Annotated in this window: 50 protein-coding genes and 1 riboswitch (1 of these 51 only partly in view); of the genes, 4 read left to right on the top strand and 46 right to left on the bottom strand. The window is 36.0% G+C overall.

The genetic code is table 11. From position 1 onward, the window contains the following. The 5 genes from ACH0AK_RS09010 to ACH0AK_RS08990 form a co-directional block, all read right to left on the bottom strand. A protein-coding gene (locus ACH0AK_RS09010) for an LCP family glycopolymer transferase (protein WP_137072099.1) crosses the window boundary here: on the bottom strand, positions 1-926 show its 5' portion. Its footprint begins 289 nt before the window's first position; only the first 926 of its 1,215 coding nucleotides appear in the window; the start codon lies at positions 924-926; its stop codon lies off the left edge, out of view. A gap of 416 nt (positions 927-1,342) precedes the next feature. Next, complete coding sequence (locus ACH0AK_RS09005) at positions 1,343-2,815, bottom strand: Mur ligase family protein (protein ID WP_499796857.1); 1,473 nt, start codon at positions 2,813-2,815, stop codon at positions 1,343-1,345. 17 nt (positions 2,816-2,832) lie between these two features. After that, positions 2,833-3,072 (bottom strand): hypothetical protein, encoded by a 240-nt coding sequence (locus tag ACH0AK_RS09000; protein ID WP_010735905.1) that lies wholly within the window; start codon positions 3,070-3,072, stop codon positions 2,833-2,835. Positions 3,073-3,077: 5 nt separating this feature from the next. Beyond that, positions 3,078-4,751 (bottom strand): hypothetical protein, encoded by a 1,674-nt coding sequence (locus tag ACH0AK_RS08995; protein WP_226076839.1) that lies wholly within the window; start codon positions 4,749-4,751, stop codon positions 3,078-3,080. A 79-nt stretch (positions 4,752-4,830) separates the two neighbouring features. Further along, entirely contained in the window at positions 4,831-7,116 is a 2,286-nt protein-coding gene (locus tag ACH0AK_RS08990; protein WP_499796856.1) for an adhesive domain-containing protein, read from the bottom strand. 508 nt (positions 7,117-7,624) lie between these two features. Here ACH0AK_RS08990 and ACH0AK_RS08985 point away from each other — a divergent pair. Further along, entirely contained in the window at positions 7,625-9,082 is a 1,458-nt protein-coding gene (locus ACH0AK_RS08985; protein WP_226076849.1) for an AcpB/EbpR/MafR family transcriptional regulator, read from the top strand. A 98-nt stretch (positions 9,083-9,180) separates the two neighbouring features. Here the strand turns inward: ACH0AK_RS08985 and ACH0AK_RS08980 are convergent, their stop codons facing one another. From ACH0AK_RS08980 to ACH0AK_RS08970, 3 genes are all read right to left on the bottom strand, one after another. Then, positions 9,181-9,381 (bottom strand): cold-shock protein, encoded by a 201-nt coding sequence (locus tag ACH0AK_RS08980; protein ID WP_010735910.1) that lies wholly within the window; start codon positions 9,379-9,381, stop codon positions 9,181-9,183. A 128-nt stretch (positions 9,382-9,509) separates the two neighbouring features. Beyond that, positions 9,510-10,112, bottom strand: coding sequence for a superoxide dismutase (locus ACH0AK_RS08975; protein WP_010735911.1), 603 nt, complete (start codon positions 10,110-10,112; stop codon positions 9,510-9,512). Positions 10,113-10,193: 81 nt separating this feature from the next. Continuing rightward, positions 10,194-10,667 carry a GtrA family protein gene (locus tag ACH0AK_RS08970; protein WP_010735912.1) on the bottom strand — a complete coding sequence of 158 codons (474 nt, stop codon included), beginning with the start codon at positions 10,665-10,667 and terminating at the stop codon, positions 10,194-10,196. 188 nt (positions 10,668-10,855) lie between these two features. On the opposite strand from ACH0AK_RS08970, the gene ACH0AK_RS08965 reads away from it, so the two are divergent. Beyond that, positions 10,856-11,662: a DUF1189 domain-containing protein gene (locus ACH0AK_RS08965; RefSeq protein WP_010735913.1), complete on the top strand. Its 807-nt coding sequence runs from the start codon at positions 10,856-10,858 to the stop codon at positions 11,660-11,662. Between the two features lie 55 nt (positions 11,663-11,717). Here the strand turns inward: ACH0AK_RS08965 and ACH0AK_RS08960 are convergent, their stop codons facing one another. From ACH0AK_RS08960 to mltG, 10 genes are all read right to left on the bottom strand, one after another. Beyond that, positions 11,718-12,665, bottom strand: a complete 948-nt coding sequence (locus ACH0AK_RS08960) for a phosphoglycerate dehydrogenase (protein ID WP_499796855.1) — start codon at positions 12,663-12,665, stop codon at positions 11,718-11,720. Between the two features lie 216 nt (positions 12,666-12,881). Further along, a complete protein-coding gene (locus tag ACH0AK_RS08955) occupies positions 12,882-13,184 on the bottom strand; it encodes a HesB/YadR/YfhF family protein (RefSeq protein ID WP_010735915.1) in 303 nt (100 codons plus the stop codon). A 15-nt stretch (positions 13,185-13,199) separates the two neighbouring features. After that, positions 13,200-13,865 carry a potassium channel family protein gene (locus ACH0AK_RS08950; RefSeq protein ID WP_010735916.1) on the bottom strand — a complete coding sequence of 222 codons (666 nt, stop codon included), beginning with the start codon at positions 13,863-13,865 and terminating at the stop codon, positions 13,200-13,202. A 186-nt stretch (positions 13,866-14,051) separates the two neighbouring features. Beyond that, positions 14,052-15,443, bottom strand: a complete 1,392-nt coding sequence (gene mgtE / locus ACH0AK_RS08945; RefSeq protein WP_023519387.1) for a magnesium transporter — start codon at positions 15,441-15,443, stop codon at positions 14,052-14,054. 145 nt (positions 15,444-15,588) lie between these two features. After that, a riboswitch (M-box (ykoK) riboswitch) is annotated at positions 15,589-15,764 on the bottom strand. Between the two features lie 84 nt (positions 15,765-15,848). Next, complete coding sequence (locus ACH0AK_RS08940) at positions 15,849-18,920, bottom strand: N-acetylmuramoyl-L-alanine amidase (RefSeq protein WP_153830340.1); 3,072 nt, start codon at positions 18,918-18,920, stop codon at positions 15,849-15,851. A 289-nt stretch (positions 18,921-19,209) separates the two neighbouring features. Then, complete coding sequence (locus tag ACH0AK_RS08935) at positions 19,210-19,842, bottom strand: response regulator transcription factor (RefSeq protein ID WP_010735919.1); 633 nt, start codon at positions 19,840-19,842, stop codon at positions 19,210-19,212. Beyond that, complete coding sequence (liaS, locus tag ACH0AK_RS08930) at positions 19,839-20,912, bottom strand: two-component system sensor histidine kinase LiaS (protein ID WP_019723158.1); 1,074 nt, start codon at positions 20,910-20,912, stop codon at positions 19,839-19,841. Before liaS ends, ACH0AK_RS08935 begins: the two co-directional genes overlap by 4 nt. Continuing rightward, positions 20,909-21,640, bottom strand: coding sequence for a cell wall-active antibiotics response protein LiaF (gene liaF / locus ACH0AK_RS08925; RefSeq protein ID WP_010735921.1), 732 nt, complete (start codon positions 21,638-21,640; stop codon positions 20,909-20,911). Before liaF ends, liaS begins: the two co-directional genes overlap by 4 nt. 180 nt (positions 21,641-21,820) lie before the next feature. Next, the gene (gene greA / locus ACH0AK_RS08920; protein ID WP_010735922.1) at positions 21,821-22,300 is read right to left on the bottom strand and encodes a transcription elongation factor GreA; all 480 of its coding nucleotides are present in this window, start codon (positions 22,298-22,300) and stop codon (positions 21,821-21,823) included. A gap of 139 nt (positions 22,301-22,439) precedes the next feature. After that, on the bottom strand, positions 22,440-23,615 hold the full coding sequence (mltG, locus tag ACH0AK_RS08915) for an endolytic transglycosylase MltG (RefSeq protein ID WP_010735923.1): 1,176 nt from the start codon (positions 23,613-23,615) through the stop codon (positions 22,440-22,442). 216 nt (positions 23,616-23,831) lie between these two features. Between mltG and ACH0AK_RS08910 the strand changes: the two genes are divergently transcribed. Beyond that, a complete protein-coding gene (locus tag ACH0AK_RS08910) occupies positions 23,832-24,986 on the top strand; it encodes a serine hydrolase domain-containing protein (protein WP_023519383.1) in 1,155 nt (384 codons plus the stop codon). Positions 24,987-25,097: 111 nt separating this feature from the next. On the opposite strand, the gene ACH0AK_RS08905 is transcribed toward ACH0AK_RS08910, so the two are convergent. The 27 genes from ACH0AK_RS08905 to map form a co-directional block, all read right to left on the bottom strand. Beyond that, on the bottom strand, positions 25,098-26,057 hold the full coding sequence (locus ACH0AK_RS08905; protein ID WP_010735925.1) for an NAD-dependent epimerase/dehydratase family protein: 960 nt from the start codon (positions 26,055-26,057) through the stop codon (positions 25,098-25,100). A 151-nt stretch (positions 26,058-26,208) separates the two neighbouring features. Next, positions 26,209-27,633 carry a lipopolysaccharide biosynthesis protein gene (locus ACH0AK_RS08900; protein WP_010735926.1) on the bottom strand — a complete coding sequence of 475 codons (1,425 nt, stop codon included), beginning with the start codon at positions 27,631-27,633 and terminating at the stop codon, positions 26,209-26,211. A gap of 120 nt (positions 27,634-27,753) precedes the next feature. Then, a complete protein-coding gene (locus tag ACH0AK_RS08895; RefSeq protein WP_010735927.1) occupies positions 27,754-28,815 on the bottom strand; it encodes an EpsG family protein in 1,062 nt (353 codons plus the stop codon). 11 nt (positions 28,816-28,826) lie between these two features. Further along, a complete protein-coding gene (locus ACH0AK_RS08890) occupies positions 28,827-29,777 on the bottom strand; it encodes a hypothetical protein (RefSeq protein WP_010735928.1) in 951 nt (316 codons plus the stop codon). 17 nt (positions 29,778-29,794) lie between these two features. Beyond that, on the bottom strand, positions 29,795-30,778 hold the full coding sequence (locus ACH0AK_RS08885; protein ID WP_010735929.1) for a glycosyltransferase: 984 nt from the start codon (positions 30,776-30,778) through the stop codon (positions 29,795-29,797). An 11-nt stretch (positions 30,779-30,789) separates the two neighbouring features. Then, positions 30,790-31,605 carry a LicD family protein gene (locus ACH0AK_RS08880; protein WP_010735930.1) on the bottom strand — a complete coding sequence of 272 codons (816 nt, stop codon included), beginning with the start codon at positions 31,603-31,605 and terminating at the stop codon, positions 30,790-30,792. Between the two features lie 12 nt (positions 31,606-31,617). Next, complete coding sequence (locus ACH0AK_RS08875; protein WP_034691703.1) at positions 31,618-32,700, bottom strand: glycosyltransferase family 1 protein; 1,083 nt, start codon at positions 32,698-32,700, stop codon at positions 31,618-31,620. A gap of 62 nt (positions 32,701-32,762) precedes the next feature. Continuing rightward, positions 32,763-33,824 carry an NAD-dependent epimerase/dehydratase family protein gene (locus tag ACH0AK_RS08870; RefSeq protein ID WP_010735932.1) on the bottom strand — a complete coding sequence of 354 codons (1,062 nt, stop codon included), beginning with the start codon at positions 33,822-33,824 and terminating at the stop codon, positions 32,763-32,765. A gap of 13 nt (positions 33,825-33,837) precedes the next feature. After that, complete coding sequence (locus tag ACH0AK_RS08865) at positions 33,838-34,554, bottom strand: IspD/TarI family cytidylyltransferase (protein ID WP_010735933.1); 717 nt, start codon at positions 34,552-34,554, stop codon at positions 33,838-33,840. Positions 34,555-34,598: 44 nt separating this feature from the next. Beyond that, positions 34,599-35,639: a glycosyltransferase family 2 protein gene (locus ACH0AK_RS08860; RefSeq protein ID WP_499796854.1), complete on the bottom strand. Its 1,041-nt coding sequence runs from the start codon at positions 35,637-35,639 to the stop codon at positions 34,599-34,601. A 17-nt stretch (positions 35,640-35,656) separates the two neighbouring features. Next, entirely contained in the window at positions 35,657-37,048 is a 1,392-nt protein-coding gene (locus ACH0AK_RS08855; RefSeq protein ID WP_010735935.1) for a sugar transferase, read from the bottom strand. Positions 37,049-37,260: 212 nt separating this feature from the next. Continuing rightward, a complete protein-coding gene (locus ACH0AK_RS08850; RefSeq protein ID WP_023519370.1) occupies positions 37,261-39,399 on the bottom strand; it encodes a glycosyltransferase family 2 protein in 2,139 nt (712 codons plus the stop codon). A gap of 31 nt (positions 39,400-39,430) precedes the next feature. Beyond that, complete coding sequence (locus ACH0AK_RS08845) at positions 39,431-41,017, bottom strand: class I SAM-dependent methyltransferase (RefSeq protein WP_226076859.1); 1,587 nt, start codon at positions 41,015-41,017, stop codon at positions 39,431-39,433. Beyond that, on the bottom strand, positions 41,007-42,227 hold the full coding sequence (locus ACH0AK_RS08840) for an ABC transporter ATP-binding protein (protein WP_010735938.1): 1,221 nt from the start codon (positions 42,225-42,227) through the stop codon (positions 41,007-41,009). The genes ACH0AK_RS08845 and ACH0AK_RS08840 overlap by 11 nt, the downstream gene beginning before the upstream one ends. A gap of 11 nt (positions 42,228-42,238) precedes the next feature. Then, on the bottom strand, positions 42,239-43,045 hold the full coding sequence (locus tag ACH0AK_RS08835; protein ID WP_019722596.1) for an ABC transporter permease: 807 nt from the start codon (positions 43,043-43,045) through the stop codon (positions 42,239-42,241). Positions 43,046-43,383: 338 nt separating this feature from the next. Beyond that, entirely contained in the window at positions 43,384-44,613 is a 1,230-nt protein-coding gene (locus tag ACH0AK_RS08830; RefSeq protein ID WP_499796853.1) for an EpaQ family protein, read from the bottom strand. A 118-nt stretch (positions 44,614-44,731) separates the two neighbouring features. Beyond that, positions 44,732-46,747, bottom strand: coding sequence for a DUF7657 domain-containing protein (locus ACH0AK_RS08825; protein WP_023519367.1), 2,016 nt, complete (start codon positions 46,745-46,747; stop codon positions 44,732-44,734). A gap of 46 nt (positions 46,748-46,793) precedes the next feature. Beyond that, positions 46,794-47,645 carry a dTDP-4-dehydrorhamnose reductase gene (gene rfbD / locus ACH0AK_RS08820; protein WP_023519366.1) on the bottom strand — a complete coding sequence of 284 codons (852 nt, stop codon included), beginning with the start codon at positions 47,643-47,645 and terminating at the stop codon, positions 46,794-46,796. Between the two features lie 451 nt (positions 47,646-48,096). Continuing rightward, positions 48,097-49,125, bottom strand: a complete 1,029-nt coding sequence (rfbB, locus tag ACH0AK_RS08815; RefSeq protein WP_010735943.1) for a dTDP-glucose 4,6-dehydratase — start codon at positions 49,123-49,125, stop codon at positions 48,097-48,099. A gap of 23 nt (positions 49,126-49,148) precedes the next feature. Next, positions 49,149-49,721 carry a dTDP-4-dehydrorhamnose 3,5-epimerase gene (gene rfbC / locus ACH0AK_RS08810; protein WP_010735944.1) on the bottom strand — a complete coding sequence of 191 codons (573 nt, stop codon included), beginning with the start codon at positions 49,719-49,721 and terminating at the stop codon, positions 49,149-49,151. A 13-nt stretch (positions 49,722-49,734) separates the two neighbouring features. After that, positions 49,735-50,601, bottom strand: a complete 867-nt coding sequence (rfbA, locus tag ACH0AK_RS08805) for a glucose-1-phosphate thymidylyltransferase RfbA (protein WP_010735945.1) — start codon at positions 50,599-50,601, stop codon at positions 49,735-49,737. Between the two features lie 98 nt (positions 50,602-50,699). Further along, positions 50,700-51,410: a glycosyltransferase family 2 protein gene (locus ACH0AK_RS08800; protein WP_023519364.1), complete on the bottom strand. Its 711-nt coding sequence runs from the start codon at positions 51,408-51,410 to the stop codon at positions 50,700-50,702. 4 nt (positions 51,411-51,414) lie between these two features. Continuing rightward, positions 51,415-52,242: a glycosyltransferase gene (locus ACH0AK_RS08795; protein WP_023519363.1), complete on the bottom strand. Its 828-nt coding sequence runs from the start codon at positions 52,240-52,242 to the stop codon at positions 51,415-51,417. Next, positions 52,242-53,042 carry a glycosyltransferase gene (locus ACH0AK_RS08790; protein ID WP_010735948.1) on the bottom strand — a complete coding sequence of 267 codons (801 nt, stop codon included), beginning with the start codon at positions 53,040-53,042 and terminating at the stop codon, positions 52,242-52,244. Before ACH0AK_RS08790 ends, ACH0AK_RS08795 begins: the two co-directional genes overlap by 1 nt. Further along, a complete protein-coding gene (locus tag ACH0AK_RS08785; RefSeq protein ID WP_010735949.1) occupies positions 53,042-54,172 on the bottom strand; it encodes an MraY family glycosyltransferase in 1,131 nt (376 codons plus the stop codon). Before ACH0AK_RS08785 ends, ACH0AK_RS08790 begins: the two co-directional genes overlap by 1 nt. Before the next feature lie 77 nt (positions 54,173-54,249). After that, positions 54,250-55,173: a YihY/virulence factor BrkB family protein gene (locus tag ACH0AK_RS08780; protein WP_010735950.1), complete on the bottom strand. Its 924-nt coding sequence runs from the start codon at positions 55,171-55,173 to the stop codon at positions 54,250-54,252. Positions 55,174-55,505: 332 nt separating this feature from the next. Then, the gene (gene map / locus ACH0AK_RS08775; protein WP_019722607.1) at positions 55,506-56,270 is read right to left on the bottom strand and encodes a type I methionyl aminopeptidase; all 765 of its coding nucleotides are present in this window, start codon (positions 56,268-56,270) and stop codon (positions 55,506-55,508) included. Positions 56,271-56,432: 162 nt separating this feature from the next. On the opposite strand from map, the gene ACH0AK_RS08770 reads away from it, so the two are divergent. Beyond that, positions 56,433-56,876, top strand: a complete 444-nt coding sequence (locus ACH0AK_RS08770; RefSeq protein WP_010735952.1) for a flavodoxin — start codon at positions 56,433-56,435, stop codon at positions 56,874-56,876. 113 nt (positions 56,877-56,989) lie between these two features. Here the strand turns inward: ACH0AK_RS08770 and ACH0AK_RS08765 are convergent, their stop codons facing one another. Further along, complete coding sequence (locus ACH0AK_RS08765; protein WP_010735953.1) at positions 56,990-57,559, bottom strand: TetR/AcrR family transcriptional regulator; 570 nt, start codon at positions 57,557-57,559, stop codon at positions 56,990-56,992. Between the last annotated feature and the right edge of the window lie 112 nt (positions 57,560-57,671).

Genomic DNA, 57,671 nt, shown 5'->3' with positions numbered 1-57,671 from the left:
TCACTTGGCTTGATCTCTAATTGTTTTTTCAATTGATTTTGGATCGATAATAAGTCATTTTGACCTAGTATTTGGTAGTACACATCATTGATCGTCGTATCTTTTCCTTTTAGCTGGTCTTGCTTGATTGTTTGGAAAGCGGAGGTATAATTCGTTGCGATATCTAGCATGTCATCCCAATCCAAATCAGTTGTCACATTGTTACCTGCCGCATCTAAAAGTTTTCGATAATTGCTAACGCCATCAAGACTGACTACTTTATTGACGATTTTCGTCACAACTTCTCGTTGACGTGCTTGTCGGCCGATATCACCTTCAGGATCTTCATGCCGCATTCTTGCATACGCCAACCCTTTTTCACCATCAACTGTTTGTTTTCCTTCTGGAACATGGACGCCATCTAGAGTAAAGTCGATTTTATTGTCGATCTCGATCCCACCTACTGCATCGATCAAGTCCTTCATACCATCCAAATTGATTGTGACATAGTGGTCAATAGGGATATCAAGTAATTGTTCGATCGAATCCATTGCCATCTCTACGCCACCAAATGCATAGGCATGGTTCAACTTATCGACCGTCCCATAACCGACGATATTCGTATAGATATCTCGATCCAAGCTAATAATCGTTGATTTCTTTTGTTGTGGATTGACGGTCACGACCATCATCGTATCGGATCTCCCTTGTTCTGTTCGTCCAAGGCCTCCTGTATCTAATCCTAATAATAATACTGAAAAGGGTTCTTGATCATCAATACTTACTCGATCGTCACGTTTTGCTGATACACGATCAGATTGTTTTGAAATCCGATTGACTGTTTGGCTCGCCTCTCCCATAAACTTGATTCCATAAGCTGAAACTCCGCCGATGAGAAGTACGATTATTCCCAATAAAGTCAATATCACTTTTTGCCACCGCTTCATACTACACCTCTATCATACATATTCTTGATTATTCTCTCATACACCCAATCATTCAGCAATCCAACTACTTAATCCTAATAAAACTTTAAAAAATAGTGTTTTTCTTCGTGATTCATATGTATTTTTTTGTAAAATTCTTAATTATCATACCATAGGGCGCATAAACAGAAAAGAAAGAAAGCGATTCTTTTTATACGTTTTATTGGATTTTTATGATTTTTTGTTCAATAAATTAAAAAAACTAGTTTTTTTTAACTTTGTTTATGCCTTCCTATTAAGCATTTCCAGCAAAAAAAAGCGGAGAAATCAGGAAATGAAACAACTTCTCCGTTCTCTCCGTCTTTTTTTATTTGTTATAAGTGATTGTTCAAGTAAATGTTGTTAAAACGTTCTAGTAGCTCCCCGTATGCGAGAGCTCACACCATTTCTTTCAAAGAAAACTGACGAATATATCTATCGATCTCATGAAAATCGCTACCTGTGACTGACCCCTTTGCCAAAATGATACTATCATTCGTTAAATGCTGTTCGATATTTTGTGTTAATTCGGGTAACGTTTCAAACCATTCGTATTTCTGGTCATTTTTACTTTGTTCATTGAATAATTCTCTGAAATGTCCCCCATAGCCATAAATATGATCTGCTGGCACGTCTGTTAATGCCTCCATCACCTGCTGATGGACATTTGCAGAAGCATTTCCTAAATCCGCGATTTGACCTAGAACCAATATCGATTTTCCATTATAAAATGGGCGTACTGCTTTAAAGTAGTCAATTGCATTTTTCATAGAGGGTAATGACGCATTGTGTGTATCATCAATAAAAGTGAAAGAAGGTTCATTTGGATAAACATGTTTTTCTAAAATTTTAGGTAACGGCTTGAATGTCTCGAAGGTGGTAAGATAAGCTGAAACATCTCCTTTGATTTTCCAAATGGCTATCAGCGTTGCCAAAGCATTGGAAATCATCCCAGAAGATGGAACACTGAGACGGATCTTGAACTCTTGTTCAAAAAAATAGATACCTACTTCACAAAACTCTTTTTTATGTTCAATGGACAAGACATGGACATCTCTACTTGTATCATATAGCGAATAAGTAAAAATTTCAGTTGTTTTCTTTTCGGCTGCTTGAATGAGTATAGCTAACTCTTCAGCACCCATATCGGTGTTGATGATTGCTGTACCATTCTGTTTTAAACCGTCAAAGATTTTTGATTTGTAGTAAGCGACATTCTTAGTTGTTTTTAAGGAACTAAGATGTGCTTCACCTATCGAAGTCACGATGGCTATATCGGGTTGTATTAGACTAGACATTGAACCCGTATCATACGTATTCAACGCATTGAGAGATACTTCAAGGTTCAATAAGTCAAAATCCCCTACTAACTGACTTAAATAAAGAGGAATCGCAAATCTCACATTATGATTTCCACGATTTTCTAGAACTTTTTCTTCTTTGAATGCATGGGTGATCATCATACGTGTAGATGTTTTTCCAGCAGAACCAGTAATCGCAATCACCGTTTTTTTGAACGATTGCCGCATTTGATTGGCAAATTCCAATAAGAAACGCCAGCTATCTTGGACAATGAATTGCGGTGTCGTCACACGCGGGTCTTCGATTGGATGTTCTGTGACAATCAAAGCAAATTGATTTTCCTTGCCTTTGATTTGTTCATTTCCATCCGCCCATTTGACTGGACGCATTTGATTGATATATTGACGCCGTTCATTTGTTATACAGACAAATAATGTTTTAGAATAATCTTTCGTACGTTTAAGATGTCCAGAAAAGTACTCAAGTTGATTGATCTCCTGATCCAAACTAGCATACTCTTTAAAATATGAACCTTCGATATCACTAAGTAATTGCTTGATCGTATTCATCTTTCCACCTACTTTGTTTACCATTTTCCACGCTTAGGTCTTGCTTGATTGACATATCTTCTTGCTTTTTGATCAATTCGCTTAGGCGAGTCATCGGCATCAACTTCCCAAGGGTAAAGTCCTTCTTCATTTTTCTCGTATTGGCTCAGATCCGTCTCTAGCGATTCTGTTTGGTGATGTTTTTTCTTTTTTATACGATAACCTAAATAGGAAATCCCGATCAATGCCAATGCTGCAAAACGAATAAATGCAACCATCTTATTCACTCCTTTTTATAGTGGCTTTGATAATTGATCAATCCTGACAAAAAATGTTCTGCATCATCGATCCGCATACGAAAACGATCATGCCTTGCAAAAAAACCATAGCTGATACGAACCGGTTTTTTAAAGAAAAGCGCATATTCTGGAAACATGACTCCTGTTTTGATTTCATGAGAAACACGCTTCTTCATCACTGTATCGATTCTTTCCTTTACTTCAATGAAATCATTTTGCGTATTGAAAAGTTCATTTTTTAGTTCACTATGTTCCAGTTTCCTCATCATTTTGGACGCTGCCACAAGTAATTCAAGCATTGTCGGATAGGCAGTGTCTCTCTGCTCAATAAAGTTGATATTTTCAAGGGCATTTTTGATTCCAAAACGATAATAGTCAATTTTTTGTTTATATTTTAGCATCTCGTTTGTCGCATAACTCAACCAATGATCGTGATATTTTTGATAATCTTCCGTGACAAAATGTTCCATCAAGATTTCACACGTACTAAAAATCTTAGGATCATTAAGAATCTCATACGCTCTTAACAAAGAAAACAAGGCTTCCCCATCATAATAAATGATTCGAAAATGCTCTTTGACCGTCAATTGTTTATCCAGGACATGGATTGTTTGGTTGTCTATTGAGAGAAATTTCCTAGAAATCGTATCAACAAGTTGTTTCAAGTATTTTTTATAAAAAACGTCCTCGGATACTTGGACATATTTTGCGATTGCTAAAATTGCAGTTGCTTGGGCACCTAATTTGTATTCAATCTCTTTATTGAAAAAGTCTTTGACCAAAAAGTATCCCTGTTCATTCATTGTTAAGTTTTCGATACCCCAAGCAAGACCTTTTTCTGCCTGTAGCAACAGTTCATGGTCTGAGAAATACTCAGCAGCTTCAATCAACGCATATAATGAAGAGAAATGTCTGACTGAATTATAGCCCTTGATTAATTGATCATAACAAGGATAATAACCGTAGATAAACTGTCCAGTGTCAGTTAGCTGTCCTTTTAGATACTTACTTCCTTCTCTTATGACGGAATCAGTCACTTCATTCAAAGACTCTTCAGTGATCCTTCTCACCTGATTTCCATTTCCGTAATCTTCAAGCTTGATTACTTGATTGTTTTCAATATAATAAGCTTTTGTCTTAAAAAGATAAACGTTTGAGCGCGCTAAGTAACTTAAATCCGCCTCTTCTCGATTATATTTACGTTTCACATATCCTCGAAAATTCTGTGGGTCAATTTGTAGATTCGGATGATTTTTGCCAACAATATGTGTTTTAGCCGGTTTGATAATGGCATTTCCTACTAATTCTTCTTTTAAAAAAGATCGTTTCCTTATTCCATCAAATCGTACATTAAAATCTATATAATTATTGCGCTTGATTTTTTTTAATTTTTGGTTCAACAAGTCGAAGTCTATTTTTTCTTCTTCGGTTACAAGATCCACTCTTACATAAGAGTTTTTGTCCCATTGATTCATTTGATAAGCAGTTACGATATTATTCCAAAGTTGAGAGATGTTTTTCCCATAAAACTCCATCGTTTTTCCACGTTCTTTGTTTTCACCAGTAGTAATGATAGCTGTTTTTCTCTCTGTTTCCATTCCTGTAGTATCCAAGATATCTTTAAGTATCGAGAGTTTATTACGCGTCTGCACTAGCATCATATCACCTCTATCAGAAATAGCTATGACAAGCAGACAATTTTCCGATTGTCATAGCTAATTTTCTAGTTCCTGTTCATTAATCTTCTTTATTTTTTTTAGATTTCCAGATACCAATTCCCGAAAGTAGTGCTGTGATCGCACCTAACCAAGAAGTGGCAACAGATGAATGCTCAGCTGTTTTAGGATACATTTTCGGTGTCGCTGAGTGGTGACCACTAGGATTCACTCCGTTTCTAGCAGAAGTCCAACCAGATTGGTTGCTTGTTCCACGAGTACTTAGGAACAAGCCAACTGGATCTCCATCTGGATTATTTCCTGCTCCACCCCCGTTGCTTCCAATCCCACCTAGACGACCATCAGCATCCGCATCCGCGTCAGCATCAGCATCAGCGTCAGCATCAGCGTCAGCATCCGCATCAGCATCGGCGTCGGCGTCGGCATCAGCATCGGCGTCAGCATCAGCATCGGCATCAGCATCCGCATCAGCATCCGCATCCGCATCAGCATCAGCATCGGCGTCAGCATCAGCGTCAGCGTCAGCATCAGCATCAGCGTCAGCATCAGCGTCAGCGTCAGCATCAGCATCAGCGTCAGCATCAGCATCAGCGTCAGCATCCGCATCGGCATCCGCGTCAGCATCGGCATCCGCGTCGGCATCCGCATCCGCATCGGCATCCGCATCAGCGTCAGCATCAGCATCAGCGTCAGCATCGGCGTCAGCATCAGCATCGGCATCGGCATCCGCGTCAGCGTCAGCATCAGCATCAGCGTCAGCATCAGCATCAGCATCAGCATCGGCGTCAGCATCAGCATCGGCATCCGCGTCAGCATCGGCATCAGCATCAGCATCAGCATCGGCGTCAGCATCAGCATCGGCATCAGCATCCGCGTCAGCATCAGCATCAGCATCAGCATCCGCGTCAGCATCAGCATCAGCATCAGCATCAGCATCGGCATCCGCGTCAGCATCGGCATCCGCGTCAGCATCAGCGTCAGCGTCAGCATCAGCATCCGCGTCAGCATCAGCCTCTTCATCATCCGGAATAATTGCCGCCGTTGGTAAACTTGGATTGTCGTTTTGATCGTAGGCAATTAATTGGATATCATCAAGTGGCGCAACATCATCTTGAGAAATCGGTATCGTAAATGCTCCTGTCCCATCGGCTTGACCTTCTGCGATCAAATTGTTGGCATCGTCATAGATCCGCACTGTAGCATTTGGATCGGCCAACCCAGTGACTTCATATCCTTCTGTTGAATTTCCTGTAACTTCAACATTATAAGGCGCAGTTACTTCGGCTGCTTGGTAAAAAATCGGTGAATAGCCGTCAGTAGTGGAACCCACATTAAGGTTCAACACATCTGCTTTCACAACAGTTCCAACAAAGCCTGCTTCATAAGGAGTTGATAAATCGATCCCTGCATTTGCTAAATCAGCATAATTAGGATCTTGGATCGTTGTCGGGATTGTGATTTCTGTTCCTCCTAGCACACTCGCATCTGCTACAACACCAACCAAAGAAGAAGTTGGACCTAATAGTCCTGTTGCAGTAGCAAATGCTAAGTTAAATGCTGGTTTTACAGTCGCAGCTAATGCAGTATTAACAATCCCAGCTGCCGCATTTCCTAAAACCCCATTTCCAGTTGCTTGTAACGCCTGAACGGCATTGTTCAAATCAGTTAATATTTCTGTTAATCCCTCTCTGACAACTGTTTCAAGTGCCCCATCCAGTTCACCATAGATATATTCGTCCCCTTGTACTTGCAGTGGAATTTGCACTTCAGCAGAAGTCAACGTACTTAGATTTTGTAATAAGTTCAACTGCTCGTAAACTTCAGCAAGATTCACACTTGCTAATGGATTTGCCCCCAACAAGGTATCAATCGCTGTGATTAAAGGAGTGACCGCACTATTTACTGCATTCAGCAGTGGAGCTAATTCATCTTGTGGAAGTAATATATCTGTTTGAAAAGTCCCAGGGCCTGCTGGGGAAACAAGTCCCTGCATTTCTTCTGGGATCACTAAGACTGCTCGTCTCGTACCATTCAATAAATTAACATTGATTCCATTTTCTCCTGAAATCGTAAAGTCGACATTTCTAGTCGCCCCACTAAGTTGATAAGGAGCTGAAGCTGTTGTGCCACTTGTATTAGCTGTAGTCAAAGTATTGAATATTTGTCCACTGACCACATCCGCATATGCTTGATGTGTGCCAAGGGTAAATAAAGGTGTCACAATTGAAATCGGAGTAACCCCTAACATCACCCCTGCTGCTATCGACGTACCTATCAATATTGTTTTTTTTGATCGCCGTTTGGCACGTGCCTTTTGATCCATACTTTTTTTGTAATCCTTTTTCATTCCCTTTCCCCCTAAAGCAGATTCATGTATTTTTGTTCTCCCCCACAGATTGAATCAACACGAATAAATATGCTTTGCCCTGAATGACACTCCTTTACCAAAAATTTAAAAAGATATCTTTTTAATTTTTCTCATTACAACTTAAGTTATCTTGAATAGTAGCAACGTCGAAATAAGAAATCTATCATTAAGTTCTGATATATTTTGAAATAACTATCTGAAAGCAGATGATAATACCTAAAAATGAATATGTAATCGTTATTTTATGCAAAAAAATTTATTTAAAATGCCAAATAACATATAATATTAACCAAGTAAATTATTATTATTTATTTACAAAAAGCTTGTACTATCACCCTAATAAAATAACTAAAAAAATTATTATGTAACCTTTTTTTTTACTAAATATACTATTTAACAAAATGAAAATTATTATATCCTGAATAAAAATATAACATTTTATAATAATTCAACTATTTATCTATCTGCTTATGAAGGAGGTTTCTCATTGAATATCTATACTATATTAGAGAAAAACATACACGTACAACTGACTATTTTAAAAAGTTGTTACGAGTCACATCAACCTTTGACAATGGACGAACTTTCAAGTCTACTCCACATAGATAGACGTTCCTTATTCAATCATTGCGAACGCCTATGTTCTCTATCCCAAAATAATATGTTCAAAAAAGATGGATCTAGTTACCATTTTCTTGGTGACAACTATGACTTTCATCAACTGAAACTAGCAATACTTGAAAATTCGTTAAATTTCCAAATACTTAAAGCTGTTTGTCTACATTCAAATCTCACGCTTTACGAATTCGCCGCTCATCATGGAATCAGCGAATCCTTTCTCAGAAGGCAGTTGGCTCAAGTAAATCATTTCTTCAGTTACTATGATTTAAAAATAAAAACACGAGAAGGTACTATTTTTTTCAGTGGAAAAGAAACCCAAATTCGCTACACGATTTATTTGTTCTTATGGGAGGTATATGAAGGAATCGAATGGCCATTTCTAACGCTTGATTTCCAGAAGATCTTAACGACAGTAAAACAAGTTTTTACCAATATTGCACTAAAAAGGAACAAAATTAAAACAATGGAATGGTGCTTCATATTAGCTGTTAATATCAATCGATTCAAACAAGGATATCCTGTCCCTGAACCTGAACTTCCTCACTTTTTAGATCCTATGCTAGACGGTCTTTCTGAGGTGACCACTGACCTGAAATCGATTATTTCTGCTTATGGTTTACCTTCTTCTGAGTTAAACTTTATTTTATTGTGGATACAAACACGCCCTCACATTTACGTAAATAAAAATATTATGGTTCATGCATCAAAGGTTCATAAAAAAAATGCGACACCGATTAATGAATTTCGCGATCAGTTTTATCATTGTATGAAATCTGTTGGGATAAAAACCAATGAAATTACTTCAAAGAAAAAGTTATTAGATGCAACATTATATGCGAACGCTATCCATGATTACCTTTTTAGTCCTTTTTCTGGCAAAAAAAGAGAAGTTACTGATTTTATCGAAAAAAATTATCCCTATTTCTATCAAAATATGGTCGATTGGACTCAACAAATGCAAAAAACACATTTTCCATGGATTCAATTAAGTACGTTGATCGAAGCATTTTTAGTCATTGCCCCACCCACATTTTTTGATAAAGAGATCAAAGTGAAATTAGAAAGTGATTATCCTTTAAGTATCGAATTATTATATGTAAAAGTTTTACAAAACCATTTAGGTTTGTATTTGAATGTCCTTTTCACAAATGAATTATTGCTGAATCCTGACTTGATTATTCGTACAACTGAGGCCCCCACCAAAATAATCAGCTATGAAAATGAAATTCCTTATATTACTATCCGCAATGATTTTTCTACTTCAGATAATAAGCACTTAGTCCAAAAAATCAAAGAAATTATGTTTGGCAATAACCAAAATTAACTAATTTTTCTTGTAAAATCATTTTTTCCAGAAAGAGAAAATAAAGAAACAAAAAGAAGATACGGCAAGCCGTATCTTCTTTTTTCGTCAACATGATCTTATAATTTAGATACTTCAGCAGCTTGAGGACCACGCGCACCTTCAACGATAGAGAATTCTACTTCTTGGCCTTCTTCTAAGCTTTTGAAGCCATCGCCTTGGATTGCTGAGAAATGTACGAATACATCGTCTCCACCGTCTACTGTAATAAACCCAAATCCTTTTTCATTGTTGAACCATTTTACTGTTCCGTGTTCCATAAATATATAGCCTCCAAAAAAGTTCTTGCAAGTAACCCTTGCAAAAACATTATACCGAATTTAGAAAACGCTCGCAAGCATTGCCCCGTTAATTTTCTAAATTCCATGGCAAATGGAAGAACGCTATTTTAGCCTGCGAAATGCTTGTTCACTTCATCCCAATTCACAACATTCCAGAAAGCTTCAATGTAGTCAGGACGTACATTTTTGTATTTCAAGTAGTAAGCATGTTCCCAAACATCTAAACCTAGAACAGGTTTCTTGCCTTCCATCAATGGTGAGTCTTGGTTGGCTGTAGAAGTGATTGCAAGTTTACCATCTTCAAGTACTAACCAAGCCCAGCCAGAACCGAAACGTCCTGCCGCTGCTTTTTTGAATTCTTCTTTGAATGTTGCAAAATCGCCGAATGTTTCGTTAATTGCGTCTTTGATTGCTCCTGTTGGCTCGCCACCAGCATTTGGTGCCATAATTTTCCAGAAGAATGAATGGTTCGCATGTCCACCACCATTATTACGTACAGCAGTTTGAATGTCAGATGGAATAGCATCCATGTCTGAAAGCAATTCTTCTATTGTTTTTTCGCCTAGTTCAGGATATTTTTCGATTGCTGCATTTAAGTTTGTCACATAAGTATTGTGATGTTTGTCATGATGCAAATGCATCGTTTCTTCGTCGATATATGGTTCTAATGCATCAAATGCATAAGGTAGATCTGGTAATGTGTAAGTCATAAAAAAATTCCTCCTCAAATTTGTTGGGTCTCTTTACACTAAAAGAGTAACAAAGTGAGGGAAATTCTTCAATTGTTATGCCTAGTCTTCCAATTTTTTACTGGTTTCTGCTGGTTCTTCGATAATTTCTGTCTTGTTGAAAATAAATAATTTGCTAAAGACATAATTTGCCAATACGACTAAGATCTGTGTAATGATTTTAGCGACATAATCATTCATTTCCAACCCTTTGATCATCAAGAACATGGCGCCCATGTCTAGTCCATAAGAAACGATTCGGTAAAAAACAAATTTCCCAAATTCGATAAATAAATGCGTATAACTAGGAGATTTGGATTGAAACACCCATACCTTATTGGTGACAAATGCAAATAAAACAGAACAAATCCAAGAAATCGTATTCGATACTGGCATCGATAACTGGAAGATTTGTTGCGCGATTGCATAACTGACGAAGTTGACAACTGTTGCTAATCCACCAAAAAATAGATAGATGAAAACTTCCCAATATCCTTTACTTTCTAAATAGCTTTTAAATTGAACATAAATCTTCATTTTTCTACCTACCTTATTTATCATTCTTTCCTATCATACTCTATCTGCTAATAATTTTCATCTCTAGAAAACAATGATCGATAAGAATATAACCTTATCTATCGTGACAGAATGTTTTAGAACTCTTGTAATTCATAGCATACTCCGCTAGAATTGCTAGTGATGACAATTCTACAGAAGGAGTAATTATGACAACAAAACAACTAATCATTAGCTCATTTGCTCGATTCACCGAGCTTAAAAATGCTAAAAACGTATCATTTGGAAAATCATTAGTCTATCTTTTATGTTTGAGTGTACTAATGGCATTACCTATTTCTTACCAAATTTTTCAAGTGCTGGACACTATCAAGTCCGATGGTCAAAAAATTGCAGCTGAAATTCCAGATTTTAAGATTCGTGATGGACAAATCGATTCGCCAACAAATGAAGGTTTTATTTATCAAACGGATTCGATCATCTTTACCTTTGACCCCGAAGGAAAACGTACCCCTGAAGATATCTCTTCAGATTTGATAGGGAATTTCCTAAGTGTCGGTCTGCTAAAGGATAAATTGGTTCTAGCTTTACCGAATACCGGCACGACTTCGGCATTGCTGAACAATAATCAGTTTGAATTTGAGTACACGAATAATGCTTTAAAAAATCTAACTGGCGAAAGCTTACGTAGTACATTAAGTGAAGCAACGATCCCTTTTTGGATCAAAGCATTAGTATTTTTGATTTCCATTTATCCTAGCTTTTTAAATCTGATCATCACTTTACTTATGGCAAATTTTGCGGCTTATGTATATGCAAGATTACGTTTAGCTAAAGTAACTTTTCTCGATTGTCTAAAAACAATGATCTATGCGATATCATTACCCACTGTTATTGCAACGATCCTGATGATTTTTGCACCAACTTTTGATACAACAGCGTTTATTGCATTTGCGGGCATATTCATTTTTGCTCAAGCAGTCAAAGGCTGGCCAAAAATCCAATTACCAAAATAAAAGAATCTCTGGGAGAGGTAGTCATTACACACCTCTTCTAGAGATTCTTCTTCATTTAATAGCCTTCATTCAAATCGATTTCATTTACTTCTAATTCTGTTTTGTCTACGTAGGATTTTAAGTTTGTTAGAAAAATATCCATAAACTTCGTTTGGAAATGTGGTGTCTGACCTGCAATATGAGAGGTGATCAACACATCTTCTCTTTCCCATAATGGGCTATCTTTTGCTAATGGTTCTTCTTCAAACACATCTAAAGCCGCAAAAGCCAGTTGTCCATCGTCTAACGCAGCTATTAAATCAGATGTTTTTACGGAAGGCCCACGTCCTACATTGATGAATAGCGCTTCTTTATCAAAAGCTTCAAATACTTTTGCGTCAAATAACCCTTTTGTCTGATCTGTCAAAGGTAAGATATTCACCACAATCGTTGCTTTCGGTAAAATTTCTTTTAATTTCTCTAATGGATAAGTCTCTTTGAATCCTTCCACTGGATGTCCAGATGTATTGATGCCGATACATTCTAAACCAAATACAGCTGCATGTTGTGCCAATTTTTTTCCAATATGTCCAGTTCCTATAATTAGTAATTTTTGATCTGCCAATGCTTGATAATGGATATCTGATCCTAGCCACTCTTTATGGAACTGCGCTCGTTGGGCTTGGAACAATCCACGAGAATAGCCTAAAATAATGCCCATGGTATGCTCGCTGATCGATTCTACATGGATACCACTCGCATTGGAAAGTAAAATATCTTGGTCAGCGAATTCGTTTAATGGAAGATTATCTACTCCAGCAGAAATCGATTGGACCCATTTTAAGCTGTCAGAAGCGAATATATCTTCTTGATAATCTCCATTCCAGCCGATACTGATCGCTATTTCAGAAAGTTCGTCGGATGCTACTTCCGTTTGAAATGAATATTCTGGTGCTATTTCTTTGATCTTTTCGATAAATTCTTCACGAAATGAACGTACTGAATAAATTATTTTTTTTGTCATCACACCCATCCTCTCTACTTATCAGTCTAGCTTAATCCCTCAAAAGAATGAAGTATGTTGCACTTCATTCTTTGAATGACTTTTTCCTATAATAAACACAGTAAAAGTGGATCAGCGTTTGACTGTCTAAAAAAAAGCCTAACAATCCGAAAGTAAGTAAAACTTACTTTTCGTTCGTCAGGCTTTTTTCCTAAAGATAAAAGACTATCTCTCACCTTATACATCTGCTGTTTCTTGGAAATGATACGTTGGTTCCTCTAATTGTGGATCATAATCAACAACCAGATCATATCCTTTGAAGAACCAATCATCGGCTTCATCAATAAAGAATAATAGACCATCGATCGTTTCTTGTTTCATCGGACGTTCTGGTAACTCCACAGACATACCGATTGAAAATCCCTCATGTACTTCTGTTTTGCCATATACTTTCCCAAAAAAACGGATACCATAATTTTCAGGTAAATCTACCTCTGCTTGAAACCATTCTTTTGCTTTGTCCGTTATTGTTAATTGCATGTGATGAGCCCCTTTTTATTGATTCATTTTATCATCAAGTATATCTACATCTTCTGTTTCTCCGATAACAAGTAAATTATCATTTTCACGTACATATTCGTCTGCGGCTGGTGACACTACGACAGAACGATCGAAGCGTCGGATGGCTACCACAGTCAAATCAAATCGCTGTCTGAAATTTAGTTCTGCTAATGTTTTATTAAAGAACTTGGGATTAGATACCCGAATCTCAGCGAGCGAGAATTTGTCTGACAGCTCTAAATAATCCAAAATATTTTTAGAAACAAGATTATGTGCGATCCGTATCCCCATATCTCTCTCAGGATGAACAACGCGATCTGCACCGATCTTTTCAAGAACACGAGCATGATACTCATTTTGTGCTTTGGCTAAGATATTCGGAACGCCCATTTCTTTAACCATCAGTGTCACTAAAATACTTGCTTGGATATCTTCTCCAATTGCTACGATCACATGATCAAAATTTCTGATTCCTAAAGATCGTAAAGTCATTTCATCTTGTGCATTCGCAACCACTGCATGTGTTGCGATATTCATATATTCATTCACTCGGTCTTCACTGCTATCAATAGCTAAAACTTCTTGACCAGCTTCGACTAACGTACGACAGATACTGCCACCAAAACGTCCAAGTCCTACGATTGCAAAATTCTGTTTCACTTTTCTCCTCCTTTATCCATTCCATTTCAAGTATAGCAAAGCCACTGTAAAAACAAAAGCAACCCTGCTTTTCTTTACGGAAAAGACTCATTTTAATGGAGGATCAAGAGAAGGCCTACTATGGTAGATCATAGAATATTTCTTGATGTTTCTACTAAAAAGGTATGGCTATATTACTAATTATTCCTACAATAGGTAGCCTAAGAATACGTTAACTGAAATAAAGTAAATAAACAACCCAGCAATGTCTTTGATCGATGTAATAATCGGTGCAGATCCAGCAGCTTGATCAATATTCAATTTCAATAAGATAAAAGGAATCAAAAAACCAAGGGCGGCAGCTAAGGTCATTGCAAAGACCAGAGAGATCCCCACAGCTACACCTAACAATGGTATGCCTTGCCACACAGAAGCGACTATTCCAGATACGATCCCTACAACAATCCCTAAACTTAGACCAATCCCTGTTTCCTTCAAAAAGTGCTTGATAAATGTGTTGAGATCAATGTGCCCTAAAGATAATCCACGAACAAAAACCGTCGATGATTGCGTCCCTACATTTCCACCCATATCCATGATCAAAGGAATAAAAATAGCAACAGCAGCCACAGATTCTAACGTTTGTTCAAACTCATCGATTACTAGACCAGCTAACATCCCTGCAACCAATGTGATCGCTAAGAAAGGCAACCGGACTTTCCATATTTGCCAAAGATTCCCGTTAATCAGTACTGTACTACGATCAGCTTCTACAGAGGCGACGTCTGCTAAACCAGCAGCATTGAACATATCCTCGGTCGTTTCTTGCTCTAAGACATCGATGGCGTCATCCACTGTCACAATACCTACTAGTCGTGTTTCTTTATCTACGACGGGAATAGCGATCAAATCTAACTCTTGTAACAATCGTGCAGTTTCTTCTTGGTCTGTATCTGTGGTTACATAAGCGACGTGCTTGATCATGATTTCTTCAATCCGTTGATCACTTTCTGCAATGACTAGATCCTTTAACGATAGTACTCCTTCAATTTTTTTCGCCATATCTGTCACATACAAAATATAGATTGTTTCCATTTCTTTCGCTAATCTTCTGATTTTATGCAGTGCTTCTTCAACAGTCATTTCTTTTTTAATTGAAATAAATTCAGTCGTCATGATCCGTCCAGCTGTCTCATGTTCATAGCCCATCAATCGATTCGTTGTTGCTCGCTCTTCTTCAGAAAGCTCTGCCAATAGTTTTTTAGTCACACTTGCTGGTAGTTCGTAAAACAACCTTACCCGATCATCTGGAGCCATCTCATTCACAAATTCAATCACACCATCATCCGTAAACGAACGAAGCAAATCTTGTTGGACAGACGGTTCAAATGTTTCAAAGATTTCGAGGGCTTTGTCTTTTGATAATAATCGAAAGACCAGTACTTGCTTATCTAAAGGTAACGTAACAAATAGTTGGATCAATTCCACTTTCTCGATCGTTGCTAAATAGTTCTTCAATTCTTCAAGCTTTTTTTGCTCAAGATAATTAAGAATCTTCAATTGTGTTTCTAGGTTATTTGTATCATTTAATGTTCTCATCTCGTATTCTCCTTTGTTACATCGTTTTTTCGATATAAACTTGTTGGATGGATTCGTTTGGAAAAAACAGGAAGTACATAAAAAAGACGGCCTCCAAAAGAAGCCGTCTCATAAGATCCCATCAAAATGGTACCAGTGTTTACCTGAACGAACTTCTCGTCTGAGCTTTAGCACTAAAAGACGTAATTCTGGAAATATAATCCAGATAGCTACGTTAAGCACGCCTTAAGCCGACGTTGCCTGTTATACCCTGTGGCGTCTCTCGACGTTTGAGGGCAGTAGCCTGTGTTCTTTTAGGAGCCTCACCTAACAAGTTTTTATAATTAAACCCTACAGGTAAAATTGGTTTTTGTCAATAAGAGGATTAATATTTGATAAAAAATTGATAAAACAGAAATGATTACTTTACAATCTTTCTCCTGTCACTCCTTCTACAATCCCTTTAGCAATTTGATCCATGTTTCTACGAATATTTTCTACATCACGAGTATTGGTGATAAATCCTAGTTCCGCTAGTCGATAAGGGATACCACGAGAATGTAGTACATTCAAATTCAATAAATCACTTCTTAAGTTGATACCACCGGTATTTTGAACAGAGCCCCATAAACCTACATGTGTGCGTATCACATTAGCAATGGCATAATTTTGTGTCGTATATGAGTTGCCGTTACGATGCGCAATCACATGCCCACCAGTACTAATACCAATCGCTCCTGCATCTAAATGAAATTCTGTTACAGAAGAAAAACTACTACTAATCGTATACGCACCCTGCATTCTACGAGTGTCTTGGAACATATCCGCATTTGTATCATAAAAGGTTATACGATTTGTTTTTAAGCGCCCTGCCCATTTTTGTAAATATGGCATAAGTTCATTTCTTGTAAAGTCTCGCTCGTTGATACCGTTATATGAAGCCCCTGGATCTCCTGCTCCATGTCCCATTACAAATAGATGATTGATTGAGGTTTGGTACGGATTTGACGTAGGTCCTGGCGCTGGTGCTCCTTTTTTAACTAGTACAACTTGGATAGCTTCCATTTGTAATGCTACATTGGACGTCCCAGCATTTTGACCGTTTCTGGCCCAATCTAACCATCCAAGTTGCGCAGAGTGAACCCTATAATAGACATCATAATGTTGACTTAACTGACCAGTTAATCTCACCCTTATCGCTTCAGCTCGTAATTTTCTACCCTCTGTTCCCGAAAGAGTATTATTATTCACATAGTTTTGCCAGCCAATCGATTGAACGTGTGTACTATATTCTATTGTTCCTGGAATAGGTGTACTAGAGATATTCATTCGTAATGCTTCTAATCTAAAGCCACGTCCCACTGTTCCCGCAGTTGCACCATTCATTTGATAACCTTGCCAACCAATCGATTGACTATGCGTTTGGTAATTAACATTAGGATTTTTTATTGTATCCTTATCATAAAAGGCAGTACTAGCTGCTGGTCCAGATTGCCCTTTGGCTACCAGCCTTACTTCCATAGCTTCCATCTGATAACCAAATCCTGCACTTCCTGCATTGCCATTATTTTTTGTCCAACCTAGCCAACCAAAATAAGCTGAGTGCACGCGATAATAAACATCATAGTGTTCTGCTAACTGACCAGTTAAACGTATTCGAATTGCTTCTGTTCGAAGTTTACGATCAGTTGTTCCGGAAATCGCATCATCTCGCACATAATTTTGCCAACCAATAGAACGCACATGACTAGAATATTCAATGGAGCCAGGGATTGGTGTATCCGAAACATTTATTTTTACAGCCTCTAATCTTAATCCACGATTCATCGTTCCAGCAGTTGAACCATTTGACTGATAGGGTTGCCACCCGACTGACTGACTGTGCGTCTGGTAATTGACATTAGGATTAGGGAGTTTATCTTTGTCATAGAAAGCTGTGCTCTGAGTTGGGGCAACTTCTCCTTTTTTGACTAGTTGGATCTGGATAGCTTCCATTTGGTACCCAAATCCTGAACTACCTGCATCTTCGCCATCTTTTGCCCAACCTAACCAACCAAAATAAGCTGAGTGCACACGATAATAGACGCTATATTGTTCACTTATCTCTCCAGTCAAGCGAATCCTAATTGCTTCTGTTCGTAAAGAAAGATCTGTCGTTCCTGATGTAGCACCATTTTTCACATAATTTTGCCAGCCAATCGTTCGTACATGACTACTATATTCAATATCGCCATTTAATGAATTATTTGGTAATTGGATTTTAATGGCTTCAATTCTTTTACCTTGACCAATCGTACCTGCAGTAGCACCATCAGCTACGGTACTTTGCCAACCGTAAGTTTGCACGTGTGTTTGATAACTGACGGATGGTTTAGAAACTTCTGCACGATTGCTCACCGTTTGTTCTGGGCGATTCGCTTGGGTTATTGAATCATTGTTATTTTTTTCTACTTGTATGTTGAACTTTCCTAATGTTCTCTCGCCATCTTTTAATAATACTTCTGTTTCACCGATTGCTTTTGCTGTCACCAGACCCTTTTCATCCACTTCAACAATATTATTGTCTACTGATACCCAATTTGGAGTAATAATCTCAGCATTTTCTGGAACAAGCGAATACTCAAGTTGTTTAGTTTCGCCTTGGATCATTTCTATTTTTTCTTCTTTTGGAATAATTGATTCAACGCTATTTTGTTCTAAAAATTTCACGTCTACAGTGATATCTAGTGAGCGATTAGATGTTTCTTCTAAGATTGCTTTTTGTGAAAACTCTACTTGGTAACTATAATTTAGTGCCGAAGGTTCAACAGTAGTAAAAACGGATCCATTGTATTCCCAATTAGTTGAGTTAATATCGATCTTATTTAATTCCGGTTTTAGATTGTCTTGATTGATCACCCATTCACGATCATCTTTTGATGCTTCTGCATTAATCAATTGTTCTTTCCCGTTAAAATAAGTCAAATGATCATTCATCGACAAATCAATTGTTGACAGTTTATTTTTAGAAACATCAAGGTAAGTTAACTCTGAAAGAGCCGAGACATCTACTTGTTCTAACTCATTATTTTGAACTTCCAGTTTTTTTAACTGTTTAAAATATTCGATACCATCCAATGATTTGATATTTCTACCACTAAGATCCAACTCAGTTGTAGCCAATAATTCATCGGATAATACGTTACTATGATTCTTCTCCATCATTTCAATCAATACTTGACGGAAATTTTGATCTGGGAAATGAACTTCATCAACAGAAATATCTTTAGATGAATTTTCTGCAGAGTTTTCTGTTGTTCCTGTGGTTTCCTCTGTGGTGGGATTAGTACTTTCTATCAAAGGGACATTAGATGATGTTGCTGTAGTTTCGTTTGTTTGCGAAGTACTTCCTTGTGACGTATTTGTTCTATCGTTTATCGATACTGCGTAGACACTTGGCGTGATCGAGCCTGACAGTAATAAGAAACTTAATAACATGCCTATCCAATTTTTTCTCATGACATTCTCCTTTATTTTTTAAATCGAACTTATATTGTCCTATAATATATTAAACTATAAAAAGACCCAAATGAAAAGAACATGATAACAAAGAATTCAAAATAACAAACAATGTAATTTGTAATTAGCAAACACAAATAAATCCAAAACAAAAGTAATAACATTTTGCTTTGGATCAGGGTACTGTTTTCCCTTATCAATGTGAAAACAGGGATACTTTATAATTTATGTTCCAATTTATACTTAGCAAAAATGTGCTTACTGTTTAGATCATAAGTCATAAGTCTACTTACTTCACTAATCCATGCTTGAATGCGTATATGGCAGCTTGCGTACGATCTTCCACTTCTAATTTTGCTAAAATATTAGAAACATGTGTTTTGACTGTTTTCAAAGTAATAAACAATTCGTCTGCGATTTCTTGATTGCTCTTTCCTTCAGAGATCAACATAAGAATCTCATTTTCACGATTCGTTAAATCATCGTGCAAGATTGGCTCATTACGCCGACTCATCTTTTCCATCATTTTCGAGGTTACTTCAGGTTCAAGCACACGTTCACCTCTTTGAGTCGCGCGGATCGCATCGGCGATTTCATGGGCTGTCGATGTTTTAAGTAAGTAGCCTGTTGCGCCAGCTTCAATAGCCGGATATACTTTCTCATCATCAATAAAACTCGTGACAATAATGATTTTTGCTTCTGGCCAATCTTTGAGGATTGCTTTTGTAGATTCGATCCCGTCCATTTCTTCCATGACTAAATCCATTAGAATCACGTCCGGACGAAGTTCCATGGCTTTTTCGTAGCCTTTTCGTCCATCTTCTGCTTCTCCGATTACTTCGATATCTTCTTGGATCGACAAATAGGAAGAAACCCCTAAACGTACCATTTCATGATCATCGACTAGTAATACTTTTATCATTTTTCCGCCTCCTTTATTAAAGGAACTTTAATTTCTACACTTGTCCCTTGTCCTTTGAAACTAATGATTTTTACTGTCCCACCAATACCTGCTACACGTTCTCTAATATTGTTTAGTCCGTAGCTGCCAGTTTTTGTTTCATTCATATTGAAGCCAGTACCGTCATCGATCACTCGTAATAAAAGATTATTATCGATTTTATGCAGATACACTTCTAATTCATTTGCTTTTGCATGGCGTAACGTATTTGAAAGTAGTTCTTGAACGATCCGAAAGAGATGATCTTCAATCGAATCAGACAAAGTGATATCTTCAATATCCCATTTCAATGCAATTTGTATCTTGTTTTTTAATTCTTTTAATAATTGTTCAATCCCTTGTTTCAAACTTTTTTCTTCAAGATTGACTGGTCGCAAATGTAGTAGCAACGCACGCATTTCAGATTGTGAAGCATTGATGATATCTGCTACCATCCTTAGTTGTTTACGAAACATTTCAGGCGTATCACTTTTTTCTGCTTGTTCCGTCAGAGCAGACATCATCATCATCGCTGCAAATAATTGCTGGGAAACTGAATCATGTAGCTCACGCGCTAAACGATGTCTTTCTAATTCTAAGATTTCTTCTTTTGTTTGTCCATCGACATATTGAGGTCGACTCGTCAATATTTGAAGTTCACTTGACACTTCGATCATTTTTTCTTTGATTTTAGTGATTTCTTTTTCAATTTCTTTAACATATATATCGTCAGATGCACTTGGTAAGGAATCATTTAAAACTTTTGCTTCATAGTTACCGGAAGAAATTGCCCGTAACTGTTCTTCGATTTTCCCATAACGTGCTTTTTGTAAGAGAGAGACAATCAAAAAAACAATTAAACCGACACCTGACGAAATTGCTAGTAAGTGAAAGATCAATGGCACGTATAAAATTCTGGCACTTAATAAAGTACGCCAAAAATGAGTTTGATTACTTGCGTAAAAATAAGTAAAAAAAGAAAATAAAATGACGATAAATGAGGCGATCGAAGCATAAATAGCTAGCATCGGTCGAGAAAGTTTCTCTATCATGCTCGAATCACCTCGATATCCCCAAGTAATGTGTTCGTAATGATTTTTAAACGACGTGGATTTTCATCGTAATCGTTACTATAGATTTTAATCGACTCGTTCTTCAATGCAAATTGTTCTTCTTCAAATTGTACATTTCCTACTAACGTTGCATGTTCGAGACTGATTGCAATCCCTAAAGGAACTAAGATGCGTGTCCGACCGATTCCTTTTCTGACGATAACGATATTATCGTCTTTAGGTAACAAGGTGTTCCCTAAATCGATGATCGTGTCTCCTGAAAGTAGAGAGATATTAATATCATCCCATTCATACACATCATTACCAATTCGCTGGTTACCGAATAATTGTTGTTTTTTTCGTTCATTATTGTGGGACTTCACTTGCTCTGTTTGAACCATAATGATTTGTTTTTTTCGCCAAAAAGCATTTTTGGTTAGATCGATCCCAGAAATCTCTACACCTTTAAGACCGATGAACAAGACAGCAAAGACTGCCATTATCCATAGCGCAGGACTATTGATCAAACTGAAAAAAATAACTAGTCCACCTAGTACAAATTGAAAATTCTGAAATCCCGATCTCGGTGATTTTCGCAATGCAAGATAGATATTAAAAATACCAAATAAAACTAATAGTAATAATTCAACATTATTTACGATTTGCCAAACTGCAAAGATCAATAGTAAGGCTTCTACTACTATAAAAAAGCGCCAAGAGCTATTCATCGCTATTCTCCTTTCCTTTTCATTCTCTTTTTTATCATACCTATTTTTGTTTCGAGATGCTATAGGACTTTAGATGTAACTATCGCTTTCTACAGCAAAAGGCCTGGGACTTTGTGTCATGATCCCAGACCTTTTTGTATAGACAAACCAATAATTGATTATCTGTGTCTAAATTTCAACTTATGCTTGCGCAACCTTGACGATTTTTACTTGCATATCGCCACCAGGTGTTGAAATTGTTACTTCATCATTTTTATATTTGCCAATCAAAGCTTGTGCAATCGGTGAATCATTTGAGATTTTTCCTGAGAAAGGATCTGCCTCAGCACTTCCCACGATCGTATACTCTTCTTCTTCACCATCTGGTAACTCAATGAACGTCACTGTTTTACCAATAGATACTTCATCCGAATCAACGCCATCATTGTCAATGATCTGTGCAAAACGGATCATATTCTCGATTGTCGTGATACGTCCTTCTACGAAAGCTTGTTCATCTTTAGCTGCCTCATATTCTGAGTTCTCAGATAAATCACCAAAGCCACGGGCAATTTTGATTCGTTCAATGATTTCTCCCCGTTTAACTGTTTTTAATTCTTCTAATTCTTGCTCTAACTTAGCTTTTCCTTCAAGCGTCATAGGATATACTTTTTCTACCATGTATAACTCTTCTCCTTTTTCTATGGAATACCGCAAAAGGTAATCTTTTACGGACTACAGTCCAAAAAAGATTACCATGCTTTTTCTAAAATGTAAATGTTTTTCTAAAAATAAATAAAGTTACAGCCAGCGCTCAATTTTAATTATTTACGTATTTTTGTACTAATTCCATATGCTCTTCATATGTTTTTGCAAAATAAACCTCACCTGTAGAGATATCTGCGACAAAATAATAATAATCATTCTCTGCTGGTTCAACAACAGCTTGGATAGCTGCTTCACTCGGGCTATTGAACGGTCCTGGACCATATCCCTTATTTGTATAAAGATTATATGGTGAATCGACTGCCGTATCTTCATAAGAGACAAATTCTTTGTGTTCATCTAACGCATATAAAATAGAAATATCTGATTGTAATGGCATCCCTATGTCAATCCGATTATAGAAAACTCTGGCAATATTTTTACGATCTGATTCAGATACCCCTTCTTTTTCGATCAATGAAGCAAGTGTCATGATTTCTTGAACCGTATGATTTTGCTGCTTGATCGTTGAGAAGTATGGTTGTAACACGGTATTCGTTTTATCGACCATCTGAATGATCAGATCTTTGAGTGACATATCTTTATAGTAATCATAAGTCGCTGGGAATAAGTAACCTTCTAAGCGATACTTGGTGTTTTCTGCCTTAGCTGCACTTTCTAATAAATCAGGATATTTTTGGGTCAATTCCGTGAAAAAGGCTTCGTTTTTTAGTAGATCTAAAAATTCCTGTTTATCTTTCCCAGTGATTTTTGCTACTCGTTCTGCAATCTGCTCTGCATCAAATCCCTCTGGTATCGTGATCTTCCCATCTGCCACTTCTGTAGGTTCTGAGGTTCCACCTTCTTGGAGCTCTTTACCGATTTCATCTAACGTCATGTTAGGGGCTAATTGGTAGAAGCCAGCCTGAAAGCCAGTCATATTTTTAAATTTTGTATAATAATTAAATACGATACCGCTCTTGATGATATGGTCTTGTTCTAAAATCTCTCCGATTTGCTTATTTGAAGAACCACTAGGGATTTCGATTGAAACCAATTGTTCATTCTCTGGGTCTAAAGGTTTTAAGCCACTATCAATATAGCGATAGACCGTAAAACCAAATACACATCCAATAATTAGCAACGTAAGCGCAATCACTAAAATAATTTTTCCTACGATTTTATCTTCTTTTTTACGTAGGTCTTTTCGCTTACTGACTACATCTGTCGAATCAGTTGCATTCTTTTGTCGTCGTCTCTTCTCATCTGGATGTTGTTTGTTTTCTGACAAAACAACTCCTCCTTACTATCAACTTCATAACTTTATTCATTATACATGAAATTCAGGCGGAGGTGAATTATTTTTAACAATTCTTATGTCAAAATTGTAAGTAGTAAATCGATTATCTTCGGCTTAAAATAGAAAATAAAATAATTCTTATTTACTAAATAACAATAATCTGCTTATTTAAATCACTAAGCTCTTTGACAGGAAGGATTGATGTACATGAACACAAGGAAACATTTAAGAAGAAAACAAGCTTCCCATTTTTCTTTTTCTCAAAAAATCTGCTTATTCATTTTAGTCGTCACTATTGGGATTATCACTTGGGCTACCTATGAAATGGCCCAGTCAAGAGTATCCGCCTCGATTCAAGTGGCAAACGATTCCCTAGATTTGACCAAAGATGAACAGGTCCTTGCCGATCAAATCGACCAATTATTACAAAAAAATGATTATGTCGGATCTGTCTATATTCGTAAAAACAATCGAGTGATCCTTGAAAAGGGCTACGGATACGCTAACGAAGAAGCACAGCAACCAAATACTCCATCTTTGTATTATCAAATTGGCTCGATCCAAAAAGCAATGACTGCACTACTGATTCTAAAACAAGTTGATATAGGGAAACTTTCTCTAGATACAAAACTGGATAAATTTTATCCCCAAATCAACGGTAGCAATAAAATCACGATCAAAGACTTATTATATATGCGATCAGGATTGAAAAAAACAGCTTCTCCGACCGTACCGATGAATGACCAAGAGGTGATCCAGTTTGCCCTAGACCATCTCGAATATACCAATGATCAAAGTTACAAATATGAACCATTGAATTTCACGTTACTAACAGGTATTTTAATGAAATTAACTCATCAGCCATACGAAAAGTTGGTGTATGACCAAATCATCACTCCTTTACAATTAAAACAGACGACCTTCTATGACCAAGTCAAAAACACTTCAGAACACGCAGTCTCTTATCAAATGAGTCCAGACGATGATTATCATCAAGCTTTGACTGAATCTGAAACAGATATACGTAATGAATTAGGAACTGGAAATATCAGTATGTCCGTCTATGACTTGAATGAATTTTTTACAAAAGTATTAAAAGGAAAATTGATTCCACAAGATTTACTTTTTTCTCTTTGGGGAAAGAATTTGAATGGACGTCCATATAACGGCGGGGTCTACAGTGGGAGAGATACCATATTTGCTCAAGGAAACATCAATCGTTTCCATGCGGTATTAGCAATGAAAAAAGATACCTCTGATGCAGTTGTATTAGAAAGTAATATCCAAGCCGATAAAAAATATAAAACAACAGCCACCGATCTTAGAGATCAGATTTATAAATTGATGGGAAATGATGAATAAGCAATTTGCTTACCTGTCATCTGTGATAATTGAATAAGAATGAAGAAAACCTTGTATAAGTAATTTGGCTTGATACAAGGTTTTCTCAGTTGTTCCCTAGATATAGAAATTTTATGATTTTGTCATATTTATTTCTGTTGCTAAATATTTTCTCATGCCATCTAGTATGCTATGTTTAGGTTGGTAACCAAGGGTTGAAAGCTTAGTGATATCAGCTAAAGAGTCATGGATATCTCCTGCTCTCTCCTCTTGATAATCTAACAGTAATTCAACTTCAAGAATCTGATTGATTGTCTGGATCAACTCAAGTAAAGTTGTACTGTTTCCCGTTCCAACATTGAATTGTTGCCCTAATGCTTTTTCTTCTTTTGAAACAAGTAATAAAGCTTGCACAACATCTTCGACATAGACAAAATCTCTTGATTGACTCCCATCGCCGAATAAAGTAAATGACGCTTTTTCACCTGCAAGTTGCTTTTTATAGCGATCCACTAAAATCGAGATCACCCCACTATATGGCGAATTTGGATTTTGATTTGGACCGTATACGTTGAAGAAACGTACCGCAGTTCCTGGCACATCATACAAATGGCAATAATCAAGTACATATTGTTCAGCGGCAAATTTATCAATAGCATAAGGCGTCAACGGTCGAATAACTGACTCTTCTTTTTTAGGTAGTGTTGGTTCATCTCCATAAACAGCTGCAGAAGAGCTAAATACAATACGCTTTAAATTTGGCTGATACTTACGAATCAACTCAAGTAACATCAAGACACTATCAAAATTCACTCGATGAGTTTCCAACGGCCGTTCAACGGAATCAGCAACACTAGCTATAGCAGCTAAATGAAAGATATAGTCAAACTGGTGAGATTGCAAAATCTTTTCCATTTTTTGCTTATCACTGACATCACCTTCAATAAAAGTGATTTTTTTTGTTTGATCTAAATTCTCTCTATTCCCCATTGATAAATCATCAATAACTACAATATCGTTATGATCTCCTAGATGATTTGCCATTGTTGAACCGATAAACCCGGCTCCACCGGTAATTAATATTTTATCCACTTTATTCACTCCAATTATTTATTAAAAAATATAAACCTATTTTACCATGATAAGATATTGAACACTATGCAGTGTAATCGAAAACGTCTCGTAGAAAATAAAATATTTTTTACGAGACGTTTTTATGAATGATTTTATACAGAAATTTAGATTAACGTTCTTTTAGTAAAATACGAAAATCTTTATAGCTAGCAATAATTGATCGATGTATAAAAGCAAGATATACAATATAAATAACGACGTATACAACCATGCTTGCGAAGGATGCATTGAATAGTACGTTACTTAAAATAAATAGCACAGTTAATAATGTTTCAATAACATGCTTCCAACCTATTGTTAATCGCAAATCTTTGTATAAGAAAAATTCAGCCAGATTACAACGTAGGGCCAAACTAATTAAAATGAGTAAAACAGTCAAATCTAAATTTCCAACAATGAAAATCACAAATAAAGACGCAAGTAATGTTACTCCTAACGTAATGATATTTACAAATAAAATCGTTTTTTCTTTTCTCAAAGTTTTTAGATACGTATTGATCAGTAATGACATTCTTCCTTCATAAATGACAATTGGGAATAAAATCCCCATAAACCTAAGACTTTCTGCATATTCCGGTAACCATAAACTTAAAATGATTTTTGCAGGAATATAAAATATTAGTAATCCGTACGTTAATGGGACAAATAATCCTCTAAGAATTCGAAACAATTCAGGCAATCTCTCTTTATTCGTCCTTCTTAATAAAGGAAACATAACAATGCCAATGGCATTGATGAACGTCAAAAACATATTTGAAAGGCTTAGTGTGAATGACAACTTACCAAATGTTTCGATTGTCCATTTTTGTTGCACAAAAAAACGGATTGTTCCAATAATCAGCATACTCGCAATATTACTAATCATTAATTTACTACCAATATTGATATTATCTAATATTTCTGGGAATAAAACTCGTAAATTGATTAATTTGACATTTAACATATCTTTAATCAAAGACATTCCCCATAATGTTACCAACAATTTAGAAAGGATATCTAATAAAATCAACCAGAAAAAATTTCTACCACCTAAAGAAAAGTAAATAGCAATAAATAAAACATATAGATATCGATCATTTCTTGATAGTTGTGCATACTCTTTGATTCGATTCGTCGATTGTAAAATATATAAAACAAATGTTTTTATAATCGTCACGACTGACACTATTGCTGTTAAGATAAGTATGACTGATTGCTCAGAATGAGGAAGAAACAACCAGGCCCATATAGCTACAAAGAAAGATAAGAATAGTTCAAAGATCATTAGATACCAAAACTGTGTACCCAAATCTCGTTTATTCAACTGATCATATTCTTCTCCGCCAATTTTTAAGTAGATGCCATCAATCCAACCAAAATGTAGAAAACCTACATAAGACGAATAAAAAACATAAAGTTGCCAATAGCTATATTCAGTAACACCTAAAAGTTTTGGCACAAATAGATTTAATAGCACTGATATTCCTAAAGTAGCAAAATTTGCAGCTACAGTATAGTATAAGTTTTTCATTACGTTTCTTGCTTTATCATTCATTATTAATACCTACTTTGTCATACTATTTAATAAAACCATCTTATATATAGTGCTTGTGCCTCTATATTTCTTACAAATTAACCTTAGTAGTATTTAAGCTAATCTATTGAATACTATTAATTATTTAAAGAATATCGTATTGTATGGGACATATGAATTATATGCTCCAGAAACAATAAAAATCAAAATAAATATACAGAAGCTGAACAAAATAAAAGTTATTAAAAATAGAAATTTATTTTTAAAAAGTTTCTCCAATACAATGGGTACGATAAAAATTTCTACTGTTGAAAATATTGTACTGATTCTTCCACCAATTGTTGCTAAAGGTCCGAAACACACTAACAGAATCGTCGATAAGCAATATAAAGACAATATTATATTAAAGTTTTCTGTAAAAACTGTATTGTTGTTTTTTACGAAAATAGTTGCGCCAATCAGTATGACTAATTGCATTATGAATACCGGATTAAAAATCCAACTACCTTGTGCATAGTACCCAGATAAGTAACCATAGTAACGATCTGGAATCATAAACCTAAATAAATTTGGGAAAAAGAAAATGATTCCTACAAATGCGCTAGATGAAATCAGAAATATTTCTTTAGGGACGTTGATCTCTTTAACAATCTGTACGAAAAGATACGCAGGAATAATAAAAATAGAAACAATATGAAATAATGAACCTACTAACGAAAGTAGAATAATATTTCTTAAATTTCTTTTTTTGAACGCTGGTAAAGCCAATAAGAATATGATAGCCACAATAGAAGATCTTATTTGCCCCATATCACGTACTAGAAAAAATCTAGAGTAGTAATAGAGTAGTGCAATTGATGGAACCGGAAAATAATTATTAAGTGCATAAGCGAGCAATAACATGCTTATTATAGAAAATAATAAGATAAAAGTTGAAAAATTCATTCCTAGCTCACGTACGATATAATTTAATAAAAGATACCCAGGTTCTGCATCAATACTACCATCGAATATTTTATCCCAATTAATTAACCTATCAAAAAAATTGTTATAGGAAGAAAAATCATATCCCGTAGAAAATCTAAAACCTGCTAAACACGTTAAAAATACGATACCAGCATAAAAAAATATTTTTTTTCTAGTAAAATATTCCAAAACTGACAATACCGCTAGCAGTGCGAATGTTCCTACATAAATGTACAATGCTGTTCTCCTTATATATAGATTATTTTAATGATATTAGTTAAAGCTTTTGCAATCTCTAATTGTTCTCTATACCATTTTTTTGTCGTATTTTTCTTAAAACAAACAATTAAAATTTCATCTGGTTTAAACGACACAGGCTCAATAATATGATTCAAATTTGAATAAATATTTGTATCATCATGCTTGAAAATTTTATTTTTATCAATGGTATTATTTTCTTCTAAAACCAAAAATTTATTTTCAGATGTGCCATTCAATAGTGAATTGATAATATTTAGTTTTTCTTCTACTGTTGATAAGTCTAAGGAATTGATATCAATCGCTTGAACATCATTTCCCAGTGTGAATTTTTGCGTGATAACTTTGGTTCTGTACTCTTTCCAACTTACTAAAAGAGTTCCTAGACCCAATGTAATAACTATCATTACTAATACTAATAAAATGATTTTTTTTGTACTAATTCCTTCACTCACTTGTGCTGGCAATGTTTTATTATATTGGATATCTTTGTTGATATAATAGAACGTTTTATTATCAAAAAATGGTAACTCGTTATTAGTCATTTCCTTTTGCAATAATTCAGATATTTGTTTTTGTTCTTGCTCTGGGACATCATCTGTAAACTGAACATCAATCGTGTTTTGGATATCATTGTATCCTACACTTAATTTTTCAAGTGTCTCATCTGAAAATTGATTTTTTTCCTGTAAACTAGTTAAAAATACTTGTTTTACAGCCCCTGAAGCAGTCATGATGTTACCTTGACTATTTTCTAAAATAAATGAGAATAATGGACGATTTATTTGATTATTATTTTCAATCTTACTTTGAGAATAATTTGAATAGAAGAATAACCCACCTACAAGAAGTAAACTTACTATAAATGAAACAACATATACTTTTAAATGATCTCTAAAAAAAGAATATATATCTTTAGGCGACAGACTATTATTGGACATGTATTTTCCTCCATTTATTACCGGTATTTTTTATTCACTCTGCTTTTTGTAAAGTATAAGATATCAGCTAGAAAAGAATGCAAAACTGTATAAGAGTTCCAAGATGTCAACACAGCCATTGGTTTATCTTCTTCGATAATCTTTAATCTTGTTTCTAATTCCTTTAATAAAGCTTTCAATGTTTTTATTTTATACTCTTTATTTGGCACATCAACTCGTTGAACAAAATTCAAATTTGATTCTGTTAGAATTTTTAATAACTCCAGTTTTCCTAAACGTATATTTTTCTTAGTTTCTGCAGTTTTTTCTGTTTCTTCATTTTCAATTTGCATGGCACTACTTCCATGTTTTCGCCATAATCCTGTTTTTTCATCTAGTAGATATAACTTGTCTGTTAAAACACCTGTAGACCACATCGCCATATCATGAACTGGATAAAGTGATGTTTCGAGAAACTCATCGAAAGTCGGAATAAAGTCTTTTTGAAAAGCATAAACCCATCCTGGTCGATTTAAAAATACATTTTTTTTAGAAAAATAAATATAATCATTTGGTTGTTTTGTCGGTATCTTTCTCTTTTCACATGGATAAGAGACACCATTTTCTTCAAGTAGCTCATCATAATTAGAAACTAGTACTTTTATATTTTCCGGGTCCGACATAATCTTTTCAGACATATGTTTAATTTTGTGCGGGTACCAAATATCATCTTGGTCACTAAAAAAAATCACATCCCCCTTTGCTTGGTGAATCAAGCGGATGAAATTTTCTCTCCAACCGATGTTTACCTCATTGATCAACAACTGCCATCCAGATAATTGGTTTTCTTCTATAAAATTAGTTACGATCTCAACCGTGCGATCGGTTGAACCATCATCACATAATAATACTTCATCAGGCATACGTTCTTGATTTTTGATTGATTCTAATTGTTCAATGATATTTTTTTCACCATTATAAGTCGGCATAATCACTGAAACTGTAAAAGATTTATCTCTCATATTTATATTACCTACTTTTCTTTCTTATGTCTTTTTATTTTATAGTGATCTCCTTTTTGCTTTTCTAAAGGTGGCAATTGCATGTAATCTCCATATAGACTCTCTAAATAAACTTTGTAATTTTTTGGGATCGATAACTTCGCGTCTTCAAACTCTACATAGATAGCTTCAGAAAAAGTACTAGATGGCAAAAATTCTCTCACTCCATAAATTGTTGATACACTTACTCCTTTTAAACTAGAATCAATCTGTCGCTCATTCGTAATTTTAGCGAGTTGATCCATCTTCCTAGCAAAGTGATTCGCACCCTTACGTCTAGCATACTTAGCAATCATTTTTTTGATAAAAATAAATTTTTCTTCTGGTTTAAACTTTTTCTTACTCTCTGCACCTCTAAAAACATCTAATAACTTCATTCTTTTTACTAAAAATTTTTGGCTAAAAGTTTTTTCTGGTACAGAATCAATCGGAAAAATATCTAAAAATAATCCATGCTGGGCAACTCGATAATCATCATCGATATACGTTCGTGTATCGTTTATTTTTGTAAAAGCATATTCCCATTTATTATCGATTTCTAAAGCTTTTAATTCTAGAAAATCTGGCAATTTATGTGCTAAGCTGATAAGTTTATTGTAATCTTTTCTTGGCATAATGATGTCTGCATCATCATCCCATGGAATAAAACCTTTATGTCTAATGGCCCCTAGTAAGGTTCCTCCAGCTAAAAAATATGTCATATCGTGTTCTTGACAAAACTGATCAAAAAATTTTAATAAATCTAGCAAACCTTCATGGATTTCTTTTGTACTTAAATAATCAGACATTGTTTACTCCCTCTAATAAACCTTATATACCTTTAACATTTGTTGTAATGTATGGCTAACATCATATTCCATTAATTCTTGTGTTATTTCATTATTCAAAGGCTGACTTAAAATTGCTTCACACCAAGTTGCCTTAGCTTCATCAAGACCAATAAAAGTAACGTTTGGAGTCAATTTCGTGTCTGGAGAAATCGTACTCGATAATACGAGTTTTTTTCTACTTGCCTGAGCCTCTAAGCCGACCATTGGAAGACCTTCGTACAAAGATGTCATACAAAATACATCCATAGCTTGAAACAACTCTGGAATGTCGTTTCTTTCACCTAGCAAGTACACATTTTTTGATAGGCTCAATTCAGTTATTTGTTTCTCTAAACTTTTTTGCAACGAACCCGCTCCAACAATCAACAATTTTGCATCTGGTTTCTTTTGTAATAGTTCGCTAACGATATCAATGAGATAGGTTTGATTTTTTTGCTTTTCGAGACGTCCAATATTCCCGATAACAAAATCATTTGGGGAAAGTCCCAGCTCCGCTCTTTTCTCCGCACGTACATCTTCATCCGTCTTATACAATGATAAATCAATACCATTATGAATAATCTCATAAGGATGACCTTGAAATAAGCTATCTCCAGCTTCTTTACTAACAGCTAAAAAATCAGTTGCTTCTTTAATAAGTAAATGATGTAAATATTTCCTTAGTAAATTCATTAAAAAATTAGACGATTTTCCGTCACTAGTGGCATGACTATGTGCTATTCGTTGTGTTATTCCTCGTTTTCTAGCTAATACCAGGTTGATACCTCCGCCAAAATACACTTCATTATGAACGATATCGAAATGCTGTTCTGCTAAAAGTTTTCTAACCTCAAACCAATACTTTATGATGTTTTTTTTAGGATTAGTCACTACAAATATTCTTCCACCCAGTTTTTTTATCTCTTCATGATAATCTGTCACATGTGCAAAATCATCATAAATCAAAAAATCGAACTGTACTTTACGACGGTCGATTCTTCTATATAGATTCATCATGAAGGATTCGGCTCCACCTTTGCCCATTCTCCCCTGAAAATGTAACACTCTTTTCACTTTGTTCACTTGATCACCTATTTTTCTATATTTAATACTCTATAACGGTTAAAAGTATAGAATTATTTTGAGATACTTTCTGATAAGATATCCAAAGTATTCTTAAATCCATCTTTTGCATCAAAAAATGCTTTCCATCCTAAAGCACTCAGCTTTTCGCTATTCAAACTGGAGTTATTCATAGGATTGAATTGTTTTGCTTCACCTGCAGTAGGCAAATCAAACTCCAAATCAACATTCCCAATTTCCGCAATCTTTTTAGCCATCTCTGCAATACTGATAATTGAACATGGATTGGATATATTGTAGGCTTCTCCAGGATTTCCTTTAACAAGTGCATATAGCATGGCAGTAGCACAATCCAGACTATAAGTATAGGATCTTATTTGGCTACCTGTGCTTTTCATAATAATTTTTTTACCTTTCAAAGCATCTAAAACAAATGCTGAGGAAACACGTTTATCTTCTTGTTTTGCTGAAGGACCATAAATATGTCCTGGACGAACAATTACACTCTTGACTGAGTATTCTTTTAAATAACTAACACATAATGTTTCAGCTGCACGTTTCCCCATAGAATAAGAAGATCGTGGATTCAATAGGTCAATATAACCATAATCAGATTCAAGTAAAGGTCTATCTGTACTAAATTCTCCGTAGACTTCACTTGATGATACATATAACAGTCTATCAACTTGTTCTTTCTTTGAAAATTCCAATAATGAATTCAGCCCAAAAATATTGCCTTGCATTGTCTCTACAGGTTTTTCTGAATAAAGTTCAGGACTCGCATGACTCGCGCCATGAATAATATAATCTACTTTATTAGTAAAAGTGAACTCTTTCGTCGCATCATACAATACTGGTACAATGCATTTACTTGCCGAATAAGTAGAAAAACGTGTTTTTAATCTTTCGATATTTCTTCCAAGAGTATATACTGTCATCTGCAAATCAAGTTCTTGATTAGCGATAATCAATAAATCGACCACCGCAGAACAAATCAATCCGCTTGCTCCTGTGATCATGACAGATTTATCTTTGAATTTTTGAAATATATCAGTAGTTTTTTGAACACACATTTTTAGATTTGAAAGATAAGTTTCGTTTTCTAATAGATTCATTTTCTTACCTTCCTTACTTGATCCAGTCATCATTTGTTGAATTCAATAATGCTTTAAAAATTTCTAAATCTTCTAAAGTAGTGATTTTTAAATTTTTCTCTGATCCAGGTGAAAAGTAAGATTTTTTTCCTAAAACTTGCATCAACTGACATGAAGCTGCCATATCATTAATTCCCTTTTCTTCTGCTAATTGGTAGGTTTCGATAATTTCACCTAATTGATACGTGTGCGGTGTTTGTGTACGAACTAAAAGATCTCGATTCAATGAATTTACTGAACTTGTCTCTCCTTTTTCTTCTAATGTGAAAACAACTTCTGTACAAGGAATAACAGCTACAGCATTTCCATTTTCTTTATAAACTGCAATACTCTCACTGATGATTTTTTCACTGACCATAGGTCGATTACCATCATGGATCAATACAACATCATCTTTTGCTCTTTTTTTGTAGATTTCTTTCAATCCATTATAAATTGATTCTTGTCCAGAATTACCACCTTCAACAATATACTTTAGTTTTGTGATATTGAATTGCTTAGCATAAGCAGTCAGCATTTCTTCCCAACCTTTTAAAATAACCACACAAATTTCATCAATCTCTGGATGTTCTTCAAAAGCTTTCAGTGTATAAACTAGGATTGGAATATTATTCACATGGATGAATTGCTTTGGAATATCTTGTCCTGTTCTAGTTCCAGTACCTGAAGCAGTTAATAAAGCAATATTCATAAAATGTTTTTCTCCTTTTTGTGATCTTAACTAACTGTAAGAACTTAATATTTTCTTTTTAATAAAGCGATTAATCGCGGGCTAATTCGCTGGATCTTATTTGCAAAAATAATAGTATGATAAGCGATTGTACTTGGTAGGTTGAAATAAAACTTTGTCAATTTTTTAATGATCGAATCAGTACACGCAATCGAGCGCGCTTCTCTTATTACATCACTATTTAAAATTTCTTTTATTGCATGTCTCTTTTCAATATTAGTTAACTGATACGTTTCAGCAATCGATAAAAGAACTGACGTTGTTCCTTTTAATAAAAGGGAAGCCATTCCTGCTTTATTATTATTATTTGTCACTTCATTTGCTCGTAAATAAAAGTCTTCAAATGTTTGAAACTTATTTTTATTATATTTATTTGTTATTCCTTTGCCACCTTGGAATTCATAGGTATAAACAATACTAGGATTCATTAGGACCTCATCACAGTATTCAAAATAATCTAAATTAAAAATTCGATCTTCACAACTACTATAATTTTTGAATCGAACACTATATTTTTCTAACAAATCTTTACGGTAGCATTTATTCCAAACAACATACATCAGTTGCTGATTCATCAATGTGTACATGTCTTGCAAAAATTCTTCTCGTTTCGTATATCGATGTTCGGTGACCTGATTTATCTTTTCAGAGATTACTTTTTCATCATCAATAGTTCGAAATATGAAGGAACTCACAATCAAATCAGCATTCGGTTGTTTTTTCAAAAGTTGTTCATATTCTTTTAATACTGCTCGATTCGGAGTGTCATCTGCATCAAAAAAGAGGATGTATTCCCCCCTCGCACGATTGAGCCCCTCATTACGTGCAAATCCTGGTCCTTGGTTTTTAGTTGTCACCCATTGAAACTTAGGATTTTTGTCGACTAATTGATGGATCAACTGTTCTGTTTTATCCGTAGAGCCATCATTCACTATTATCACTTCATAATCATTAAATTCTAACGATTGCAATCTATTAATCGAACGCTCGATCGTATCTTCGGCATTATAGACAGGAACGATAATACTGAAAATCGGTTTTTTCATTTTTCAGCTCCTCCAACTCAACTATAAATTTTTTCTTGGGGAAAATCTATTTCTTTTAATGAGCTGGCATTTTCATCCTCTTCTAACCCTTGGGAAGACATTTTATCAAAAAGGATCTTGATCGTTTGCAATAAGATCTTTAGATCCATCATTAACGAATATTTTTTGATATACAACAAATCAAAGCGTAACTTGCTGTTATAGTCAGAAACATATTTCCCATATACTTGAGCATAGCCGGTGATGCCTGCACGGACATTATGTCTCAAATAATAATAAGGATTTTCTGCATTGAATTGATCCACAAAGAAAGGTCTTTCTGGGCGTGGACCGACGATCGACATATCGCCTTTTAACACATTAAAAATCTGTGGCAATTCATCAAAACGTACAGCACGGATAAATTTACCGACTGGTGTTACTCGAGCATCATTACTTTTCGCTAAGACAGGTCCTGATTTTGCTTCCGCTGTCGCTGTCATTGACCGGAATTTATAGATTGAAAATTCTTTTTGATTTTTAGTGATACGGACTTGTTTATAGATCACTGGTCCTGGTGAAGTCACTTTGACTAGTATTGCTGTAAGCAACATGAAAGGTGATGCAAGGATCAGTAAGATAAAAGAAATGATAATGTCGAATAAGCGTTTGAACAATTCATCTTCTGGTTGTATCTTGAAACCAGAAGCTTCAATGATACTTTCATCTTCAAAGTTCATAATGTTTGGATTGATCATTGTTAAATTCTCAAAAGTCGTATTCAAAAATAATTTTTTTTCCTTCTTAGTAACTAATTGATAAATCTTGATTTTTTCATTTTCTTCAATATGTGATGACAAGTAGACGATATCGATTGTATCGATCATCTTCTTGATGTTTTCATAATAGTTATCGATAACGACCGCTTCAACTTTATGTTTATTATTTTTTTTAGATTGGAAATTTTGGATTGCTGGAGCAACATCTTTTTCAAGTCCAACGATCACTACTTTCTTGTCTCTACTGACTTTCAAATATAATTTGTAGACCAAGATGCGGTATAAGCTCAGTAAAACTGTTCCTACTACCAAAGATAAAAGAATAACTGCCCGTGGAAAGGCAAACCATCTACCAGCGAAAGTCACCACCATTACACCTAAAGACATCAATACTTGCCCTATTACAGTCACAAATATAATGTCACTGATCATCCGATTATAGAAGACGTATGCCCCTAATAAAATATTCAAGACGATAAAGATGATAGATATAAACACTGCAGAATGTTGAAAGGTCTCAAAATTCCGTGTGGGAATTTCTCCTTGAAATTTCAATAAAAAACTTATATATATCGCTGCATTGTAAACTAAGACATCCAGCATGATAATGAATATCCGACGAGCAACATTCCATTCTCCATTTTTATTCATGTATACACTCCTAACCACAAAATAATACCTCTATCATCTTACCATAGCACACTTTAAAAACATAGTGAATAACCAAATTGTAACCTAAATTCAAAGTTTTTCACGACAGATTTATGTGCTTGATTCTGCTATAAAAATGGGGCATACAAAAATATACCTTAAGTAAAACTTGAATATTCTCCAAGTCTTTCCTAAGGTATATCAACTACTCTTTAATCTGGCCGTAATGAAAAATCGCCAATTCCTTGTTTGGTCAAATTGTCATTATAGAAAGGATCATGTGCGATATATTTGGGCCATTTATCTTGCATTTTTTTGATTTCACCCGCAAAGCGTTTCTGCTTTTCTGGCGTATCTTCGTACCCGCGAGATTTTGACTCAAAGTGATATAGTTCAACCTGATGAGCATACACATTGTTTCTGCCCAGTTCATAGACTTTAAGACATAAGTCTACATCATTGAAGGCAACTTGTAATGTCTCATCGAAGCCATCCACCGCTTTGAAATCATCCGCTTTGACCATCATACAAGCGGCGGTCACTGCTAAATAATCGACGTCGATCACTAATCGTCCGAAATAGCCACAATGTGTGCGGTCATAATTATTCAACGCGTGACCAGCGACGCCACCGATGCCAACGAGTACACCCGCATGTTGCGTCGTATCATCTGGATAGTAAAGTTTTGCACCCACACAGCCAATTGAATCAAACTGAGCATATGAGACCATCGTTGTCATCCAATTAGGAGCGATCACTTCCGTATCATTGTTCAAGAATAAATAATACTTTCCACTAGCTTTTTCAGCCGCAAGGTTATTGATACGAGAATAGTTGAATGGGATATCGATCAATTCGACAATAAAGCGTTCTTTTAGTTGTTCCTTATATGAGTCGAAAAGATTTTGCATCTTCGGATCAGTACTACCATTATCAGCTACAATGATCTCGTAGTTAGGATAAGTCGTTTTTTCGATGATCGAATCAATACACATTTTCAAATCGTCATACCCATTTTTGGTTGGGATGATGACGCTGACTAGATCCTCTTGTAAGACATCATAATTGATCTCATAAAACCCTGAGATTCTTCCTGGACGCACTTGGCCTTTGATATTCCTGCGAGCTAATGCATCCGTCAAAGCTTTCACACCAGAATCGTAAATATAACTTTTAGCTTCTCCACTACTAGCTGTTGATCCTGGAATCGTACGCCAATGGTAAAGGACACGATCGATATGATAAATATGATCTGCTGGGATCTTTTCTGTAAAACGAAGAACTAGGTCATAATCTTGTGAACCTTCATAGCCTTTTCGGAACCCACCTAGTTCTTTGACGATACTTAATCGATAGACGCCTAAATGAGAAATATAGTTATTTCCCATCAAAGTATTGGGTGACCAGTCTGCTTTAAAATGAGGATCGAAGCGATTGCCATCAGCATCGATCTTATCTTCATCACTATAAATCAAATCAAGTTCTGGCCGATCATTCAAGACATTGACTACTTCAAACAATGCATTGACAGGAAGTTCGTCGTCATTATCAAGTAATGCCATGAATTCCCCTTCAGCGATCTCAAGTGCAGAGTTCGTGGCTAAACTGATATGTCCGTTTTCCTCACGAAAGACAACTTTGATCCGTGAGTCTTTTTGCTGATAACGTTCTAAACATTTATGGATTTTAGGATCGGTAGAGGCATCATCACTGATACATAATTCCCAATGGTCATATGTTTGAGCAATCACAGAATCGATACATTTTTCTAGCCATTTGATTTCTACGTTATAAACTGGCATCACGACAGAAATCAACGGACGATAGGCAAAGGCTTGCGCTTTTGTTTTTTGTGCTGCAACGTCGATTTGTTCATGCTTAGCGATCCATTGTGCATAGTCGATCGAACCTGGTTTCAATTCCATTTTCACACGACGTACAGCCTTTTTTAGGCCATGCGTTCGAGCATAGTTCAAGCCTTTTTTTAACAATCGTTTTTTCTTTTCCAAACTCGACTCGATGCCATCATCATAAGGATAGCGTCCATTCAATTTGACGGCTATCCCATTTTGATGATCTTTCGTTTGAAAATCTAAAATTGCTTTTCCCTTCATCTTTCCAGATAATCGAAGATTAAAACCACTTTGCGTTTTTACATCCAAATCATAAAGATGATTGATATCTAAACGCACGACTGGTGTATTTTTTGCTATAATATTTTCTTTTTCAACTTGGATCGTCGGTATTTCTTTCGTTACTTCATCGATTGCCCAACCAACGATCAATAAATCGCCGGTCGCCCGCTCACGAGTGATTTTATCGATAAATACAGCAATTTCTTTTTTTTGCACTGGTTTGGTACTCCTTTACCTAATAAGTTATTTATATTTCAACTAGCCAAGACTGCCCATTTTCTGCAATCAATTCAATCAAAAATGATTTTTCTTGTTCACACGCTATCTGGATCTCAAAACCAGCTTTTGTGTGGGGAGGAAGTTTTTCGGCTTCATTCACTTCGGCTCGCTCAATCTGCTGAACCTCGAAGAATGGTGATTGATCTACAGACAACTTATAAGATAAAGGTTTACGTTCCGCATTTGAAATTCCCCATCCAATGATTTTGAGTAATTTTGTTTCTGGATCCCAATTTTTTTCGTCGATACAAAGAGAAAGATCTTTGGCTTGGATTTTTTTTGCCGTTTCTTTTGGTCTCCCTAATCGTCCTTTTGGCTTTATTGCCCAATTGTTAGGCTGCAACAAGTCAAAATATCGATCAGCCGTAGTCTTCAAGACTTTCGTCAGCTCTTTATTCTCTATTTGCAAGTGCTGGTTTTCTTTTGTTAATCTCTCGTTTTCAGCAGATAGTTCTTTTTGAACAGCAGCCATAGGTTTGATTTCTCTAAGGACTTCAGTCATCGTTGCTGGTAATTCACCAATGAATCGATAATGGCAAGAGATTTTGATCGTTTCTCCACTTATATCGGTCAATTCTAGACTTGGTGCTTCTGATCCATCAAAGATATAACAGTCTGTCGCTGTTTTGATGACCGCATTCGATGCGATAAAATCAAGCTTTACTCCGTCTACTTCAACACTGAACTCAAGATAACTTGGTTGCTTTTCAAATTGAAAAATAAAACTTACCGGTTCTTCTGTCAGTGGAAAAGTCAATACTTGGTTTTCTCCCGTATAATTATTGAACGGGATCTGTAATGTTTCTTCTTGCGTACTCTTTTTGATGATTTCCATCATTTTGACATAATTTGAATTTTGCGGTGAATTGATTTTAGCTTCCACATTTGGGTGTTTTTTCAATGAAAAGAAGTATTGATACACTTCGCCAAATGGGCGCATTTTGAAATCATAACGAACTGCTTCTGGTAAGTCAGTATATGCCGACTTCAATTCAGTATCCCCTACTGCTAGATATAAATAATCTTCAATGTTGATGTGCAGATCAGCGTTTGCAAATACTTTTTGAAAGCCTTCGTGGGTATAAAATGAATTATGTGTTTCATCTAGTAGCCCAAACGAAGCCCACGGCAATTCGTTATTAAAGAGGTGGATCAATACAGAGTTATGCACGAGATTAGGAAAAGTAATCAAAATCTCGCCTTCTTCATTTAGAAACTCTCTGACTTTTTTTAATGTCTTCAAAGGATCCACTAAATGTTCCAAGACATCTGCAAATAATATATAATCAAACGTTTGACCAGCATAATATTTTGCCCATTCAAAACTTTCAATATCGCCATAAAAACCATCTTGTGCAATTTCATTGACGTAATCAAATAGTTCTTTGTCCAGTTCAACGATGCTTACTTCACAGTTTTTTGCACCGATCAAATGTTTCGTCATGCGTCCATTGCCTGGACCAAATTCCAAGACTTTACTTCCTGGTTTAATTTGTCCGACAATCTTACCTACGCTACTTTGTTCATCTAAATCCATTTCGAAATCATACTTCATTGTTTTGATCTCCTTCTTTCCACTGGTGATCCAAGACCACGATCCCTTCACCAATATAAGAACCCGTCACAAATAAGTTCATATACTTCGTTTTATAAACTAATGGAACAGTGGCATTTTCTTCAAAAACCGCCACATCGAAATAGTATTCGCCAGCAAGTAAGCCTAACTTCTTATACTTGAGATAAAAGACGTTTTTTCCTTTTTCCCAAGGAATCGTGATATCGTCCAGTAAGGTATTCAAGCCACAGACATAGAAATTATCGACCGTTCGTAGGGCAATCCCTAATACAGGTTTTTTGATGGTATCATCTTTCACTTCATAAGTAACCTTGACATAAAGATCTTCCCCTTGTTCTAACATATCGATTGGTTGCTTGTTTTCATCTAGTAACTCAGCACTTAACACATCGACGATATCTGGGGCAGCAAAACGCTCCACTTGATTTTTGTTACGATCTACTGTTTTTACTGATTTTTTCTTTAAGAAGTTTTCGTAATTGGTTGTCACATCCATCGTATCACCAAATTCTACAACTTCACCATTTTTTAGCCAGTAAGAACGGTCGCAGAAACGACGGATCGAGCTGATATCATGGGAAACAAATAAAATCGTCTTCCCAGAATTTTTGATTTCCGTAAATTTTTCCATACATTTCAATTGGAACTCCAAGTCACCTACTGCGAGTGCCTCATCAACAATCAGAATATCTGGATTGACATTGATCGCTACCGCAAAAGCTAAGCGTACGAACATCCCACTTGAGTAAGTTTTAACTGGTTGATAAACGTGGTCTCCGATATCTGCGAAATCAATGATGTCATCCACCATCGCATCGACTTCTTCACGTGAAAAGCCAAGAACCATTCCATTTAAATAAATATTTTCATACCCAGAATATTCTGGATTAAAACCTGAACCCAATTCAAGTAAGGCAGAAATCTTTCCTTCGATCTCCATGGTTCCACTTGTTGGAGTCAAAACGCCTGTAATGATTTTGAGCATCGTTGATTTACCAGAACCATTTTCACCGACAAAACCAATCATTTCACCTTTTTTAATCTCTACATCAATATTTTTCAATGCATAGAACACATCATGGTACGATTTCTTGAAAGGATTCAAAGCTTCTCTAAAACGATCCGTCGGTTTCGCATACATATTGTATGATTTAGTGATGTTGTTTAATTTAATTGCGTATTCTGTCATAACTATACTCCTTACAGCACATCTGAAAAATGTGGTTTCAATCTACGGAACACTAAGGAACCGATTACGAACATGATTAATGTAACTACCCAAAAATAGATTGTATAAGTACCATGTTCCCAGAACCAAGCTTGACTTAAAAATGATTCACGGTAACCTTGAACAACATAATACAGTGGGTTTAATTTTAGAATCTTTATGATTGCTGGATTAAATTGACTAGGACTCCAAAGAATCGGCAATGTCCACATAATCAGCTGTAGCAAAATTGTGATAAATTGCATGATATCTGGTATAAAAGGTTGAATCGATGCGGTCAACCACGTCAATCCGGTCAAAAAAGCAACCATACAAAATAGATAATAAATCAATTGTAAAGACATGACCGTTGGAAAAATACCATGTCCCATTGTTACGACTAAACCAATCAAAATAAAGAACATATGTGAGTACAAGTTTGAAAGGATTTTAGTTGTTGGTAAGATACGGATATTGAATACCACTTTTTTCACTAAATAGGTGTATTCTCGGAAAACAAGTGTTGTAGAGGTAAACGCATCTGAGAAAAAGAACCATGGGACCATCCCTGTGATCAGATAGACGATAAACGGATACTTCCCGTCAGTCATTGCCGCTTTCAAGCCGAAGCCAAAGACTAACCAGTAAATGAGAACCGTAAACACGGGATTGATGAACGCCCATAAAATCCCTAAAAATGAACCCGCAAAACGCGATTTAAAATCGTTTAACGAGAATTGAAGTAATAGCTTTCGATTTTGATAGATATCCTTCATAAATAAAAACAAATCTTTCAACATTTGTGTTCCTCCAAGCAGTTTCAATTAATTACAGTCAACAGCCATTTTACCACATATTGAGCCAAGGACTGCGATATTCGTTGTTTCTTAATTTTCTATTAAGCAAACTTTTTGTCAACGTTACTATTTTACAAAAGATGATACTTAATTGCAATGAAGCAAAAAACGTGGGCCTGCCAAAAAAGGCTTACCCACGTTTTTATTTTTTTGATTGAGATTGGGACAGAAGTGTATAGCCTTATTTCCGAAGTGCTTGCTCCTGTTTCCACCATTTATTCGATTCTAAGGTGACAGACAAAATAATTGTTGCTGTTGTCTCACACCCCTTATTTTCAAATTCAGTGATAGCGTGCAAGTCTTGAAGTTGACAGTTGATTTTCCTCTTGTATTTTTATTTGCTTACCTGGTGGCTGATCGTAACGATGACTTGCCATCGCTAACAACAAGTAGCCGATAGGTACCCAAGGGAAAGAAGTCAATGTATCTTCCATAAACGATTGGATCATTACTGCCATGAATGCCCATAAGAACGTAAGCTGTCCATTCGAATAATCAGCTTTCAGTGTTAGTCTTCCAACAAAAACAAGTAATAAAATCCCTACAATTGCGATTCCTATCAATCCATATAAATTCAAAATAGAATTATAACTATTGTGATTACCTAAAACCTCATTCCCACGAAAATAAAGAAAAGGCTTCATTCCAACCAGTAGTTGCTCTGTACTCTCGGAAATCGTTTGATAAAATTTCAGCCATATGCCCTCTCTTCCAGTGAAGAGATTGATCTCTTCAGAAGTGGCAGCTAAATAGGATATCGGTAGCGCCAAGCTAAAAATAGCTAAATAGCCGATAAAAGGGGCACGAATAAATTTAAAGAATCTTTTAGGCCAGATATCCAATAAAGCAAAAATGATGATCGCAATCAATGCCGAGCGTGATTGACATACCCAGATTCCTAAAAATGCAGCAATGATCGCTGGTACTCCAAGGATCCGAATATACCAACGTTCAAATGAACTGGCGAAACCACTGATCAGTAGTCCAAGCATCATCAACGAGCTGCCAATCGTATTTGTATTGATCCAAATATCGGATAATTTATTATCTTGGTTCCATATACTTTGTCCTTCAGGTACTTGAATCTCTGTAAATACTCGACATACCGTCACAGCAAGGAAAAATGAGAAGACAAGCAAATAAATTCCCCGATCTACTTTGTCAAATTCGATCCACTTTACACTCAATCCAATCAGAATCAAAATCGGGATCAACAGATTACCTGCCAAAGAACCTTCTCGTATTCCACTGAAATACGTATAGAAACCGAAGATTACAACTGCTGCTCCTAGATAAAAAAAGTCAAATCCTCTTGCTTTATAGATATTCAGTCCTGTTAAGACAAATACACCAAAAGTGACGAACTGTGCGCTATGTTCATATAAAAATAAAGTAGCTGGTGTGCCTATACCGATCGTCCAGACAGAAAAAAGAGCGATTAGCATCATTAACAAGATCCCAGTACTCATTTTATTTATGAATTTTTCGACAAATGTTTGAATGGTTTCCACCTCCTCTTCCAAATAATACTTTTTAAAAACGGATCATTGGATCAGCGTTATCACGATGATTTCTAACTGATCCAATATCCTCTTTTTTTGCACACATCTTCTTCAAACTAAAAGTTTTTTATTGACCAGTAGACTGTGTTTGCCAAGTAGCATAGTTTGGATACGCTACTTCATAGATCATGTGCCCATCGTCGTCTGGTCCATATAATTTAGTGAACTGCGCTTCATTACGCTGATTATAGTCATCTAATGGACGCTTGGTTACGACATATTTGATGCCTAACTTTTCAGCATCATCAAAATTCAAAGTCACTGAGAACATGTCTGGACGATCTAGCTTGAAGGCTGTATCTTCTTTGGCAATAAAAGCTCTAGTATGGGCATAACGATTGTAGAAACGCTCATATTCCCCTTCTGGATCAATCAATTGCCATGCAGCTTTGTCTGGATAAAAGCGGACCGTATTGAATGCCTTTACCCCTAAAGCCGGTGTGAAATTATAGAGCTCATCTTCGGTTAACCATACTTGACCTGGATCCTGTTGATCGATTTTTTGGATTTCCTTGGCTAACGTTTTTTCAAAAATCGCACCTGTTCCTTGGACAACTGGATTCACAAAGAAACCAGAAGCAATGATCAATGCACTAAATGAAAGGTAGAAAAAGACGCGTTGTCGAAACAGTGCAAATGCTAAAAGGAGTGTTCCCAAAACAATCACACTGATTAACTCAAAGCCAGAGAAATAGCCTTCCATCTTGGAACCTTGTAACGCATAGTAATAGATACCTGCATTAGCAATCAATAAGACGAATTTATACCACGTTGGGATGACATCGTGTTTCCAAATGTACGCGATAAACCAAATCGATAATAGAAAGGCAGCAAAGCTGAAAGTTAAGATCGCACGAAATGGTGGGACAAATGATAACAAGGTCAATTGAGCCATCGTTCTAGGTAAGCCAATGGTGATCCAAAAAATCGCGAAGAGACAAAAGAGCATTAAGATCCGACCAATATTTTTTTGATCGTCGTCTTTTTTTCCAAACAAGACAAATGGACTTGCTAAAAAGACAGTTGGGAAGAAATGGTAAAATAGTGCTACTTCTGAATTATTTGAGAAACTGATATCCTCGAATGGGATTTTCCAGTTCGTTAAGAAATAGAAAAATTCACTAAATTTCCATTTACCACCTGTACTTACTCGATTCCCAGGATACAACGTATTCAAAGAGGCGAGTAACGCATCTTTAGAAATTGACCAAAAATGCCACATGACAATACCAATAAACAACAACGCAGCAGTAATCAATACAGCGTCAAACCAATCCCATTGTATTTTTTTGCGGTAATAGATCAGTAAACCGACAAAATAAAAAACTAATAGATAGGCGAGCATCACTTGATGGGCCGGATAGATAACTAAGATAAATCCGAGACCGAATATGACCACTAATAACATCATCAATGCACGCAGCCACTTTTTTTCATGTTGATAAAAATAATGATAAAAGGCGACCATTAAACCAATTGTAAAGAAAATCAAATCGCCAACGTGTTGCATAAACCACCATTGAACAGCTGGTGAGAAGGTCAATGCAAATGACCCAATCAACGAAAGTGGCTTGTTTCTTTTCGTTAAGATCATCAGGAGTTCAAATCCTAACAGGACCATGACTACCAGTTTCATTGCCCAATAAAAGGACAATCCTCGATCCCTTCCCAAAAAGAAGAATCCCCAGTTAAATGGTTTACCGATAACAGTGATATCTTTTACTGGTGAATTGTAGGCAATAATCATATTTTGACCATTCAACGAATAATCTTCGTTGATGACCGGATAACCCGATTCTGCTTGAGAGAAATAAAAAGGCGTTTGGACTAGCCATTCATCTGAACGAACTTCTCGATTTTGACCAAAAATAACATCCGTCTTTTTCCCGTCATCTCTTTGGGATACATAGTTATCCCAGCTACCGATCGAGCTACCATTCAAGTTGAAGGTCACAACGATAACGATCACCAATAAGCCAATCACATAACGTAATTTCAATAGGATATCTAAAAATAGATTCGTCTGTTCTGTCTCCGGTTCTCGTGATTTATCTCGCCTTGCACTTCTTGTTTGTTTTTCCATAAAATTCTCCAATTTCTTCGTTGTTTCTTTTTTCTAAGGAAAAACCTTATTTGTTTAATTTTTCAGAAGCTTGTAACATTTGTTCAAGTGCTTCTTGCCACGTTGGAATAACAAAACCAAGATCTTCCGTTTTCTTCAGGCTCATCACTGAATATTGTGGACGTGTTGCTTTTTGTGGATATTCGGCTGAAGTAACAGGAGCTACTTCTACTGCTGTATCTTTTAAGATTTCTTTTGCGAATTCATACCATGAACAACTATTCTCGTTTGATAGATGATAGACACCATATGGTACTTTTTCTTCGATTACATAAACCATAAATTCAGCCAATGTGCGTGTCCATGTCGGACGTCCAAATTGGTCATTGACCACTGTTAATCGATCGTGGGTTTGTGCCAAACGTTGCATCGTATAAACAAAGTTATGACCATATACACCAAATACCCATGACGTACGAATAATATAATAATCTTCTAAAATTTCCTGCACTGCTTGTTCGCCTAGTAGTTTTGTACGACCATATTCATTCAATGGATTCGTTGCATCATCTTCTAGATATTCTTCATCTTCTTTTTTACCATCAAAGACATAATCGGTACTGATATAAATCAATGTTGCATTCACTGCTTTCGCTGCCAATGCAACATTTCTCGTTCCGTCTACATTGATTTTTTCATCTAATTCTTTTCCTTCGTCTTCTGCTTTATCGACAGCAGTATAGGCTGCACAATGGAAGATGACTTCAGGCTTTAAGTCTGTGATATAAGCCATTGTTTTTTCTGCATCCGTGATATCCAGTTCTTGGGCGTCAGTCGAAACATAATCTAACCCTTTCTCATCTAATAAATGACGTAACTCGGTACCAAGTTGACCATTTCCACCTGTTAATAAAAACATAACGCAATCGCTCCTTGATTTATTTATTTTTAAACTTTTTTTTGTAAAAATATCATTAGCTATCATGTTGTCTTTAATGAACGCTTTATCTTTGAAGTTCGATTCATTCAACTGTTTGTTCGGAGTATTGGACAAAAATAACGGTCTCATTATTTCCCCTTATCCCCAAACAACGGCAGAACACTTATGTGCCAACCACGTTCTAAGAACCAAGCTTATTCTACCATATCGGTTCTCGCTTTTCGAGAGGATGAGCATCCATCCAGCGTTCTTAAAAAATTTTTCATGAAAAAAGGGGCAGCGTCAGTTAAACGCAGTGCCCCTTCAATGACTATTTAAAAAGAGGTTGAGTCTCTCAAGCTATCTATTCAAGCAAGAAAAACATCTGATAAGAGGAAGTCTCTGACTCTTATCTACGCAGCTTGTTCGAGGGAATTCGATTTCTCGCCTCTTATTGTCCATTTTTAGCGTAAGCTGCTTCAACTGCTTCTTTCTCTTTTTGCCACCATTCTTGGTTCTCTTCGTACCACTTGATAGTTTCTGCTAAACCATCACGGAAATTAGTGAACTCTGGTTGCCAACCAAGTTCTTGTCGAAGCTTGGTTGAGTCGATCGCATAACGCAAATCATGGCCAGCACGATCTTTGACATGTTCATAGGCATCTTTAGGCTGACCCATCATTTCTAAGATCATTTCCAATACGGTTTTGTTGTCTTCCTCGCCATCAGCGCCAATCAAATAGGTTTCCCCAATATTCCCTTTGGTTAGGATCAACCATACGGCAGAAGAGTGGTCATTCGTATGGATCCAATCACGAACATTTTTTCCTTCTCCGTATAACTTAGGTTGGATACCACTTAAAATATTGGTGATTTGACGTGGAATGAATTTTTCAATGTGTTGATAAGGTCCATAGTTATTGGAACAATTTGAGATTGTCGCCTTTAGTCCAAATGAACGAACCCAAGCTTTCACTAATAAATCAGAACCAGCTTTTGTTGAAGAATAGGGGCTGGACGGGTTGTAAGGTGTTTCCGCAGTGAACTTCTCACCTTCACCCTCTCCATGACCTGGTAAATCTTCACGTAATGGTAGGTCACCATAGACTTCATCCGTAGAAACATGATGATAACGAACATCGTACTTACGGCAAGCTTCTAGCAATGTATACGTACCAATGATGTTCGTGTGTACAAACGGAAACGGATCTTTAAGAGAATTATCATTATGTGATTCAGCAGCATAATGAACCACTGCATCTGCTTTTTCCACTAATCGATCGACTAATTCTGCATCTGCAATATCTCCGACAACTAGCTCCACACGATCAGTTGGCAATCCTGCTAGATTTTCTTTGTTTCCTGCATAAGTTAATTTATCTAAGACTGTCACATGTACTTCTGGGTGGTTTTGTACAACATAATGTACAAAATTTGATCCAATGAAGCCTGCTCCACCAGTAACAATGATATTTTTCATTTAATATTTCTCCTCATCAAATGTTAGATTTCACCATAAACAAATGGGTTTTCTGCTTCAAATTCTTTCAGTGTAGGATGATTATGATCTTTTTCAGACATGATCGCTTTTGAAAGATCGATTGGCCAATCAATCGCTAACTCTGGATCGTCAAATGCAATCCCACCGTCTGCTGCGGCATCATAATAATTATCGCATTTATAAAGGAAATTCACATTTGGTGTCAATGTCACGAACCCATGTGCGTATCCCTTGGGTACAAGTAATTGACGATGATTATGTTCAGATAAGATATAACTTTCCCACTGTCCATAGGTTGGACTACCTTTACGAATATCGACGATCACATCTAAGACTGCTCCTGAAGTGACACGGATCAATTTTGTTTGAGCGGATGCCCCTTTTTGAAAATGCAAACCACGAATCACTCCGGCTTCAGCAGATAGAGAGTGATTGTCTTGGACAAAATCAAAATCTAATCCATGTTCCGCAAATTTTGCTTTTGAATAGCTTTCTGTAAAGAAACCACGATGGTCCCCAAAAACATCCATTTCGATAATTTTAACATCTGTTAATTTAGTATCCGTCACTTTCATCACTAAAAACTCCTTATTCAGCAGCCAATCTTAATAAATATTGACCATATTGATTTTTTTTCAGTGGTTCTGCCAAAACAGCTAATTGTTGTTTGTCGATATAGCCCATTCGATAAGCCACCTCTTCTAAACAAGCAACTTTTAAGTTTTGACGCTTTTCAATCGTTTCAATAAATGTAGAGGCTTCAAGTAAAGATTCATGCGTGCCTGTATCTAACCAAGCAAAACCACGTCCCATAATCTCTACAGAAAGTTTTCCTCTTTCTAAATATGCTTTGTTGACGTCAGTGATCTCTAGTTCGCCACGCTCAGATGGTTTGATTTCTTTTGCAATTGAAATCACATCGTTGTCGTAGAAATAAAGTCCTGTGACAGCATAATTTGATTTTGGTTCTGTTGGTTTCTCTTCAATAGAGAGAGCTTGCATATTTTCATCAAATTCGACCACACCAAAACGTTCCGGATCATTAACATGATACCCGAAAACAGTCGCTCCACTTTCTCTAGAGGCAGCACGTTGCAACATTTTTGATAGTCCGCCACCATAGTAGATATTATCTCCTAAAACAAGACAAACACTATCATCGCCAATAAATTCTTCCCCAATGATAAAAGCTTGAGCTAGGCCATCGGGACTCTCTTGAACCGCATATTCAAGGTGAATACCTAGATCATGCCCATTTCCAAATAATTCTTTAAAGCGTGGGGTATCTTGAGGTGTTGAAATAATCAATATCTCCTTGATACCTGCCAACATCAAAATAGACATTGGATAATAGATCATTGGTTTATCGTAGACTGGCATCAACTGTTTCGAGGTTGCCTTTGTTAGTGGATACAAGCGTGTTCCGCTTCCTCCCGCAAGGATGATTCCTTTCATGAATATAAGCGCTCCTTTTTCTTTAAATTTTCACTTTCGTTATTATCTCATCAATCCTACTATTTGTCATGGATTTCTTGAGAATTTAACAATATCTTTTAGGGATATTTTTTCCATTTCCGCTGAATGAGTGCTTGGATCAAATGAATCCGCCAAGTGATTTTCTGGCGCCAACTACTCTTCGTTTCAATTTCACTTGCATTAAAATCGTGTCGCCGATAAAGAGTCAGCGGTTCTCGAATAAAGCCCGCATGATTCCCCGCCAGCAAACCGATCCACATATCATGCATCGGTACATTGTCAGGTATCGGTAAGATCGTCTCTTTTAATGAAGAGCGAAAAGCCATCCCTGCACCGATATAGTTACTACGAATCAAATTCGTCAACCAGCCTTCTTTGGATCTCCTAAAGGTAAAGTATGAGGAATGGATCTCATTCAACTGGCTATCTACGATCACTAAATCTGAAATAACTACTAGTTGTTTTGGATGAAGGCTAAAGTATTGTGTGATTTTCTCTACTTTCCCATCTAACCATACATCATCTTGATCTGCTAAAAATATCAGGTCTCCCTGAGCTTGTTCAATCGCAAAGCCAAAATTTTTGATCAAACCTTGTTTGGGACCTTCAAAAAGTTTGATACGTGGATCATTATGTGCATATTCTGTTAAGATCGACCAAGTATCATCGACTGAACCATCATCCGAAATAATCACTTCATCTTCTGGAGAAAGTTGCTTTAAGATACTATCCAATTGTTCTTTTAAATACGCGCCACCATTAAAGGTTGCTATACAAACCGATCGCATCATTTCACACCTTCCAATTATCAACAAACGAACGTAAAGTCATTCGCCAGATTTGACGATTCTTGACAGTCAAAAATTGCTTTGTCATTCTTAATACTAACTGCTTCCGATGTTGCATTAAATGCTGACGGTCGTATTCTTGGTAAAAGATCGACTCAGCAGCCAATATCGACTGATAGCGTGTTACGTTAACTTTTTTATAATCTAATACTGAGAGATCATGAGTCATGCTAGTGGCTAAAACTACAATTTCTTTGTTTAATTGTTTGATTTGCCAAAAAAGCCAATGATCTAAAAAATCGAGTGGGAACACTGTATTATAGCCATTGATCTCTCTTAAAAATGTGAGCGAGAATGCCGCGCCAGAATTGATTGCCATAATCCGTTGACGTGTTACTACTGGCTCTTCGATCACTTCGAAGTGGCGATTGATATAGTGGTCTGCCCACACCGGAGAGATTTGTTTTGTACCAGAAAATACTAAGGGGACCGCAGCTACTCGCTCCTTTGTCCAAGTGAGTTCGGCTACAGTTTCCAAATAATCAGTACCTAACTGAGTGTCCTGATCTAATGTTATAAGTGTCTGTACCGTATCTGAAATGTGGTCAATTGCATAATTGTAAGCAACCGCTAGGCCTGGATTTGCTGGATCATGATGATAATGGACGTTCTTTTCTGAATAAAGCACATCAGCATGTGCAACAGGACTATTATCAAAAATAACTAACTCCACTGTCCCAGCTTGGATAGCTGCTTTTAAATAATCGTAAGAAGGCGATTGGTTGATTTTTTGGTGATACAATACGATCACTACTGCTATTTCTGGTGTCATTAGAAGAAAGTCCACCCCCACTTATGGAAGAATTTCATCATTGAATTTAAAAATATTCGAAAAAGTTTGAAGTTACGATGCGCCCCTTTTCCATATAGATGGATGGCACTATAACGTGGCGTATAAAGGATCTTTTCGTTTGCTTTTTCAAAACTTAAACAAAGATCATTATCTTCAAAATACATAAAGTAGCGAGTATCAAACCCATTGATTGATTTAAATTTCGCAACATCTACTACCATAAAACTACCAGAAATCATGCGCACATAAGAATCACGATCCTCTGGCAAATCACGACATTCAAAGCGATTCAATCGCCGATCAAACATTTTTTTGACAAATTTGAAAGGAATGAAACGTAGTACATAGTCGAATAGAGCTAAACGCTGTCTAATCAAGTATTGAGTCGTCCCATCTTCATTCAAGATTTTAGGTGCCAACATCGCACATTCAGGATGCGTTTCTAAGAGCGCAACCAGGTCGATCACCGTCTGCTCATCTACTAAAATATCTGGATTAAAAATCACCGCATATTTTGCAGCGCTTTGGAGCAAGGTATGGTTATGACCAAATCCAAAGCCTCGGTTTTCATTATTGAAATAAATATTCATGAACGGATATTTTAAATATTCGCGTAATCGTTCTTGGTATTCAGGTGTCGAGTTATTATCAAAAATTTGAAATTCAATTGCCGGTTCTTCACCGATCGTCGCAATGATCGTATCTAATGTCTGGAATATTTTTTTACTATTTGCTGTCACAATGCTAATTAAAATCGGCTTTTTTTTATTGTTCTCCATTAAGGTCTTTTCCATTTCTTAAAGTATTTCTGCATCACTTGTGTACGGTATTCTTTATTCCCTAAAAACCGTAATGTTTTTAGAATGAATTGGTATTTTTCATTGATCAATCCGATCAATTCAAATAATAAAATAGCAGCAAATAGCATCACTAAGAACAAAGCAATCGTTCCAAGACTTCCCGTATAATTCATGATCATTGCAGTAAATGAAAACATCAAAGCGATGGAGTAGATCGTCAAAACAGCTCCTTTATGGGTAAAGCCTAAAGCGAGCAATCGATGATGCAAATGCTTCTTATCTGCCGTAGAAAATGATACTCGATTCGCTTTTCTACGAATGATTGCAAAAAAAGTATCTGTAACAGGTACCCCCATGATGATCAACAAAGAAATCGATGAAACGAAAGTAACATTCTTTAATCCTTGCAATGATAAAACCGCCATCATAAAGCCTAAGAAAAGTGCACCTGTATCCCCTAAATAAATTTTGGCAGGATAAAAATTGTAAGGAAAAAAGCCGATGATACTTGCGACTAAACAAAAAATAACTATAGGTATATAAACTGTTGAGGCATGTAAAAAAAAGTAACCAATAATACCAATGGTCATCAAGCCAATCAAAGATATCCCTGCTGCTAAGCCATCTAAACCATCAATCAAATTGACTGCATTAGTGATCCCAAAAATCCAAAAAATGGTGACAGGAAAACTAAGCCAACCTAATTGGATATATCCTAAGAACGGTAAGGTAAAAGAATCGATCCTGATATCAGCGACAAAATAGATGATCAAAGCCGCTAATAAAATACCAATACTTTTTTGCTTAGGTGAAAGTTCATATTTGTCATCAAGTAATCCGGTCAATACGATGACGGACGCAGCCAATAATATAGGTAGAATATAAAATTTAGGGATGATATCTTTGAATAAAAACAAACTAGATATCACGAAGGAAACAAAGATAGGTAAGCCACCAGCTGAAGGCATCGGCACTTTGTTTATTCGTCGTTCATTCGGTTTATCGACCATTCCAGTTTGAACTGAAATTATTTTAAAAATGGGGGTCAATATCAAAGACAATAAAATTGTCAAAAAAATCTTTATTACAATACTAAAAGAAACCAGCATACGGGCACCTACTTTATTTAAAGAGTCATTAATAATTATAAAACACTGTCGCTATTTTACAATAAGAACTCGTGTTTCTAATTCTTTTTTTGAGAAAATTTATTTTTTAGTTTACCAAGCCATGTTGATGTGATGCTTCTTCGTTCTTTTATTTCGTTTCCTGTTATGTACTCTTGCACAACAGCATTGATGATTCCACCAAGAATAATGATCGTCGCAGCAAAGTTTAACCAAAGCATCAAAACGATAAAACTTCCGATGATTTGATAACCGCTCACACGCGTTGCAAAATAACGAGCATAAATTCCAAAAACTTGTGACAACAACATCCAACCAGTCGTTGCAAATACAGCACCAGGAATCACTGCTTTAAATTTCAATTGCGCGTTTGGTACAATCCAATAAATCATAAACATGATCACAAATAAAGCCACCAAAGTAATCGGCCATTTCAATGTTTGGAATTGGTCAATAAAGTTTACAGGTATTTTAAAGATCGGTTGAATCGCCTCTAAAATCATTTGTCCTAATCCAAGCACTAAAGTGACACCACTAATCGCAATCATGAACAAGATGATAACTATTAAGGAAAAGAAACGGACAATGATGAAATTTTCTCTATTTTCAACTCCATACGCTTTATTCATGGCAATCTGTAATGCATTGATACTCTGACTAGCTGACCATAAAGCTGCAATAGCTGACAATGACAACAAACTACCAGAACTTTGTGTCAACAAATTTTTTACCGCCGGTCCAATAAACTGATAGATCGTTTCAGGAATCACTTGGCGAATATAAGTCAAGACAGTTTCTTGATCGATTTGCAGATACGGTAGAATATTTCCAAGCGCAATAATCAATGGAAACAAAGATAAGAGTAAATAATAAGCCACAACTACTGAAGTCGTTCCCATTTCAGAATCAACGATCCTCTTTTGCGTCGTCTCAATAAAACGCATTAAATTCTTATGTTGTTTTATTTTATTCAAAATATTCATAGTAATCTCCTGTTCAAGGTTGTGAGAAAAGCGCTTTGACCTGAGCAGTAAGATAGAAAATCAGAAAATAGCTCCCCATATTTTTTGATTTTTTAGCTTAATGTTGAAGGTCAGCTTTTCGAACACCGTTTATCTAGGTTGTAAAAAAAGCTAATAACACTGAGGAAAAGGGTGGCAAACCAGAAAATAATAGACATATTTTTCCAATTGCCACCCTACTATCTTAGTTACTAGCTTTCCTACAACTTTTATCCATTATTTGAAGAAGAAGGTCATCCACAACTTTCTCCATTTAATTAAACAGTTTGCAAACTGTTCGTTGAAAGAAGAACTTAATAAGTTCCTTCTTCACCTTGAGAAGTCAAGATTCTTGGACCATCTTTGGTGATAGCCAATGTGTGTTCATATTGGCAAGATAATCCACCATCTCTGGTATAAGCTGTCCAACCATTTGGGTCCATTTTCATTTTCCATGTTCCTGTATTGACCATTGGCTCGATCGTAATGACCATACCTTCTTTTAAACGTAATCCTTTACCTGGTTCACCATAGTGAGGAATAGTTGGTTCTTCATGGATCGTTGGTCCTACTCCATGTCCAACAAAGTCTCGTACGATTCCTAGATTTTCTCCTTCGACGTACGTTTGGATCGCATGACCAATATCCCCAATACGATTACCAACTTGCGCTTGCTCAATGCCGATATATAGTGCTTTTTTTGTCACTTCCATCAATCGATCAATTTCAGGTGTGGATTCACCCACCACATATGCCCAGCAAGAATCAGAGATTCCGCCTTTTAAGTCAATACACATATCCACTTTCACTAAGTCGCCACTTTTAAGTGGTTTTTTCCGAGGAAAACCATGACAGATCTCATCATTGATACTGATACACGTCGCATATTCATATCCTTCAAATCCAATTTGGGCAGCGACTCCGCCATGACTTTCGATATAATTACGTACAAATACTTCGATATCCCAACTAGTTACTCCTGGTTTAATGAAGTCTCGCAGATTTTTATGGACATCTGCTAATAATGCACCAGACTCTGCCATTGCTTCGATCTCACGTGCTGATTTTAATGTTATCATCTATTCTCGTCTCCTTTTTACAAATCCTTTTTATTTTAACATAGTAGGAAGTATTTAGCCAAATCCCATAGTACCTTTATAAATCTTGCTTCCTTTTTCTCAAACTTTTGGTATAATTGGTAGTTGTTGAAATGCTATTCATTAAAATTTAGGAGGCGCCTTATGGCTTTAGCAAAAATCGTTTATGCAAGTATGACTGGTAACACGGAAGAAATCGCCGATATTGTTGCAGAGGCTCTGGAAAATATGGATATCGATGTTGAAATCAATGAATGCACACAAGTAGATGCAGAAGACTTTCAAGAAGCAGATATTTGCGTAGTTGCTACTTATACATACGATGACGGTGATCTACCGGACGAAATCGTTGATTTTTATGAAGATTTACAAGAACTTGAATTACCTGGAAAAATCTACGGTGTGTGTGGCTCTGGAGATACTTTCTATGATGAGTTTTGTAAGTCAGTGGACGATTTTGATGCTGCCTTTGCAAAAACTGGTGCTGTTAAAGGTGCCGAAAGCGTGAAAGTTGATTTAAACGCTGAGGAAGAAGATATTGAAAATCTTGAAGCGTTCGCAAAATCTCTTGTATCCATGTTATCTTAATCACAAAAAGAAGGATGTGTTTACCACATCCTTCTTTTTATTTAGAAGCATTACGTTTTGTAAATCAAGGCATTACTATCAAATGGGGTCGATCAATTTTTCAAATAAGCAGATCAGTCTACTTCAATCGGATCTTTTAAGCTTAAAATGGCATTGATGCTATCTTGGATCATCTTCTCGATTTGTGTATCCGTCGGATGGATGATATTCGATGACATCAAAGCTGCGATACCTGTTGCAATGATCCAAGTCCCATTGTGAAGCGAGACTAGTTTATCATCTGACAAGTCCATGTATTTTGGATCTTCTTTCACTACGTCCATAAAGTAATTATAGGAGAAATTTTGCATCTCTCTTCCGCCGCCATACTCTTCCAAGTAAAGTGAGCTATATAATTTCTTTTCACGATTTGCGAAATGGATGTAATTCAACGCTAGATCGACAATCGTATTGCCGGTATGTTCTACAGGAAAGACTTCGTATTTTAGATAATCGTAGATTTGCTCAAATAGCGCGTGTTTCAAATCATCCATATTTTTAAACTCTAGATAGATTGGTTGAGTAGAACAGTTCATTTTATTTGCAATGTTTCTCGCAGTGAATTTTGAAAATCCTTCATTGGCAGCAACTTCATAGGCGGCTGCCAAAATCTGCTCCTTTGTTATCGTTTTTTTTCTTGCCATAATTTTCTAATCTCCTTGAAATTTTTTATAACGCTTCCACCATTGATTAATACTATTGTACCATTTTTTTTCAATAAGCAAAACTTGTTTTTTTATTTTTTACAAATTTTTC

The sequence above is a fragment of the Enterococcus pernyi genome, assembly GCF_045371165.1.
Classification (GTDB): Bacteria; Bacillota; Bacilli; order Lactobacillales; family Enterococcaceae; genus Enterococcus_B; species Enterococcus_B pernyi.
This window is presented reverse-complemented; position numbering and strand designations above follow the sequence as displayed.

Bases quoted from the DNA above. Each gene is read 5' to 3' on its own strand.
- ACH0AK_RS08785 (WP_010735949.1), bottom strand. From the start codon at position 54,172: ATGCTGGTTTCTTTTAGTATTGTAATAAAGATTTTTTTGACAATTTTA.
- ACH0AK_RS08870 (WP_010735932.1), bottom strand. From the start codon at position 33,824: ATGAATCTATTAGAAAACGAAACTTATCTTTCAAATCTAAAAATGTGT.
- mgtE (WP_023519387.1), bottom strand. From the start codon at position 15,443: ATGAGAACATTAAATGATACAAATAACCTAGAAACACAATTGAAGATT.
- rfbA (WP_010735945.1), bottom strand. From the start codon at position 50,601: ATGAAAGGAATCATCCTTGCGGGAGGAAGCGGAACACGCTTGTATCCA.
- ACH0AK_RS08790 (WP_010735948.1), bottom strand. From the start codon at position 53,042: ATGGAGAACAATAAAAAAAAGCCGATTTTAATTAGCATTGTGACAGCA.
- ACH0AK_RS08825 (WP_023519367.1), bottom strand. From the start codon at position 46,747: ATGGAAAAACAAACAAGAAGTGCAAGGCGAGATAAATCACGAGAACCG.
- ACH0AK_RS08840 (WP_010735938.1), bottom strand. From the start codon at position 42,227: ATGACAGAATACGCAATTAAATTAAACAACATCACTAAATCATACAAT.
- ACH0AK_RS08910 (WP_023519383.1), top strand. From the start codon at position 23,832: ATGAACACAAGGAAACATTTAAGAAGAAAACAAGCTTCCCATTTTTCT.
- ACH0AK_RS08855 (WP_010735935.1), bottom strand. From the start codon at position 37,048: ATGAATAAAAATGGAGAATGGAATGTTGCTCGTCGGATATTCATTATC.
- ACH0AK_RS08770 (WP_010735952.1), top strand. From the start codon at position 56,433: ATGGCTTTAGCAAAAATCGTTTATGCAAGTATGACTGGTAACACGGAA.
- rfbC (WP_010735944.1), bottom strand. From the start codon at position 49,721: ATGAAAGTGACGGATACTAAATTAACAGATGTTAAAATTATCGAAATG.
- ACH0AK_RS08995 (WP_226076839.1), bottom strand. From the start codon at position 4,751: ATGCTAGTGCAGACGCGTAATAAACTCTCGATACTTAAAGATATCTTG.
- ACH0AK_RS08860 (WP_499796854.1), bottom strand. From the start codon at position 35,639: ATGAAAAAACCGATTTTCAGTATTATCGTTCCTGTCTATAATGCCGAA.
- ACH0AK_RS08880 (WP_010735930.1), bottom strand. From the start codon at position 31,605: ATGTCTGATTATTTAAGTACAAAAGAAATCCATGAAGGTTTGCTAGAT.
- ACH0AK_RS08935 (WP_010735919.1), bottom strand. From the start codon at position 19,842: ATGATAAAAGTATTACTAGTCGATGATCATGAAATGGTACGTTTAGGG.
- ACH0AK_RS08795 (WP_023519363.1), bottom strand. From the start codon at position 52,242: ATGACACCAGAAATAGCAGTAGTGATCGTATTGTATCACCAAAAAATC.
- map (WP_019722607.1), bottom strand. From the start codon at position 56,270: ATGATAACATTAAAATCAGCACGTGAGATCGAAGCAATGGCAGAGTCT.
- ACH0AK_RS08800 (WP_023519364.1), bottom strand. From the start codon at position 51,410: ATGCGATCGGTTTGTATAGCAACCTTTAATGGTGGCGCGTATTTAAAA.
- ACH0AK_RS08835 (WP_019722596.1), bottom strand. From the start codon at position 43,045: ATGTTGAAAGATTTGTTTTTATTTATGAAGGATATCTATCAAAATCGA.
- ACH0AK_RS08980 (WP_010735910.1), bottom strand. From the start codon at position 9,381: ATGGAACACGGAACAGTAAAATGGTTCAACAATGAAAAAGGATTTGGG.
- ACH0AK_RS08765 (WP_010735953.1), bottom strand. From the start codon at position 57,559: ATGGCAAGAAAAAAAACGATAACAAAGGAGCAGATTTTGGCAGCCGCC.
- ACH0AK_RS08970 (WP_010735912.1), bottom strand. From the start codon at position 10,667: ATGAAGATTTATGTTCAATTTAAAAGCTATTTAGAAAGTAAAGGATAT.
- ACH0AK_RS08890 (WP_010735928.1), bottom strand. From the start codon at position 29,777: ATGTCCAATAATAGTCTGTCGCCTAAAGATATATATTCTTTTTTTAGA.
- ACH0AK_RS08865 (WP_010735933.1), bottom strand. From the start codon at position 34,554: ATGAATATTGCTTTATTAACTGCTTCAGGTACTGGAACTAGAACAGGA.
- ACH0AK_RS08955 (WP_010735915.1), bottom strand. From the start codon at position 13,184: ATGCAATTAACAATAACGGACAAAGCAAAAGAATGGTTTCAAGCAGAG.
- ACH0AK_RS08990 (WP_499796856.1), bottom strand. From the start codon at position 7,116: ATGAAAAAGGATTACAAAAAAAGTATGGATCAAAAGGCACGTGCCAAA.
- greA (WP_010735922.1), bottom strand. From the start codon at position 22,300: ATGGTAGAAAAAGTATATCCTATGACGCTTGAAGGAAAAGCTAAGTTA.
- rfbD (WP_023519366.1), bottom strand. From the start codon at position 47,645: ATGTTTTTATTAACAGGTGGAAATGGTCAACTTGGTACCGAGTTACGT.
- ACH0AK_RS08960 (WP_499796855.1), bottom strand. From the start codon at position 12,665: ATGACAAAAAAAATAATTTATTCAGTACGTTCATTTCGTGAAGAATTT.
- ACH0AK_RS08965 (WP_010735913.1), top strand. From the start codon at position 10,856: ATGACAACAAAACAACTAATCATTAGCTCATTTGCTCGATTCACCGAG.
- rfbB (WP_010735943.1), bottom strand. From the start codon at position 49,125: ATGAAAAATATCATTGTTACTGGTGGAGCAGGCTTCATTGGATCAAAT.
- ACH0AK_RS09005 (WP_499796857.1), bottom strand. From the start codon at position 2,815: ATGAATACGATCAAGCAATTACTTAGTGATATCGAAGGTTCATATTTT.
- liaF (WP_010735921.1), bottom strand. From the start codon at position 21,640: ATGAATAGCTCTTGGCGCTTTTTTATAGTAGTAGAAGCCTTACTATTG.
- ACH0AK_RS08845 (WP_226076859.1), bottom strand. From the start codon at position 41,017: ATGAAGTATGATTTCGAAATGGATTTAGATGAACAAAGTAGCGTAGGT.
- ACH0AK_RS08900 (WP_010735926.1), bottom strand. From the start codon at position 27,633: ATGAATGATAAAGCAAGAAACGTAATGAAAAACTTATACTATACTGTA.
- liaS (WP_019723158.1), bottom strand. From the start codon at position 20,912: ATGATAGAGAAACTTTCTCGACCGATGCTAGCTATTTATGCTTCGATC.
- ACH0AK_RS08885 (WP_010735929.1), bottom strand. From the start codon at position 30,778: ATGAGAGATAAATCTTTTACAGTTTCAGTGATTATGCCGACTTATAAT.
- ACH0AK_RS09000 (WP_010735905.1), bottom strand. From the start codon at position 3,072: ATGGTTGCATTTATTCGTTTTGCAGCATTGGCATTGATCGGGATTTCC.
- ACH0AK_RS08940 (WP_153830340.1), bottom strand. From the start codon at position 18,920: ATGAGAAAAAATTGGATAGGCATGTTATTAAGTTTCTTATTACTGTCA.
- ACH0AK_RS08780 (WP_010735950.1), bottom strand. From the start codon at position 55,173: ATGAATATTTTGAATAAAATAAAACAACATAAGAATTTAATGCGTTTT.
- ACH0AK_RS08975 (WP_010735911.1), bottom strand. From the start codon at position 10,112: ATGACTTACACATTACCAGATCTACCTTATGCATTTGATGCATTAGAA.